The sequence below is a fragment of the Flammeovirga sp. AWQ4_249 genome (genome assembly GCF_056161045.1).
Genome location: NZ_JBSWYJ010000033.1, coordinates 1 through 56,197, shown reverse-complemented (window position 1 = coordinate 56,197; position 56,197 = coordinate 1). Strand labels below are relative to the sequence as shown.

54 protein-coding genes are annotated in these 56,197 nt (G+C 32.6%); 25 read left to right on the top strand and 29 right to left on the bottom strand.

From position 1 onward, the window contains the following. The first annotated feature begins 474 nt into the window (after nucleotides 1-474). The 3 genes from ACXAHM_RS19740 (at nucleotide 475) to ACXAHM_RS19730 (ending at nucleotide 1,694) form a co-directional block, all read left to right on the top strand. Nucleotides 475-840: a hypothetical protein gene (locus ACXAHM_RS19740; RefSeq protein WP_474963623.1), complete on the top strand. Its 366-nt coding sequence runs from the start codon at nucleotides 475-477 to the stop codon at nucleotides 838-840. A 168-nt stretch (nucleotides 841-1,008) separates the two neighbouring features. Further along, a complete protein-coding gene (locus ACXAHM_RS19735; RefSeq protein ID WP_474963620.1) occupies nucleotides 1,009-1,509 on the top strand; it encodes a DinB family protein in 501 nt (166 codons plus the stop codon). Continuing rightward, nucleotides 1,479-1,694: a Rho-binding antiterminator gene (locus ACXAHM_RS19730; RefSeq protein ID WP_474963618.1), complete on the top strand. Its 216-nt coding sequence runs from the start codon at nucleotides 1,479-1,481 to the stop codon at nucleotides 1,692-1,694. The genes ACXAHM_RS19735 and ACXAHM_RS19730 overlap by 31 nt, the downstream gene beginning before the upstream one ends. A gap of 52 nt (nucleotides 1,695-1,746) precedes the next feature. Here the strand turns inward: ACXAHM_RS19730 and ACXAHM_RS19725 are convergent, their stop codons facing one another. The 3 genes from ACXAHM_RS19725 to ACXAHM_RS19715 form a co-directional block, all read right to left on the bottom strand. After that, nucleotides 1,747-3,120, bottom strand: coding sequence for a PP2C family protein-serine/threonine phosphatase (locus tag ACXAHM_RS19725; RefSeq protein WP_474963616.1), 1,374 nt, complete (start codon nucleotides 3,118-3,120; stop codon nucleotides 1,747-1,749). A gap of 140 nt (nucleotides 3,121-3,260) precedes the next feature. Continuing rightward, nucleotides 3,261-3,563 carry a DUF6787 family protein gene (locus ACXAHM_RS19720; RefSeq protein ID WP_474963614.1) on the bottom strand — a complete coding sequence of 101 codons (303 nt, stop codon included), beginning with the start codon at nucleotides 3,561-3,563 and terminating at the stop codon, nucleotides 3,261-3,263. A gap of 83 nt (nucleotides 3,564-3,646) precedes the next feature. Then, nucleotides 3,647-4,606, bottom strand: coding sequence for a helix-turn-helix transcriptional regulator (locus tag ACXAHM_RS19715; protein ID WP_474963612.1), 960 nt, complete (start codon nucleotides 4,604-4,606; stop codon nucleotides 3,647-3,649). Between the two features lie 331 nt (nucleotides 4,607-4,937). Here ACXAHM_RS19715 and ACXAHM_RS19710 point away from each other — a divergent pair, with 331 nt between their 5' ends. The 6 genes from ACXAHM_RS19710 (at nucleotide 4,938) to ACXAHM_RS19685 (ending at nucleotide 11,935) form a co-directional block, all read left to right on the top strand. After that, the gene (locus ACXAHM_RS19710; RefSeq protein ID WP_474963610.1) at nucleotides 4,938-5,891 is read left to right on the top strand and encodes a sirohydrochlorin chelatase; all 954 of its coding nucleotides are present in this window, start codon (nucleotides 4,938-4,940) and stop codon (nucleotides 5,889-5,891) included. A gap of 283 nt (nucleotides 5,892-6,174) precedes the next feature. Next, nucleotides 6,175-7,584 carry an FMN-binding protein gene (locus ACXAHM_RS19705; protein ID WP_474963608.1) on the top strand — a complete coding sequence of 470 codons (1,410 nt, stop codon included), beginning with the start codon at nucleotides 6,175-6,177 and terminating at the stop codon, nucleotides 7,582-7,584. 97 nt (nucleotides 7,585-7,681) lie between these two features. Beyond that, the gene (locus tag ACXAHM_RS19700; protein ID WP_474963605.1) at nucleotides 7,682-9,859 is read left to right on the top strand and encodes a TonB-dependent receptor; all 2,178 of its coding nucleotides are present in this window, start codon (nucleotides 7,682-7,684) and stop codon (nucleotides 9,857-9,859) included. Between the two features lie 24 nt (nucleotides 9,860-9,883). After that, nucleotides 9,884-10,621 (top strand): HmuY family protein, encoded by a 738-nt coding sequence (locus ACXAHM_RS19695; RefSeq protein WP_474963602.1) that lies wholly within the window; start codon nucleotides 9,884-9,886, stop codon nucleotides 10,619-10,621. 148 nt (nucleotides 10,622-10,769) lie between these two features. Then, complete coding sequence (locus ACXAHM_RS19690) at nucleotides 10,770-11,654, top strand: ChaN family lipoprotein (RefSeq protein WP_474963600.1); 885 nt, start codon at nucleotides 10,770-10,772, stop codon at nucleotides 11,652-11,654. Nucleotides 11,655-11,797: 143 nt separating this feature from the next. Further along, on the top strand, nucleotides 11,798-11,935 hold the full coding sequence (locus tag ACXAHM_RS19685) for a hypothetical protein (protein WP_474963596.1): 138 nt from the start codon (nucleotides 11,798-11,800) through the stop codon (nucleotides 11,933-11,935). 59 nt (nucleotides 11,936-11,994) lie between these two features. On the opposite strand, the gene ACXAHM_RS19680 is transcribed toward ACXAHM_RS19685, so the two are convergent. Next, nucleotides 11,995-13,014: an alpha/beta hydrolase gene (locus ACXAHM_RS19680; protein ID WP_474963594.1), complete on the bottom strand. Its 1,020-nt coding sequence runs from the start codon at nucleotides 13,012-13,014 to the stop codon at nucleotides 11,995-11,997. Between the two features lie 420 nt (nucleotides 13,015-13,434). On the opposite strand from ACXAHM_RS19680, the gene ACXAHM_RS19675 reads away from it, so the two are divergent. Further along, on the top strand, nucleotides 13,435-15,276 hold the full coding sequence (locus tag ACXAHM_RS19675; RefSeq protein WP_474963592.1) for a M61 family metallopeptidase: 1,842 nt from the start codon (nucleotides 13,435-13,437) through the stop codon (nucleotides 15,274-15,276). Nucleotides 15,277-15,349: 73 nt separating this feature from the next. On the opposite strand, the gene ACXAHM_RS19670 is transcribed toward ACXAHM_RS19675, so the two are convergent. From ACXAHM_RS19670 to ACXAHM_RS19655, 4 genes are read right to left on the bottom strand one after another with little or no spacing between them, the layout of a single operon-like run. Beyond that, nucleotides 15,350-17,455: a xanthine dehydrogenase family protein molybdopterin-binding subunit gene (locus ACXAHM_RS19670; protein WP_474963590.1), complete on the bottom strand. Its 2,106-nt coding sequence runs from the start codon at nucleotides 17,453-17,455 to the stop codon at nucleotides 15,350-15,352. A gap of 1 nt (nucleotide 17,456) precedes the next feature. Next, nucleotides 17,457-17,921 (bottom strand): (2Fe-2S)-binding protein, encoded by a 465-nt coding sequence (locus tag ACXAHM_RS19665; RefSeq protein WP_474963625.1) that lies wholly within the window; start codon nucleotides 17,919-17,921, stop codon nucleotides 17,457-17,459. Continuing rightward, complete coding sequence (locus ACXAHM_RS19660; RefSeq protein WP_474963588.1) at nucleotides 17,922-18,518, bottom strand: nucleotidyltransferase family protein; 597 nt, start codon at nucleotides 18,516-18,518, stop codon at nucleotides 17,922-17,924. It lies immediately after the preceding gene. Beyond that, the gene (locus ACXAHM_RS19655; RefSeq protein WP_474963586.1) at nucleotides 18,511-19,518 is read right to left on the bottom strand and encodes an XdhC family protein; all 1,008 of its coding nucleotides are present in this window, start codon (nucleotides 19,516-19,518) and stop codon (nucleotides 18,511-18,513) included. The genes ACXAHM_RS19660 and ACXAHM_RS19655 overlap by 8 nt, the downstream gene beginning before the upstream one ends. 197 nt (nucleotides 19,519-19,715) lie before the next feature. Between ACXAHM_RS19655 and ACXAHM_RS19650 the strand changes: the two genes are divergently transcribed. Then, nucleotides 19,716-21,254 carry an MFS transporter gene (locus ACXAHM_RS19650; protein ID WP_474963582.1) on the top strand — a complete coding sequence of 513 codons (1,539 nt, stop codon included), beginning with the start codon at nucleotides 19,716-19,718 and terminating at the stop codon, nucleotides 21,252-21,254. Nucleotides 21,255-21,289: 35 nt separating this feature from the next. Here the strand turns inward: ACXAHM_RS19650 and ACXAHM_RS19645 are convergent, their stop codons facing one another. Beyond that, the gene (locus ACXAHM_RS19645; RefSeq protein ID WP_474963579.1) at nucleotides 21,290-21,676 is read right to left on the bottom strand and encodes a DoxX family protein; all 387 of its coding nucleotides are present in this window, start codon (nucleotides 21,674-21,676) and stop codon (nucleotides 21,290-21,292) included. A gap of 179 nt (nucleotides 21,677-21,855) precedes the next feature. Here ACXAHM_RS19645 and ACXAHM_RS19640 point away from each other — a divergent pair, with 179 nt between their 5' ends. From ACXAHM_RS19640 to ACXAHM_RS19620, 5 genes are all read left to right on the top strand, one after another. Further along, nucleotides 21,856-22,320 carry a MarR family winged helix-turn-helix transcriptional regulator gene (locus ACXAHM_RS19640; protein ID WP_474963575.1) on the top strand — a complete coding sequence of 155 codons (465 nt, stop codon included), beginning with the start codon at nucleotides 21,856-21,858 and terminating at the stop codon, nucleotides 22,318-22,320. 116 nt (nucleotides 22,321-22,436) lie between these two features. Then, nucleotides 22,437-22,787: a DUF2147 domain-containing protein gene (locus ACXAHM_RS19635; protein ID WP_474963571.1), complete on the top strand. Its 351-nt coding sequence runs from the start codon at nucleotides 22,437-22,439 to the stop codon at nucleotides 22,785-22,787. A gap of 269 nt (nucleotides 22,788-23,056) precedes the next feature. Beyond that, nucleotides 23,057-23,446: a hypothetical protein gene (locus ACXAHM_RS19630; protein WP_474963567.1), complete on the top strand. Its 390-nt coding sequence runs from the start codon at nucleotides 23,057-23,059 to the stop codon at nucleotides 23,444-23,446. Between the two features lie 175 nt (nucleotides 23,447-23,621). Beyond that, nucleotides 23,622-23,906 carry a helix-turn-helix domain-containing protein gene (locus ACXAHM_RS19625; RefSeq protein WP_474963564.1) on the top strand — a complete coding sequence of 95 codons (285 nt, stop codon included), beginning with the start codon at nucleotides 23,622-23,624 and terminating at the stop codon, nucleotides 23,904-23,906. Between the two features lie 50 nt (nucleotides 23,907-23,956). Continuing rightward, nucleotides 23,957-24,871 (top strand): oxidoreductase, encoded by a 915-nt coding sequence (locus ACXAHM_RS19620; RefSeq protein WP_474963560.1) that lies wholly within the window; start codon nucleotides 23,957-23,959, stop codon nucleotides 24,869-24,871. 257 nt (nucleotides 24,872-25,128) lie between these two features. Here the strand turns inward: ACXAHM_RS19620 and ACXAHM_RS19615 are convergent, their stop codons facing one another. After that, a complete protein-coding gene (locus ACXAHM_RS19615) occupies nucleotides 25,129-25,770 on the bottom strand; it encodes a peroxiredoxin (protein WP_474963556.1) in 642 nt (213 codons plus the stop codon). Nucleotides 25,771-25,939: 169 nt separating this feature from the next. Continuing rightward, a complete protein-coding gene (locus tag ACXAHM_RS19610; protein ID WP_474963553.1) occupies nucleotides 25,940-26,083 on the bottom strand; it encodes a hypothetical protein in 144 nt (47 codons plus the stop codon). Nucleotides 26,084-27,364: 1,281 nt separating this feature from the next. Here ACXAHM_RS19610 and lepA point away from each other — a divergent pair. Continuing rightward, a complete protein-coding gene (gene lepA, locus ACXAHM_RS19605) occupies nucleotides 27,365-29,158 on the top strand; it encodes a translation elongation factor 4 (protein ID WP_474963551.1) in 1,794 nt (597 codons plus the stop codon). A 75-nt stretch (nucleotides 29,159-29,233) separates the two neighbouring features. Here the strand turns inward: lepA and ACXAHM_RS19600 are convergent, their stop codons facing one another. Together ACXAHM_RS19600 and ACXAHM_RS19595 are read right to left on the bottom strand one after the other, a co-directional pair. Continuing rightward, on the bottom strand, nucleotides 29,234-29,545 hold the full coding sequence (locus ACXAHM_RS19600; RefSeq protein WP_474963549.1) for a hypothetical protein: 312 nt from the start codon (nucleotides 29,543-29,545) through the stop codon (nucleotides 29,234-29,236). A 158-nt stretch (nucleotides 29,546-29,703) separates the two neighbouring features. Continuing rightward, nucleotides 29,704-30,057, bottom strand: coding sequence for a hypothetical protein (locus ACXAHM_RS19595; RefSeq protein ID WP_474963547.1), 354 nt, complete (start codon nucleotides 30,055-30,057; stop codon nucleotides 29,704-29,706). Between the two features lie 139 nt (nucleotides 30,058-30,196). Between ACXAHM_RS19595 and ACXAHM_RS19590 the strand changes: the two genes are divergently transcribed. Both ACXAHM_RS19590 and ACXAHM_RS19585 read left to right on the top strand, forming a co-directional pair. Further along, complete coding sequence (locus ACXAHM_RS19590; RefSeq protein WP_474963545.1) at nucleotides 30,197-31,819, top strand: ArnT family glycosyltransferase; 1,623 nt, start codon at nucleotides 30,197-30,199, stop codon at nucleotides 31,817-31,819. Nucleotides 31,820-31,821: 2 nt separating this feature from the next. Then, entirely contained in the window at nucleotides 31,822-32,397 is a 576-nt protein-coding gene (locus ACXAHM_RS19585) for a phosphatase PAP2 family protein (RefSeq protein ID WP_474963543.1), read from the top strand. Nucleotides 32,398-32,773: 376 nt separating this feature from the next. Here ACXAHM_RS19585 and ACXAHM_RS19580 read toward each other — a convergent pair whose 3' ends face one another. Genes ACXAHM_RS19580 through ACXAHM_RS19565 form a run of 4 tightly spaced genes read right to left on the bottom strand, consistent with a single transcriptional unit; the run spans nucleotide 32,774 to nucleotide 35,832 of the window. After that, entirely contained in the window at nucleotides 32,774-33,613 is an 840-nt protein-coding gene (locus tag ACXAHM_RS19580) for a hypothetical protein (RefSeq protein ID WP_474963541.1), read from the bottom strand. Beyond that, nucleotides 33,585-34,391 (bottom strand): EI24 domain-containing protein, encoded by an 807-nt coding sequence (locus tag ACXAHM_RS19575; protein WP_474963537.1) that lies wholly within the window; start codon nucleotides 34,389-34,391, stop codon nucleotides 33,585-33,587. Before ACXAHM_RS19575 ends, ACXAHM_RS19580 begins: the two co-directional genes overlap by 29 nt. 4 nt (nucleotides 34,392-34,395) lie before the next feature. After that, entirely contained in the window at nucleotides 34,396-34,995 is a 600-nt protein-coding gene (locus ACXAHM_RS19570; RefSeq protein ID WP_474963535.1) for an IMPACT family protein, read from the bottom strand. Continuing rightward, a complete protein-coding gene (locus ACXAHM_RS19565; protein ID WP_474963531.1) occupies nucleotides 34,996-35,832 on the bottom strand; it encodes an alpha/beta hydrolase family protein in 837 nt (278 codons plus the stop codon). It lies immediately after the preceding gene. 148 nt (nucleotides 35,833-35,980) lie between these two features. On the opposite strand from ACXAHM_RS19565, the gene ACXAHM_RS19560 reads away from it, so the two are divergent. Continuing rightward, nucleotides 35,981-36,778, top strand: a complete 798-nt coding sequence (locus ACXAHM_RS19560; protein ID WP_474963527.1) for a hypothetical protein — start codon at nucleotides 35,981-35,983, stop codon at nucleotides 36,776-36,778. A 1,326-nt stretch (nucleotides 36,779-38,104) separates the two neighbouring features. Here ACXAHM_RS19560 and ACXAHM_RS19555 read toward each other — a convergent pair. The 8 genes from ACXAHM_RS19555 to ACXAHM_RS19520 all read right to left on the bottom strand — a co-directional run bounded on the left by ACXAHM_RS19555 (nucleotide 38,105) and on the right by ACXAHM_RS19520 (nucleotide 45,196). Next, a complete protein-coding gene (locus ACXAHM_RS19555) occupies nucleotides 38,105-39,970 on the bottom strand; it encodes a DNA topoisomerase IV subunit B (protein WP_474963523.1) in 1,866 nt (621 codons plus the stop codon). A 191-nt stretch (nucleotides 39,971-40,161) separates the two neighbouring features. Next, nucleotides 40,162-40,764: a C40 family peptidase gene (locus ACXAHM_RS19550; RefSeq protein ID WP_474963519.1), complete on the bottom strand. Its 603-nt coding sequence runs from the start codon at nucleotides 40,762-40,764 to the stop codon at nucleotides 40,162-40,164. Nucleotides 40,765-40,802: 38 nt separating this feature from the next. Continuing rightward, a complete protein-coding gene (locus tag ACXAHM_RS19545; protein ID WP_474963517.1) occupies nucleotides 40,803-41,411 on the bottom strand; it encodes a C40 family peptidase in 609 nt (202 codons plus the stop codon). A gap of 234 nt (nucleotides 41,412-41,645) precedes the next feature. Further along, nucleotides 41,646-42,389, bottom strand: a complete 744-nt coding sequence (gene rnc, locus ACXAHM_RS19540) for a ribonuclease III (RefSeq protein ID WP_474963514.1) — start codon at nucleotides 42,387-42,389, stop codon at nucleotides 41,646-41,648. Between the two features lie 200 nt (nucleotides 42,390-42,589). Further along, the gene (gene fabF / locus ACXAHM_RS19535) at nucleotides 42,590-43,843 is read right to left on the bottom strand and encodes a beta-ketoacyl-ACP synthase II (protein ID WP_474963511.1); all 1,254 of its coding nucleotides are present in this window, start codon (nucleotides 43,841-43,843) and stop codon (nucleotides 42,590-42,592) included. A 125-nt stretch (nucleotides 43,844-43,968) separates the two neighbouring features. Next, nucleotides 43,969-44,205: an acyl carrier protein gene (locus tag ACXAHM_RS19530; protein WP_044209543.1), complete on the bottom strand. Its 237-nt coding sequence runs from the start codon at nucleotides 44,203-44,205 to the stop codon at nucleotides 43,969-43,971. Nucleotides 44,206-44,344: 139 nt separating this feature from the next. After that, the gene (locus tag ACXAHM_RS19525; protein ID WP_474963508.1) at nucleotides 44,345-44,770 is read right to left on the bottom strand and encodes a hypothetical protein; all 426 of its coding nucleotides are present in this window, start codon (nucleotides 44,768-44,770) and stop codon (nucleotides 44,345-44,347) included. An 18-nt stretch (nucleotides 44,771-44,788) separates the two neighbouring features. After that, complete coding sequence (locus tag ACXAHM_RS19520) at nucleotides 44,789-45,196, bottom strand: phage holin family protein (protein WP_474963506.1); 408 nt, start codon at nucleotides 45,194-45,196, stop codon at nucleotides 44,789-44,791. Between the two features lie 305 nt (nucleotides 45,197-45,501). Between ACXAHM_RS19520 and ACXAHM_RS19515 the strand changes: the two genes are divergently transcribed. Both ACXAHM_RS19515 and ACXAHM_RS19510 read left to right on the top strand, forming a co-directional pair. Further along, nucleotides 45,502-47,472, top strand: a complete 1,971-nt coding sequence (locus ACXAHM_RS19515; protein WP_474963504.1) for a cyclic nucleotide-binding domain-containing protein — start codon at nucleotides 45,502-45,504, stop codon at nucleotides 47,470-47,472. A 3-nt stretch (nucleotides 47,473-47,475) separates the two neighbouring features. Next, the gene (locus ACXAHM_RS19510) at nucleotides 47,476-48,084 is read left to right on the top strand and encodes a GDSL-type esterase/lipase family protein (protein ID WP_474963502.1); all 609 of its coding nucleotides are present in this window, start codon (nucleotides 47,476-47,478) and stop codon (nucleotides 48,082-48,084) included. A gap of 52 nt (nucleotides 48,085-48,136) precedes the next feature. Here ACXAHM_RS19510 and ACXAHM_RS19505 read toward each other — a convergent pair whose 3' ends face one another. The 4 genes from ACXAHM_RS19505 to ACXAHM_RS19490 all read right to left on the bottom strand — a co-directional run bounded on the left by ACXAHM_RS19505 (nucleotide 48,137) and on the right by ACXAHM_RS19490 (nucleotide 50,453). Further along, the gene (locus tag ACXAHM_RS19505; RefSeq protein WP_474963498.1) at nucleotides 48,137-48,439 is read right to left on the bottom strand and encodes a hypothetical protein; all 303 of its coding nucleotides are present in this window, start codon (nucleotides 48,437-48,439) and stop codon (nucleotides 48,137-48,139) included. Nucleotides 48,440-48,566: 127 nt separating this feature from the next. Next, entirely contained in the window at nucleotides 48,567-48,707 is a 141-nt protein-coding gene (locus tag ACXAHM_RS19500) for a DUF2256 domain-containing protein (RefSeq protein ID WP_474963495.1), read from the bottom strand. Continuing rightward, the gene (locus tag ACXAHM_RS19495) at nucleotides 48,704-49,348 is read right to left on the bottom strand and encodes a flavin reductase family protein (protein ID WP_474963490.1); all 645 of its coding nucleotides are present in this window, start codon (nucleotides 49,346-49,348) and stop codon (nucleotides 48,704-48,706) included. Before ACXAHM_RS19495 ends, ACXAHM_RS19500 begins: the two co-directional genes overlap by 4 nt. Next, on the bottom strand, nucleotides 49,338-50,453 hold the full coding sequence (locus ACXAHM_RS19490; RefSeq protein ID WP_474963486.1) for an FAD-binding domain-containing protein: 1,116 nt from the start codon (nucleotides 50,451-50,453) through the stop codon (nucleotides 49,338-49,340). Before ACXAHM_RS19490 ends, ACXAHM_RS19495 begins: the two co-directional genes overlap by 11 nt. 196 nt (nucleotides 50,454-50,649) lie before the next feature. On the opposite strand from ACXAHM_RS19490, the gene ACXAHM_RS19485 reads away from it, so the two are divergent. The 3 genes from ACXAHM_RS19485 to ACXAHM_RS19475 form a co-directional block, all read left to right on the top strand. Next, a complete protein-coding gene (locus tag ACXAHM_RS19485; RefSeq protein ID WP_474963482.1) occupies nucleotides 50,650-51,270 on the top strand; it encodes a TerD family protein in 621 nt (206 codons plus the stop codon). 18 nt (nucleotides 51,271-51,288) lie between these two features. After that, complete coding sequence (locus tag ACXAHM_RS19480) at nucleotides 51,289-51,852, top strand: TerD family protein (RefSeq protein ID WP_474963478.1); 564 nt, start codon at nucleotides 51,289-51,291, stop codon at nucleotides 51,850-51,852. Between the two features lie 636 nt (nucleotides 51,853-52,488). Further along, nucleotides 52,489-56,197 (top strand): beta-ketoacyl synthase N-terminal-like domain-containing protein (locus ACXAHM_RS19475; protein ID WP_474963475.1); only part of this gene is annotated, 3,709 nt, incomplete at its 3' end.

The following is a 56,197-nucleotide window of genomic DNA, read 5'->3' as shown; positions in this document are numbered from 1 at the left end:
GGGATTTATTTTAATATTGAATGATTTTATACAATAATAATAGCTTAAACGTGCATTTTTTCAGAAAATGAAAACGTTTAGGACACTATTGCAAAAAAATATAATTTTTTTTCAATAAAAGGTAGGGTAAAAGTGGGGGTAGGTGTATAAGATATAGAAAACGAATTGAAATTAATCTTCAAGGAAGATATTTTACTTCCCGGAGTCAAGATATTATAATGATTTATCTATCGAAAAGATCAATCATTAAAGATTATAGCAATGAGAAATAGTTAGTTTTTGGGTTGGAAAAGAGCTTTGTTATGCGAAGCTCTTTTTTTTGTATACAAAAATTGATTTGTTAATGCAATTCAATAAAAGGAACGTAAAGAGGAATTATTGAGTTTAATCTATTACTAACGGTAACACTATTTCTTATTAAGAATGTTACTGTGTGCGAAATAAAACCATTATCAATGCTTTAGAAACAATACTATGAAAATCTCATCCTCATTTCTATCAGAAATATTAAAAGAAAAATTTCATGAATTTAGGAACTCTGCTGATTTAGTAGAAGGATTAAAATTGGCAAAAATTGCAAATGAGGGGTTGGCGTATGATGATCAAGATGAGCTAAAATCTTTTATCTTGTCCAATAATATTCCACATGCAATTGAAATTGTAGAGGAAATGAATAAGAAGGTAAAATTAAAAACAAAAATTTTGAACCTTCAAACAGAATTGGATCGTCTTGTGAATATACAATTCAATAAGGAGCTTAAGTTCAATGTTGAAGAAGAAATAAATTCCTACATGGATAGAATTATACTATTAGAAACATGTCGTTTACCACAAAATTAAAAGTGTTTTATATACATATAATACTATATAAATAGTACAATTTCAAGGTCTTGTAATACAAAAAATGTATCACAAGACCTTATTTTTTTCTAAAATTTATCGATGAAGTACTAATGTTTTTTTGTAAATTCCGTCAGCATAATACCAACGACTATTAAGATCAATCTCATGTTGAACACTACTAGAAAATTACGTAAAAAGTTTATCGAATTTGTCAACCAGTTTTCTAACGAGGAATTAAACAGAATTCCAGTTGGATACAAGAACAACATCATTTGGAACTTCGGCCATGTGATCGTTACACATCAACTTCTCACTTATAAGTTGTCGGGACTCAAGCCAGCTATAGATGAAAAATGGATCAAGATGTTCCAAAAAGGGACAAAGCCTGAGCGTGATTTAACGGATGAAGAAGTTTGTGAATTAAAACATCAGGCGCTTTTCTTATTGGAAAAGTTAGATGAAGATCAAGTGGCTGGTATTTTTAAGAAATACAATTCATATGTAACAGGTATCGGTGTACGAGTTCATACAGTAGCCGAAGCGATTGAATTCAATAATGTACATGAAGGAATACATTTAGGATATGCTTTGAGTATGCAGAAAGCATTGAGAAATCAAGAAAAAGAAATAGAGGAATGCAAAAAGGAGATGGCTATAAGCCAATAGCATGTGCGACTTACGATCAATACGAAATATGGGCAATGCATGGTACAATGCTACATTTTAAGTTAAGAGATCGAGAAGTAAGTGCAAAAATAAAAACACTGCAAGTAAAAGATAAAGTAGAATATGCAATTTTAGATAACGGAGATGAAGTTCGTCTAGATGATATTCTCCAAGTCAATGAATAACGAAAAACGACATTTAATGAACTATTAAATGTCGTTTTTTTATCTAAAAAATTTAAAATCTGAAACCAGCAACCAAAACATCATCGACTTGTATATTGTCTGCTTTATGTGCATCCTTCCATTCAAAGAATTCTTTAGTCAATAATTCTTTTTGTTCAACGGTAGAATAAGAAGAAATATCAGATAGTAAATTCTTGAAATTAGAAGATTTGTATTTTTTATTATTTAATCCTCCAAATTGATCTTCAAATCCATCTGAATATAAATACAACATCATATTCTTCTCAATTGTAATCGAAATGTTACTGTATTTATTTATGGGAGAAATATCACCTCCGAGATAATATCGACTGCCTTTATGAAATTCAACAGTGTCGTTTTTAATTACTAAAACAGGACATTTGGCACCACAATAAGTGATTACTTTTTGCTCATGAAATAATGGAATACGAATGATTGACAGCGCCATTCCATCATTATTTTGAGTAGAATCTTGTTGGAGTAAAGTATTTAACTGTTTATGCATTTTTTCAAGAATAGAAACAGGGTTATCATCTTGTTCTTGTGAAACCAAACGATCCAAGATAGATACTCCCAGCATACTCATCAATGCTCCTGGTACTCCATGACCTGTACAGTCTCCTATAGCTATAATTTGTGCATCTTCTGTTTTACCAAACCAATAGAAATCTCCGCTAACAATATGTTTTGGAGATGTAAATGTAAAATAATCTTGTACTTTTTCTATTTGATAATTAGGCAAAGGAAAAATAGCATTTTGAATTTTTTGAGCATATTCTAAACCTTCTTGACTGTCATTATACTGTGTTATCAGCTTTTGGTTTTGTTTGTTGATATACTCTTTTTGCTGTTGAAGCTCTTCATTTTGCTCTAAAGTTAATTCCGTTAAAGCTTTCGACTTATTTCTTTCTTCTTTTAAAAGAATAAGGTTTTTGAAATTATGATAAGCATAATTGTAATTCAAAATGATGAGTAAAATACCCGCAATAGTAATGGATAGGAAATTGGGAATATCAAAACCATCTAGAGTAGCATTATTTAAAAATAACACAGTAATAAAAGTAGTACAGCCCAAACCAATTATACTTAAAGCTACCCTTGTTGTAACTATATTATAGATTAATAAAGTGATTTGAGTAACGGAAATAAAATACAAGCCAGCTCTGAAATATTCTGGTTGATTAGCAGTTAAATAGGTGACTGCATAGAGGCTATATATTATAAAAGCAGTATTAATTGAAAATAATGGAATCCAATACTTTTTTAATTTTCCGTCTCTTGGATAAGTATATCTAAGAGCTATAAGAAGTATGGAAAAGACAATGGAAGGCAGTCTACTTAACGTAAATAAAGTAGAAGGATCGAATATTTTAAAATCTTGAACAAAGTAATAGGATATAATCACCAAATAACTTATAAAATAATAAGGGATGGCCACATAACATTTTTTTACTCTTTCATGATAGTATAATTTAAGAAGTTGATTATTGTCCAAAGTAGTAACCTACAAAAACGAGGTGTCGTGTAAAGTAAAGAAGGTGTAAATTATTTTTTACCGATCATTCTACGGAGCATTTTCTTTTCAAAAGCCCAGAAGAATTTAAACTGTCCTAATAATGTCCCCCATAATAATAGAAGCACTTGATAACATGGTAAACCGATAAAGAAGAAGGCTAGAATCCTAACCCAAATTGTTGTGTCTGGAGTAATACCAAATAAAGGATAAACGTAAGGCTTCACGGTAAACATAAAAGTTGTACCTGTTAGTGCAAAGACTAATAAAATAATGGCAACTTGCCAGTTACTTTTTAAATTCCACCTTTTTTTAAACCCATTAATATACCCCATATAACTACATTAAATTGTTGATCAAAGTTAGGGAAAAAATAATAAAGATATGTTTATTCTAATAAATAATGTAATTAAGTCATTTAAAAAGATTTAGCTGCTTTTATCCTGTATTTGTTAGGGGTAAATCCTGTTTTCTGTTTAAAAGCATATGAAAAATGAGAAGATTGCTGATATCCTGTTTTATCAGCGATTGTAGCTATTGGCAATTCTGTTGTTTCTAAAAGTTCTTTGGCAAGTTGAATCCTTTTATTAGTTGAATACTCAAATATTGTTTCATTGTAATATTCTTTGAAATATTTTTTTAGATAAGAAGTATTAAGTCCTACTTGTTTAGCCAGGTCATTAATAGAAATTTGAATATGAAGTTTTGCATCGACTATCTCCTTTACTTTTTCAAGTTGAGATTGATAGGGATGAGAAATAGTCTTAGTGATAGTTTTCGTTTCAATTTTATCCATTAGTTCGGATAAAATCTCAAAAATCTTTGCATTAAGAAACATCAACTGACAAACTCCTCTTTTTGTGGACTGTTGTACTTCTTCTATAAATTTTAATAATGAAGAATCAATTGAGAAAGTTAAACGATTGTTTAATTCAAATATGGATTGTAAAAGTTGTTTTAATGTAGAGTCAAATACACCAAGTTGTAAATAGTCTTTTCTTAATTCTAAAATAAATAAATCAATGGGAATTGATAGATCTAATTCAAATTCTCTTTCAATAGTATTATAAAAAGTACCTGTTTGATGAGCTAATTGATATTGCTTATTATCCTTAAAATGACAATGTAATGATTGATTGAGAGATAAATTTAATAAAATACAATTGCTTTCTGTATTTAATTTAAAGGATTCTTTTTTGAGAAATGATTCTTGAATTTGGACTTTATAAATAGCCCAAGAACTATAGGAAATAATTTGAATAGTACCTTTTCCAATCGAAGAAGGTAATTCTCTTATTTCATTCAATAACCCAAATTCTTCTTTTTTGTAAAGAATTTTCGTCTCGTGTTGATGTATTTTATTAAAAAAGTGAAGCATTTATTGTCTTGTTCAGAAAACTATTTTCTTCAAGTTTGAATATTTAATGATTATAAAAGGAGATGTTAAGTCTTCAATTCTGATGGTAAAATTATATTAATTTAGATTAATTAAAAATAAATGAGGTAAACTATTAACACTGATATTTAATGATAATCGAAGTTAGTATTTTGATATTGAGTGTTTTGTGTTTTATTCCTCAATTAAAAAGAATAAAAATTAAACTCATTTTTTTCCGATTTCGATACAATCATTTCCGAATTCGATAAACCAACTTTAAAGTTTCATCTACATTTGTGTTATTATTATTTAGACTAATTATAAATAAAATATGAAATTATTCAACATATTCTTTTTCGTAATAACATCATTCTTCATCTTCTCATGTTCAAATGGAGAAAAAAAATCTCAGAAGAGTGAAACAGCTTCAGCTTCTACATCAGGAGAAAAAATTGGTGTTTTATTAGTAAACCATGGTTCTCATTCAGAAGGATGGAGAAAAATGTTGAAAGATATTGAGCTAGATGTAAGAGATGATATCATGAAAAGTGGTGAGATTACTGACGTACGTACCGCATTCATGGAATACACTGAGCCATCTATTGCCACTCAAATGAAAAAATTTGATGAAGAAAAATATGATAGAGTAATTGTGGTACCTATCTTCTTGACAATTTCATCACATACGTCAAATGACATTCCTAATATTGTGGGTCTAGCCAATGATCCAAAAGTAAAGGAAAGTTTGAAAGCTGAGAAAATTGAGACGTACACTTCAAAAGCAAGAGTGATTGTAACGCCATTATTAGACTTCCCAACGGTATTAAAGAAAAATATTACGCGTAGAGCAAAAGCATTATCAAATGGTTCAGGTGATGAAGGTGTTGCTTTAATTGCCTATGGCGATGAGGAGTTTAACCAACAATGGGAAGAGATGGTAGAAGATATCGGACGTTACCTTAAAGCACAGACTGGTATTGGTTCTATTTCTTACGGATGGTGTGGTCATTTAGTAAGATACTCTTCTGAACCTACTAAGAAAGCAATTGATCAAATCTTAGAGTTAGAAGAAAGAGCAATTGTAATCCCAGTATTGGTAGCCAATGATGAGCATTTCCAAGGTGAAATTATTCAGAATGGTGTTGATATGATTGAAGATCAAAAACGTGTTGTTTATAAGCAAGATGCAATCTTGCCAGATGCGAATATCAATAAATGGGTAGTAAAAATTGTAGCAGAGACAGTAGCTGAAATTAATGGTGCTTCAGTAGCCGCAACTAAGTAATATAGTCCTTTTCTGTTTCAAGTGTTAAACGTTAACGTCTTTTTTTATATCGCAAGTGTTAAGCCGGTAGACGTCACTTGTGATGAAATATTGGCGAAGTCTCCTGACTTCGAAAAAGTAAAAAAATAATGGTTATTCGAATTCGTGAGACTTCGCCAATCAATAATTCTAAGTGGTGCTTTCACTTAACACTTGAAACAGAAAAGGTAATTTGATAAATACTGATGTTTAATTAATCTCGTTATTTGAAAATTGAATAACATGAGATTGGTGTGGATATTTTATGAAACAGCAATTAAAAATAGATTATAGAAAATCTATTCTTACTGTACTCGTATTCGGAGTGTTTGGATATTTTGCGTACTATGGTCCTTTAGATAGAGAGGATTTACACGAGAATATATCCACTATAGAAAATGAATTTTTTGCTCCGAAATTGGTGTCAGATTATGTGAGGAAACATACTGTAGAGGCAGGGTTGATATCTGAAGGGAAGAGCTATGTATTGGGTGAGTACGGGATGGTTCGACCATTTACTAAAAAAAGAACAAAAGAAGCAGGCATGCTTTCGTTCCATTCAGAAATGGGAGAATCTCTACACAACAAAGAATGGGCACAAAATATAGCAGAAAGACTAAAACAAAAATACGAAGATGATGCAGAAGTAGTAGTGAAAATGAAAGGCGATTTATGTTATGCAGAGATATACCAAGGAGGAAAATTAAAGTCTCTTTACTTTGAAAATATGCTTCATAACACCGTTCAAGGCTTTTCAGGTCCAATTTATATGGGAATGGAAATGACATTGGGCGGAATGTTGGAAGAGGTATCTTATATCACATCTAAAGAAACAGAAAGTTACCTGAGAAAGGTATTAAGAAGTTCCTATTTAGCACAATATAAAAACTTAAATACCAGAGATAGTGATCATCAAATTGATGCTATTTCAGGAGCAACGATCACAACAAAGGCAATGGCTGAAGGGGTGACAGAAGCATTTGCTGTAACAGCACCTCAAGTACTATCTACCTACTATGATTATGATTTAGAAAGTTTCCATGTAGACGCTGAATTAACGTATTGGTGGATTGTGCACATCATAGTAATTGGAGCAATATTCTTATTTGCAATGTTGCCTCAGATTAAGAAAACGAAAAAGACAAGACTGGCTGTTTCTTTATTTACAATGGCTTATATAGGATTCGGAATGAATGCCTCATTTACCTATATCACTTATTTAATGCCGTTTATGGGAACTGAAGTCTCTCTCTTCTTAAGTATATATGCATTAATGACATTACTATCAGCAATTTGGGGTAAAAACGCTTATTGTTCGTATGTATGTCCATTTGGTGCAGCACAAATGATTTCATTGAAGTACTCTCCATTTAAATCAAAGAAATTATTTATCACGAATAAGCAAGCGGAATACATTCGTTATGCACTCACTATAGTATTGTTTGTAGGTTTTGTATATGGATACAAACAGTTTGGTAATTATGAGTTATTTCCAGATTTATTCAGTATTGAACTTTCATCTTATTGGTTTTATGTATCAATAGCATTTATCAGTATTTCTATAAAATATCCAATGCTATGGTGTAGAGTAGCTTGTCCAACAGGATGTGTTTTAGATGGATTAAAAGAGCTTTCTACAGTAAAAAAGCAAAGAAATCAGGGAAGAAGATTGTAATCAATAGACTTCAAAGAGCGGCAATAATAAGTAACTAGCTATCATCAAAAGAAGATGTAAATATCATTTAGATATGAGAAAAATAATTTTATTAAATATGTGCTTAATACTTGCTTCATTTCAAGTTTTTGGGCAAGAGAAAAAGGTAACAATAGAAGTTGTAGATACGACGGAAGAATTACCTATGATTGGAGCACATGTTTGCCTAATATCAACATCAGGAAATAAAAAATACTATTCTACAAATCATGAAGGGAAAGTAACAATTCCTTTTACAGAAAGTAGTAAAGGTTCAATTTCTTATACTGGTTTTAAAACTAAAGATTTTGAATTGAATACTGTTCAAGTGCTTAAAATTAAATTGAAACCTGATTTACTAATGTTGGATCAGGTTGTAAAAACTGCAAGTGTTGAACCTGAAAAAGTAGATCAATCCATCTATAAAATAGGTATTGTTTCTTCTAAGGAAATGGAAAAACAAGGCGTACAAAATGTAAGAGATGCTCTGCGTTTTCAACCCAATATTAACTTAAGAGAAGATGGTGTATTAGGTAGTCAAATTATCATGCAGGGGTTGGAAGGACAACATGTGAAATTCCTGATTGATGGAATGCCAATCGTTGGTAGACAGGATGGAAATATTGATTTATCACAAATAGATATGACTCAAGTAGATCATATAGAAGTGATAGAAGGTCCAATGTCCGTTGTATATGGCTCAAACGCTTTAGCCGGAACAATTAATATTATCACCAAAGAAAATAAGTACTATCAGTGGTCTGGTAATGTAGGTGCCTATGCTGAGTCTGTTGGTCAATTAAATGGAAATGTAAGTCTTCAAGGGAATAAGGGAAAATCAAAATTTGGTATCTCAGGAGGATATAGATATTTCAATGGTTATGATCTAGATGAATCCAATCGTCGTATGGATTGGAATCCAAAAAATCAGATCAATACAGATGCATATTATGGTGTAAAGTTATCGGGATGGAATACTAAATTTGGGATACGATTAAGTCATGAAGATCTAACAATAAAGGGAAATTATTTACAACCTTATCGTGCTTTAGATAATAATTATATCACAGAAAGAATTACTTATTATGGACAATTTGATAAAAAATTTAAAGACCAATCTACTTTCACAGGTTTAGTTTCTTTTAATACATACACAAGAACAGGACAAGAATATGTAGTAAAAGAAGATTTAGGATCAGAAGAAAAAAAAGGTGATCCTACTGTTGATCGTTTTAATACACTCAATGCTCGATTATCGTATGGTCGTTCATTAAACTCTTGGTTAAACTGGCAGGTGGGATATGAATTGAATCATGAAACAGGAGAAGGAGATAAAATTACCAAAGAAGATGCAGCTTTAATCGAAAATGCATTATGGTCAGATTTAAAAATTAATATCACTAAACATCTAATTCTTCAACCTGGTGTTCGATTTATTGAACATAATACTTATGATGCACCTATTATCTATTCTACTCATCTAAAGTGGAACTCGGAAAATAATTGGTCTAGTAGAGTCTCAGTAGCAAAAGGCTTTCGTGCTCCAAGTATGAAAGAGTTGTATATGGATTTTGTGGATACTAACCATAAAATTTATGGTAATGAAAATCTAAGTCTAGAGACGTCTTTCAATGCAACAGCTACTATTTCAAAAACAATCCAAATTAATGATAATTCAGTGTTGAAGGCAGATGCTTCAGGGTTTCATAATCAATTGGATGATGTCATTGAACTCATTATGGGTACAAATGGGGTTTCTTATTACTATCAGAATGTATCTCAGAAACAAACACAGGGAGGTACATTTTCATTGAATTATAATAATAATAATCGATTGAAAATGAATGCAGGAGTAACATTGACAGGAATAGGATATGATTTTCAAAATAATGGAGATTTCACCTTCAATTATGCTACAGATTTTGTAGCAATGGCTTCTTACTTCTGGCCTAAATATGACCTTTCTATGCAGTTGGATTATAAGTACACAGGAGAGAGAGTACAATTAATGGTAGATGGAGAAGGAAATGAAGTTGGACAAGGTGCAGTGGAAGCATATCATATGTTGAATTATTCAGCGACAAAAAATTTCAAAAACAAAAGATTTGCAGTTACTGCAGGTATTAAAAATATACTAGATGTGAATGACGTCACTAATACTACTCAAGGTGGTACTCATTCTGGAGGATCAAGTATGTTGATTGCATGGGGACGAACTTACTTTGTCTCATTGAAATTTAACCTCAATAAAATTTAAACAAATAGATAAATTTATATTAAAATGAAAAAGACAATTTTCGCTAGCGTTTTATGTGGTATTACATTATTCTCATGTTCAGAAGATGAAGTAACAATTCCTGTTTTGGATGATTCATCATATGCTATGCAAACACCTCTATATAGTCAGCCAGATGTATATGAAGAAGGTTTTAATCATCACACGCAACAAGTAGAACAAATTAAACTAAGTTATAACCGTGAGGTATTTGTCAATCTTGATGCTGCTTCGGCCAGTTCAGATGCGGATTCTTTAGGCTATCATTATAATGATCCTGAGTATGTGAAATTTGATATTTGGGACACTGAGAAAGATCATGCGGAAGGTAATGCAGGTTGGGATATTGTTTTAGCACATTATAATGGTGCTACATACGATCCAGAACAAGGTAAAGATGTACCTTATATGATGACGGGTGCATTAATCAATAAAGGCCAAGTGAAAGCGGTTCGTTTAAATAAAGAGGAGATTGAAGCAGAAGGACAAACTTTTATTTCTTATGATGCATTGACTTATGAGGATGCAATGAATATATCATTAAGTTCAGATGTTGATGCTATTGGATCAGATTGGAAAGTATTAAACTTTGCTACGTTTACATATGATATTGTGGTAGATCAATATTATATCATTGAAACTGATAAGGGGGTATTGTTCAAGTTAGCTTTTACAGGTTTCTACAATGATGAATTAGAGAAAGGATTCCCTGCTTTTAAATTCCAAAGAATAATAGCTGAATAAGAAATATATTACTTTTTAAAGTGTATACCCAATAGGCTAAAATAAAGAATATTTAATTAGTGGTTTAAAAACCGTAGCTATTTTTTTTGTTACGGTTTTTAACCTTTAATTTACCTAATTGATTATTAAACTTTCATCAACTCAGATAATGAAAAGAATACTATTTAGCATGACGTTCATGCTACTTTCTAATTTACTACTAGCACAAACTCCTTTAAAAGCATATCAAATTTTTGATAAAGAAGGAAAAGAGGTCACTTTCGAAGAAATGGCAAAATCACTATCAACGTATGATGTGGTTTTCTTTGGGGAATTACACAATAACCCAATTGCACACTGGCTACAATTCGAATTGACGAAGTCATTAGCTGCACAAAGAAATAATGAAATTGTTTTAGGAGCAGAAATGTTTGAGCGAGATAATCAATTAGTCCTGAATGAGTACCTTCAAGGTTTAATCAATGAGAAAACGTTGATCAAAGATGGAAAAGCTTGGGATAACTATAAGACTGATTATGCTCCTTTAGTTGATTTTGCAAAAGAGAATAAACTAGATTTTATCGCAACGAATGTACCTAGAAGATATGCTAGCTTGGTATCGAAAAAAGGTTTAGCAGAGCTTGAGGTATTGAATAAAAAAGCAAAAAAATACATTGCTCCATTACCAATTGAGGTACCTTATGAAAATCCTTCTTATAAAGAAATGGAAGAAATGATGGCAGGGCATGGAATGAAAGGAAAAGCAAAACAATTTGTAGAGGCTCAAGCCATCAAAGATGCAACGATGGGGAATTCTATAGTTAAGGCTTTAAAAAAGAAAAATAAAGGGAAATTATTTATTCACTATAATGGCAACTTTCATTCAAAGGATCATGAAGGAACCGTTTGGTATGTGAGTCATTATAATAATAAATTAAAATCAGGTGTGATCTCATTTGGTCTTCAAGATGATTTGTCAAAATTATCAGAGGAGAATAAAGGAAATAATGAGTTTACAATCATCTGTAATAGTACTATGACGAATACTTTTTAGTAAGTAAAAAGCGTATTGAATATTAATTCTAAAAATTAATTAGAAAAACTGAGTACAAATGTTAGCGGGGGTTCTTTATTGAATTGATTGCTGCAAGCACTCAGTTTTTTTATTATTAAATGTTCTAACAAATACGCTGTACTATGAGAAAAATTATTTCAATACTTGCTGTTTTTTTATTTTACATCATCTCTATGACTGTCGTGATTTACGTAATGTCAGAGCCTAATGAAACAAAGAAAGAAGAATTGACAACTTCTACTACATTAGTTGTCGAATAAAAGTATACGATTCGATAGTATAAAAAAAAGGATGTTTGTTAAATCAAACATCCTTTTTTTTATTTATTCATTGATATAATATTTATCCCTGAATAGTTATCTACATAACTATCTATCGGCAACGAATTACCTGTAAGGACATTACCATAAAATATTTTTATATCTTCAAGAGTCAGCATCTCTGGTGCAATAAAATAGTTGTGCCCATTCTTTGCAATTGCCTCAAAGGAGAAATACTGAGCATTTGATGCAATTTCTTTTTTCTTTAATTGTGAACTTCCTAGCTGTCTAGAAAATGTCAAGAACTCTGCACCTTTCAAAACAAAATCACTTTTATTCATCGTGATGAATACATTGATATTTGTATCAATTTTTTCAACCCATTTTGAATGATGTTTTTTCTTAACAGCAGGAGCATTTAATAATATGTTATCAAATACCTCAAGTTTCTCGTTGTAACAAAACTCACCGCTTTCGATGTATTCTTCAAGCAAATAATTACCTAAACTATGTAAAAACAGTGTTGGTTTTTCTTGTAAATTAAGCTCATTAGCTACAGTGGCATAGTCAACTAGCATGTCATCAAACGCATGAGTTGATTGTTCAAAGTACTTTTGAGTTCTTCTGTATTCAGAAAATATGTTGAAACCTACTTGTTCTGTGGGTACATCAAAAAGAACCAAACTTACATCATAATTTTTTTGCAATGTAATACCGCTTCTTAAAGTAGCATTAAAATCTTGACCGAAACCATGTACGTGAAATACTAAATCTTGATGCTCGATTACTCGAAAAGCACTCTCGAAATTTGGGTGAAACTGTAACTTAGGTTCACCATTATCATTGGTAACTATCAGGTAATTGATTTTAGAAGTATCTATTTCATGACTTAATGTCACTGCCTTTGTTTCTTCATTTACCTCAATTGACCTATTAGTAACCACTAAAATTGGATGTATATTATCAGTATTAACCGCAACATTTTCTATTGAATAAAAATTTTCTTTTTCTGCCGCTAAAGATACAGAAGTAGAGAAAGAAGATAAGACCAATAAGAGTATAAGAATGTGACTTTTCATGATAATAAAATTAGAGGTTAATTTTTAAGATCAAACTGTCTTTTATATAAGACACATCAGATAATAATGTAGTCAGTAATTGACTGGTATGAGAAGTAAACAAGAAAAGGGGGCTAATGGTTTTGAATATTTACAATTGTAAACTAATTTTTATTTTTCTAACATTTTTGCCGGTTTCTATAATTTAATCTTTATTCATCAGACATTCAATCATTTACATTAATTATCTTAACACAATAGGTGATTGGGTATGAATATTAAAATTTATTCTATGTATTTTTCAACACAAAAGTTATTATTCTTCCTTATAACTGTTTATTTGTAAGATTTGTTCACCCTTTTAATAAAAAGATTCAACATTAACTTTTTGATGATTTTTATTAATTAAGTATCAAACCAAACTTTATCTCACTTTTTAATATGACTAAAATACTCTCTTTATTTTTAAGTTTTTTTATGATTTCAGCTTTGTTACAGGCTCAAAATTCATTAGAAACGATCGTTGAAATTAATTTGAAAAAACTGGAATATAAGCAGTTAGGTGTGAAAGTTTCTCTTCCTGAAAAGAAGAAAGAAATTGCTTTTATAATTCCGAATTCTCTTCCTGGAACATATATAGAAGTGGACTATAGTAGATACTTCAAAAACCTTAAAGCATACGATATTCATGGGAATGAAGCCAAAGTGAAGAAAAAAAAGAATGTCTTCTATCTCAAAGGTAAAGCTGATATTGACTATTTAGAATACGTTGTGAAAGATGTAGAATCAAAGAGAGGTTTGATTGATAGACCAACGAATCCTACAGCTACTATTTTTACGCCTGAAAGTGCTTTGATTAATTTTAATATGTTGAATGGTTATTTTGAGGGGTATTCAGAAAATTCTTTTAAGGTAATTGTACATAAAAGTGAAACGTTCTATGGTGCAACAATGCTTAAAAAGGTTACATCTTCAAGTAATATGGATGTACTTTTTGCAGAAAATTACCACAATTTAATTGATAGACCTGTACTCTATGCCAAAGCTGATACTTCATCTTTTATGGTGGGTAACCAGAAAATTATGATTGCAGGACATAGTGAAACATCGAATACTATTGCAGAAAATTTTAAAAATAATCTAGCAGAAGAAGTATTAAATGGGGTGAATAAATATTTACCGAATCATTCTACAGAAGATTACTTAATTATCGTTTATACTTCAGATAAAGAAAGGTTGAAGGGAATTTGGTCAAAAGTGAATTTAAATGCTTTAAATACGATTGATCATGAAAATTCGAGTATCTATTATGGTGTGGATTTTATAGATACCTTATCTACGAGTAAATTCAATTTTGCTAAAAACTATTACAAAACACTTACTACACATTCCATTCATGATGAAAAATTTGAGAATCATAATTTCAAGGAAGTAGACTACTCAAAACATTATTGGATGTATGAAGGTTTTGCAAGATATTTTGCATTGCAAACCAATACATATTATGATGAAAGTGATGAATTTAGAAATCGCTTAGAGAAAAGTATTAATAAATCGTACGCTAATACTGAAGTTCCTCTTACAGAGCTATCTTATAAAGACGCTAAGATGGAAAGTTTCATTCAGTTTTTTTATGTATTAAGAAATGAAGGTGTTTTTGATGAATCTATATACATTGCATTTTGCTTAGACCTTGACATTTTATCTAAAACAAAGGGAAAGAAAAGATTGATTGATGTATTAATGGAAATTCAAAAAGAATACAAAGGAAAAGCTTTCGGAGAAGGAGAGTTAGTAAGTGTATTCCAGAAATACGGATATGATGAATTTGATACTTTTTACAAAAAATATATTGAGGGAACAGATACACCTGAAGTAGAAAAGTATTTGGATTTGCTAGGTTGGGAATACTACTCACCTGATTACAAAGAACCTTCTTTTGGTGAGGTAAAAGCAAAAATACAAGAAGGACAAATGGTAGTTTTTGAACATTATAGAAATACATTGGCTTTAAGAAAAGGGGATATTATTTTGAGTATAAATGATCAAAATCCTGCGATTTTTTTTAATGACAATCAAATTTTTGAATTCAAAAAACCTTATCCTGAAATCACAGATGAAGTAAAAGTAGTTTTCAAAAGAGATAATGAAGAAAGAACAGTGATCGCTCATCCGGAGTGGAAAGAGAAGAGAGGGATAAAGGTTAAAGATAAAATTACGAGTGATCAGGAAAAGATGAGAAGTTATTTATTTCCTAATTTGAAAAAAGGGATAGAGATTTAAGAAAGGTTTCTTATTAGACATACAAAAGCCCAAGTGTTATGCTTGGGCTTTCTTTATTTTATAGTTTTTCTTTTTAACCAAAGAAAGGTTGTTTCAATAATCTTTTGCCCGTCGCTCTTTTATAAGCATTGGCAAAAGCAGCACCTGATGGAGGCATACTTGGTTCTCCTAATCCTGAAGGAGCTTCGTTACTGTCTACAAAATGAGTTTCGACTACAGGTGTATCCATCATTCTGATCAACTTGTATTTATCAAAATTCTGAGATTGAGCGATACCATCTTTTAACTCTAAATTGCCATACATCGCGTGACCAATACCATCAAGGATTCCGCCTTCAATTTGATTTTTGGCTCCTGATTGATTGATGACAATACCACAATCTACCGCTGCATAGACCTTTTTGGCGGCGGGTTTACCTTCTTTCATTTCTAAATCCAAAACTTCAGCAACATAACTATTATGGCTGTAATAGCATGAAAAGCCTTGATAAGTACCTTCTGGAGTATTTCCCCAATTGGACTTTTCTTTGACTAACTGAATAGTATTTTGCATACGTTCAGGATCATAAGCAATTTCTTTACCTTTTGCCGCTTCCAGTAATTCCATACGAAGATCAATAGGATCTTTTTTCATTGTAAGTGCCAAATCATCCATGAAACTTTCTGTAGCAAAGCCAAGGAAGTTTGTAATTGGAGCTCTCCACCAAAGGGTAGTGACATCAGCATCAACAACGCCAGTTTCTGCCTTATAATTATCAACAGCACCATATGGGAAATACTTTTGGATACCGTAAACCATACCATTGTTATTTACAATCGCTTCTTTTACATGGTAACCTATCACTTTTCCATCTTTGATAGATGCCTTGATTTTATATTTAGTTTTTGGACGATATTGACCGATACTCATATCATCCTCTCTTGTGTAAACAAGTTTGATTGGTGATTTTGCTAAATGAGAAACCATTGCTGCATCTTCTACAAAATCTGTACTTAATCGACGACCAAAACCACCACCCATTCTTGTCATTTCGACACTCACATTGGCAACATCTCTATCAAGCATTTTAGCGATTTTTTTTGCTGAGCTTTGCGGAACTTGAGTAGGACCAACCAAACGGATTTTATCTTCTTTTACATCAGCGAAGAAATTCATTGGTTCCATGGTATTGTGAGGTAAAAATGGAGCTTCGTATGTTTTCTCTAATGTCTGTGTTGCTGATGCCATTGCTTTTTGAATATCACCCTCACTTGCTTTATTTTCAAGAGATTTTGCATTCAGTAATTGATCCATTTCTTTATCAAAAAGTGTGGTATTTTCATCTTTTTGAAGATCTTCCCAAACTACATTGAGTTTTGACTTACCCTTAAAAGCAGCCCAAGTATTTTTGGCAATGACCGCAACTTTTTGGTCAAACTGAATGACATCATAAACGCCATTTACTTTTTTAGCAGCTACTGCATCAAAAGATTTTAATTTAGCACCAAAAGGAGGACGAGCTACAGCTGCGAACTTCATTCCTTCTTCTCTGTAATCTACTCCATAAAGTGACTCCCCTTTTACGATAGGTTTAATGTCAACATTATTGATAGCCTTACCAATCAAAGTAAAGTCTTTTGCTTCTTTTAATGGAGCTTCATTTGGTAGAGGTAATTTTGCAGCAGCATCAATTAAATCAGCATATTTTATTTTATCACCTTTTGCATTGGTAATAATTCCTTGTTGTGCTTTGCATTCTGCGATATCTACTTTCCATTGATTCGCTGCCGCTGTCATTAATAATAGTTTTACAGTAGCTCCTGCCATACGAAGAGTAGGAAAACTTTGACGGATCGACTGACTACCACCTGCAACTTGACGGTTAAAATCTTTACTCAAAGGTGCTTGAGCAACAAACACTTTTTCCCATGGAATATCCAATTCCTCAGCAACAATCATGGGCATTGCTGTTTTTACTCCTTGACCAATTTCAGGGTTTGGAGAATATATTTTTACATATCCATCTTTTGACATTTCAATGAATGCATTAAAATGATGGAAGTCTAAATCATCAATTGAAGTGGGCATTTTAGCCACTTTTTCCTCACTAGTAGAACAGCCAACACCAATCAGCATTCCTCCACTTGCCAGTAAAGAGAGTTTTAAGAAGTTTCTACGGTTGATTGTGGAATTGCTCATTTTATACTTCAGTTTTATCAGCTGCTAAAGCAACGGCTTTTTCAATTCTATTATAAGAGGCACAACGGCAAATATTACCATTCATCGCCATACGGATTTCTTCTTGAGAAGGATTAGGATTCTTTTCTAAAAAGGCAGAAGCTGTCATCATTTGACCACTTTGGCAATAGCCACATTGAGGAACATCGATTGTTTCCCACGCTTTCTGAACTGGATGATCACCATTTTCAGATAATCCTTCAATTGTCGTAATTTCTTTTCCTTCTACTAATTCAACCATTTGTTGGCAGCTACGTTGTGCCACTCCATCAATGTGAACAGTACAAGCACCACATTGTCCAACTCCACAGCCAAATTTTGTCCCTACTAATCCGATTTCGTCTCTTAACACCCAAAGTAATGGGGTACCGTCATCCACTTCAACGGTATAGTTTTTTTTGTTGATGTTCAGTGTAAATTCCATGATTTATACAGATTGTGTTTGTTCTATTTCGAGTAATTTTTTATAATCTTCTTCAGTATCTATGTCAAAAAAAGGAGTTGAAGAAGGTATAATTTTTATTTCAGACTTATAATTTTTGAGGAATTGCTTTGCACCTTGATCTCCTTTTAATTTCATAATTTCAGAAAACAAAGATTGATCAAAAATAGCAGGCACTCCTTTTATATTTTCATGTTGACTTAATACAATTGAATGTTGTTCTGCTGCATCCCAAAGTTGAGTAAGGTGTTGTTTTGTAATCAACGGCATATCACTCAAAAGCACCATTATTTTCTTTAGAGAAGGAATACGCTTTTTGACTTCCTTTAAACCAAAACTCAAACTACTTCCCATTCCTTCCTTCCATAAAGGAAAATAAATTTCAGTCGCCGTATTAGGAGAAATATATGGAGAGATCTTAATCTTATTTCCTCCAGTAATTACGAAGATAGGTTTGTGTTCACCGAATCCTTTTTCAATTGCATCTTCTATTAATGTTTTCCCTTTCCAAATTAAAGTTTGCTTTGGTTTTCCAAGTCTTGATGAACTACCTGCAGCGAGTATTAAAATAGCCTTAGACATTAAATAGGGAAGTTTGATTTAATGAAAAAGGTTGTTTATCTCTGGTTACTGCAAGAATTTCTGCAAGAATAGAAATGCTGATTTCTTGAGGTGTAATTGATCCAATATTCAATCCACAAGGACTATGTATTTTATCAATAAAAGTATGTTCTAATTCAGGGGCATATTCAAATAAAGCATCAATCAATTTTTCCTTTCTTTTACGAGCTCCCAACACGCCCAAATATGCGAATTCTTTTTTCGATAGCCGAAGCAGGTATTTTAAGTCCTTGACAAAACTATGTGTCATAATCACAATAGCAGTTTGTTGATCCATAGTCAATGAATGTATTTCATCTTCATTAAGTCGGATCAAGTTTTTTGCACCAGGAAAATCCGTTACATCGCTAGTTCCTTTTAAGGTATCAATGATACAGACATTCCACCCCGTCAAAGAGGCAAATTGACATAAAGCTTTAGCATCATGTTCAACTCCAAAAATATACAATTGGAATTCGGGTTTTAAAGTCTGATGATAGGCTTCAAATCCATGTAAATCCAATTTTGGTTTAGGATGATAAATTGATTGATCATCCACTTTAAGAATAGAATGACTATCACTTACTAAGTCGAGATGCTCTGAAAAATAACTTATGATATCTACTTCTTGACGTTTTTTTAATGTATTTTGAAAATGAATAAGTGTTTCTTCATTAACAGAAAAAGGCTCAATTAATATCTTCAATACACCTTCACAACCTAATCGAAAACGCCCATCATATTCGATGATTTTAGAAGTGTTGTTTTGGAAAACAGGAGCTGCTTGTCTTTTCACCTCATTCTCAACACATCCACCACTGATAGCACCAATCATTTGTCCATTTTCGAGCAATAACATTCTTACTCCAGGCTTACGATAAGAGGAGCCATTGAGACCAACGACAGAGATCAATACAGATTTAATCTTTTGTTGTTGAGCACGATAAGAGGCATAAATGATTTCTTTAAGTTCGTGTATCATTATTTAATTTAAAGTTGGATGATTGACATGGTGTAGATAGAGTTGTTGGAACAATATAACGATTAACGATAATAGATTAAATTTTTTATAAAAAATTAATAAGATTGGAGAGAGAGTGGGTAATTTTGATGTATTTAAAAGACGATTTCATCTCACTTTTAAAAAATGTCGCCTTCTCCTTAAAAGCTTTATATTGTATGATGAACTCAAAAAACATCACTTATTCTGCTACTCAAAAATGGACTTTAGTTACTACCATCTTAGCATCAAGTCTAGTCTTCATAGATGGAGCTGCGTTAAATGTGGCTTTGCCTGTTTTGCAAAAAGATTTAGGACTCAATGGTACCCAATTATTATGGGTAATAAATGGGTATTCTTTATTTCTTTCGGCATTATTGATGGTAGGCGGATCTTTGGGAGATTTGTATGGAAGAAATAAGATATTTTTAATGGGACTTGTCTTATTTTCCCTTTCTTCATTAGTCTGTGGAATTTCTACATCTGCGATGCAATTACTTGTTGCTAGAGGATTTCAAGGTATTGGCGGAGCACTATTGACGCCAGGGAGTTTAGCCATTTTATCAGCACATTTTGACAATGAAAGTAGAGGAAAAGCTATAGGATTATGGTCGACATTTAGTGCTTTGATGGGACTAGTAGGACCAATATTAGGAGGTTGGTTGGCAGGAATGGGATGGTGGAGAGTGATCTTCTTTTTAAATGTTCCTTTATCTATTTTTGTATTTTTTGCTATGCTATTAAAAGTACCGGAGACTAAAAATGAGGAGGCAAAACAATTGGATATTCCAGGGGCAATATTAGTGACGATTGGTTTAGCTGGAATCACTTTTGGATTTACTGAATCTTCTCAATTTGGCTATAAGGACCCAATTATATTAGGAAGTATTCTAATTGGTATTATTGGATTAATAGGTTTTGTCATCGTACAGCAAAAAAGTAAATATCCTATGATGCCTCTTTCATTGTTTTCATCCAAGACTTTCTCAGGAGGAAATTTGCTGACTTTGTTTGTGTATGCAGCTATGGGTGGAGCAATGTTTTTTATTCCATTAAACCTAATACAAATACAAGGATATAGTGAAATAGGAGCAGGAGCCGCCATGCTACCACTTATTATTTGCATTGCGACGATTTCTCCAATGATGGGGAAATATGTAGATCAAAAAGGTTTTCGAATGCCACTTATGATAGGTCCTTTTTTGACAGCTATTGGCTATATAATCTTTTCTAGAATGGGAATTACAGAAGGACCCTCTGATTATTTTACTACCTTTTTTATTCCATTTTTAGTGATAGGGATAGGAATGGGAATTACGGTTGCACCATTGACTACTGCAATAATGGGTGCTGTACCAGAACAAAATATAGGTGTGGGATCAGGTATTAATAATACTGTTGCAAGAGCGGCAAGTGTATTGGCTATTGCATTAATCGGTTCCTATGCATTGTTATCTTTTAATGCATCAGTAAAGGAGCAAATAATTGAAAAAACTGAATTTTCAGAAATTCAAAAAGAGGAAATTATCGAGGAGGCTATAAACTTTTCAGCAGCAAAACCACCGAAATCTTTAACAGAAGAACAGAAAGTTCAAATACAAGGTATTTATCGAAACGCATTTATCAGATCTTTTAATGAAGTAGTACTATTGGCAGCAATAATGACAGTTCTAACGTGTTTTGTTACCTATTTTATGATAGGAAAAGAGACGTCTTGATAACGCCTCTTTTATATAACTTGACACTTTTTATATTATGCTTGGGAAGGAGATAAAGTTTCTTCTTCCACTTCTTGAACTTTCATTCTGAAGAAATATGACGCAGCAACAAGGCATAAACCAATTAAGGCACCAAATTGTTCGCCATCACTGATATTTACGTGAGCTCCAAACGCAAGAATTAAATCAAAAGTAAATCCAGCATAAGCCCATTCTGTTACTCTTTTGAATTTATCACTCCAAATAGCAATTAAACCTAAATATTTAGCAGCTGCTAAAGGATATATAATGAATGTAGGGAAACCTAGTTTTAAGAAAATCTCCGATACCATTTCATGCTGAACTAAATACATTGTAGCACTGAAAAGCATTAATAATGTAAATAAACCAGTAGCGATGCGGAAAAAAAGTTTTGCTTTCATAATGATTAAAAGAGTTTAAGTAATTGTAGTGTATATATTTTACATGGAAAATAAAATTTCTTTAAAAAAAGTCCTCTTTAGAAGACTTGGTAATTCAAATGTATTAAAAATATTTTACATGGAAACTATTTACATGATTTTTTTATTAACTTTGAAAAGAAAATTTAAAGAGAGACCTTATGCTTAAGATTGACGATATAGTAAAAACTAGATTTACCGATGAGAGACATCGCTTTATCACCAATATGATATATACTGCAAATTGGATTCAAAATAATTTTATAGAGTTCTTAAAACCTTTTGATCTTTCTCCTCAACAGTTTAATGTATTAAGAATCCTGAGAGGAGGAAAAGAGAAGTGGAGAACAATGAATGAAATCAAAAGTTTGATGATTGATAAAGCACCAAATGCAACAAGATTGTCAGATAAGCTTTTGGATAAAGGATTGGTGGACCGTAAAAGAAGTGAAGAGGATCGCCGTATTGTTTATCTTTCTATTACTAAAAAGGGCTTAACTTTATTAAAAGAAATTGATGAACATTCAGAAAAAGAAGAGCTAAATAAATACAATCTTATCTCAGAGGAAGAAGCAAAAATCTGTAGCCAGGTGATTGATAAACTGAGAGGTGTAGAAGAAAAATAATCGGATTACAAAATTATTTTCATTTACATTTAATAAGAATTAATTGAGAACCTACTTTTAAATATAGGCGTTATAGAAGTAACAATTTTAACTCTATAACTCAAATTTATATTTCAATGAAAAAGTTGCTATCTATCTTCATCGTTTCAATTTTGACAATTGTATCTGTATTTGCAGGTGGTATTGAAGGAAACTGGGATACTAAAAATTACGGTACTGTGGTTTCTATCAAAAAGATTGATGGCAAATTACAAGGTGTTGTAAAATCATCAGGTAATGAAAAGGCAAAAGAAGGAATGCAGATCATTAGAAATCTAAAGGCTACTGATGAGGGATATGAAGGAGAGATTTATTCTATTAAAAGAGGAAAATGGATGGATGCAGAATTCACAAGAAAAGATAATATCTTGGAGGTGGAAGTAACTGTAGGCTTCATCAGTAAAACAGTAGAATGGGAAAAGAAATAGTTGACCCTATATATTTAATAAACCGGAATGTACATTGAGTATGTTCCGGTTTTTTTATGTTTAAATTATTACTCTACCAAGATAACATTAGCAGAATTTTTATAGAACTTTTACTATAGTCATCTATTTTTTATTTTGTAATAACACAACAGTTTTTAGCAATGGATATTACTTTTGAAAAAGATAGAGGAAATTCAAAGTATATAAATTTTTTACAATAAAAAAGTTTGGTGGTGAAATAACTCAAAACCATACATTAGAAGTAGATAATGAGTTTTTTAATGGTAGATCTCTTGCCTAAAAAAGATGATGATAATTTTCGTGTAGTTGCACACAATCATGATATTAAAAAAGATCATGTTCTTAATATACATACTGACGATAAATTTGAGTTTATCATAAGTTGCTTTATTAAAAATGTGACATATTGTTCAAAAGATAAAGAATTACCTTTAAATCTTCCCAATGGATTTATGATTATCAAAGATCCAAGTAATGTTATCATTACAAACAAAAAAGGAAATAAAAGACAAGTTGTCCATTTCTATTTAAATAGAAGTATCTTAAAAGAAAGCTTTCAAAAATTAATAGATGATATTGATTCAGTAGCTTTTTTTTACAGGAAATCTTCATATAATCCAATGGAGAAATTCGTTTGAAGACGAATCTAGGTTTAGTATAGATGAAGATTATCAAGAGGAATGGTATAGAATTAAATTACGTGAGCTGACCATAATAATTAAGAACACATTAAGGCAATTTATTGATAATCAGTCGCAAACTTTATTTCCTGAATATGAAGTTGAAATAGCCATAAAAGTCAGAGAAAATATTTTGGCAAATATTCGAGAAAAACCTTCCTTAAACAAATTAGCTACAGAAAGTGGAATAAATTCAAATAAATTGACACTTATTTTTAAAGAACTTTTCGGAACAACTATTTATAAATTTTATAAAGAAAATAGACTGATAAAAGTGAAAAAGGAAATATTAGAAACAAATAAATCCTTAGCAGAAATAGCCTATGATTTCGGATTTACTGATATTAATCACATGTCAAAAAGTATTATTGAAAAATTTGGAATGTCCCCTACAGATATTCGTAAGGAAACAGATTAAAATTCTATTAAAAAATTACTAAATTACTAGAAACAAACTATTCCATTGAAATGAATATTCAAGATATAAAGAACTTACCTTCTCAAAAAGGGCGTATTGCTATTGTGACCGGCGCAAATGTTGGATTAGGTTTAGAAACCGCTCGATTTTTTGCATTAAAAGATATGAAAGTAATATTGGCTTGCCGTAATCTACAGAAAGCAAAAATTGCAGCCGAAAATATTCGAACTATCGTTCCTAATGCTGATTTAGAAATCATGGAATTAGATCTAAATTCACTAGATTCCGTTCGATTATTCGCATATAATTATACTGAAAATCATGATCGATTAGATATTCTAGTTAATAATGCCGGTATCATGGTTCCTCCTTTACAAAAGACAAAAGAAGGTTTTGAAAGTCAAATGGGTGTCAATTATTTTGCTCATTTTTTATTGACAGGTTTATTATTACCGATGTTGGAAAAAACAAAAGGGTCAAGAATTGTTGCTTTAGGAAGTATGGCACACAAAGGAGGGAAATTGACTTTTGATAATCTCAATGCAGAAAAAGGGTATTCTAAAATGAAAGCCTATAGTATGAGTAAGTTGGCTTGTATTATGTTCGCTTATGAATTACAACGAAGACTTACTGCTAATAATTATCAAACAATAGCTGTTGCAGCACATCCAGGTGGATCTATGACAAATCTAGGTCAACACCTACCCAAAATTGCCATGACTATTGTGGAAAATCTATTTTTTGGATTATTCAATACAGCACAGCAAGGAGCTTTGCCAACAGTTTATGCTGCTTTAGGTGAGGATATTAAAGGTGGGGACTATACTGGACCAAGTGGTTTTAGGGAAGTAAAAGGAAATAATGCAATCAAGGTAAAATCGACAAAATATTCACATAGAGAAGATTTAGCTAAACTTTTATGGGATGCTTCAGAAAGATTGACAAGCTTTAACTACTCTTTTTAAGTTAATTTTATACTTTTGCAATCCTTTTCTTTGAAATCGACTTTGACTGTTGATAACTTTTTGAAAATTCACATCCGTAATCTCCGAATTGATAAAAGTTGTTCACATCATGGTTGATTTCGAGTTAAGGAAATAGTTTTAAGGATAAAATTAAAGGAGGTTTTCAACAAATTATTCACTATCCACAATGAGTGTGAATAAATAATGTGTGAAAACCTCCTTTTTCCAATTTATAAATTAAATGCTGTGAATAAGATTTAGTTTAAGTTGGGTTGTGGTGTCATTCTTAAATAAGGCTTCACTTCAGTGTAACCTTTCGGGAAGATAGCAGGAATATCCTCTGTTTTTACAACAGGTACAACCACACAATCATCTCCATTTTCCCAATTAGCAGGTGTAGCTACTTTATGATAAGCTGTCAATTGTAATGAATCAATAACACGTAGTAATTCATCGAAATTTCTTCCTGTTGAAGCAGGATACGTAATGATCAATTTTACTTTTTTATCATTACCAATTACAAAAACAGAACGAACTGTCAATTTGCTATCAGCATTTGGATGGATCATATCATATAATTCTGAAACTTTACGGTCTTCATCTGCAATGATGGGGAAGTTTACCGTAGTATTTTGTGTTTCATTGATATCATTAATCCAACCTTTGTGAGATGCAAGACCATCAACACTAAGCGCTGCTACCTTTACATTTCTCTTGTCGAATTCATCTTTGTATTTGGCTACAGTACCTAATTCTGTAGTACAAACTGGTGTATAATCGGCAGGGTGAGAAAATAAAATTCCCCATCCGTCACCTAACCATTCATGAAAATTAATTTCTCCTTCTGTTGTTTGAGCCGTGAAGTTTGGTGCAACATCACCTAAACGAATAGTTGACATAGTTAAAATAGTTTTAAGGTTGATAAAAGACCCAATTGGGTATGTTAGAAATAGTTGGACTTATATTTCAAAAGCAAGTTATTACATTTTTTTGGTTTTGCAAATACTAATGTTGTTTAAACAAATAAAAAGGAAAGGCATATTATAATACCTTTCCTCTTTTTTAGAATTATTTATTTGAATTTCCATATCCTGGATCAACTACAGGATTAGTGTAACCTGGATCTATGGGTTCGAATTCAGACTCTTCAGAAGTACCGTTACAAGAAAATAAAATAACTCCTAAACCAATTGTAATCAATAACCTTTTCATCTTTTTATCATTTAATGTGACATCGTTTATTTTTTGAATTTTCATATTACAAATGTCATGGATTAGCATGTAAAAAGGTTGAATATTTTAGGGAAATAGTTGAATCAATCTAGTAATATATAAGCTTTAAATGTTAATGAAATAAGGTAAAATGCACTTTAAAATATAATTTATATAATAATGTATATAACTAATTTAATGAAGTGTTTTAAAAATAACGATTTGATTTGATAATGTTATTTTTAAAACTTTACATTTGCAACACAATGAAAATTTATTCACTTATAAACACAACTACTAACCGCATTAAAAACATATGAACAACAAGCTCTCGCTTCAAAATCAATCTCAATAGGATGGTATAATCTGTCGTCCTTTCTCAAAGAAATTATTAATTACTGTACTTTAAAATTCAACATTTACATTTCATTTCACATACGATTTTCCGTTACTATTATTTCTACTATGGAATACAACCGTCACCATAGCTAGTTAATGGGAGTATTTTGCCTTATTTCGTTCATTAAAAGGATAAACTTTGGCGATAGAGTTTATCGAATAGTTTTACAAATATTGTATTACAATTTTATTAAGAGGAAGTTACTTGATAATTAAGTCTTGCCCAAAACTAGCATTTCTCAATGTTATAGAAATCAATACAAACAACATCTTTTAGGTGTTGTTTTTGTGTTTTATAGAAAAAGGCATCTTTATGAAAAAGATACCTTTTCATGTGTTCATAATTTGCTTTAATGGAGACCAGCTGTGAAAAAATATTTTATAGTCACGTGTACATAAAATAGTCCATTAAAGCACTCTTCATGGTAAAGAAAAAAATTAGTCAATAATACTCTTAATTGATGATACAAATATAATTTAATTGTGACAGATAAAATACAGTAGTGTACTATTGACGTTTAAATTGAACTATTTTAAGATGTAACAATGTTGTAACATTTTTTACATCAGTTACTTATAATATTCATGATGACAACGATTAGTTTATACTATTTAAGAGTAAGTAAGATTTTTAGGGTTCTTTAGGAAATACCTTTTTATGCCAATTAATACTGAATACAGTACCGATATAGGAGGAAGTATGATAATTTGATTTAAAAAAGACATAATACCTTTGAAGAAATCGTGTGGAATAAATCTTTTCCCATATTTTTGTGATTATTTTTGGGCCTCCTGTCTATTTTTAATAAAAAGATTGTTAGATATATACAGAGGTATTAAAGAGTTATTAAGAATAAGAAGTAACTTTGTCATATGGACAAGATGGAAAATATTCGCAACTTTTCAATCATCGCTCACATTGACCATGGTAAGAGTACTTTAGCAGACCGTCTGTTAGAATCTACTCAAACTGTTGCTCAACGTGACATGCAGAGTCAGTTGCTAGACAATATGGATTTAGAGCGTGAACGTGGTATTACAATCAAGTCGCACGCTATTCAAATGAACTACCTTCAAGATGGAGAGGAGTATGTATTGAACCTAATTGATACTCCTGGTCACGTGGATTTCTCTTACGAAGTATCAAGATCAATTGCAGCCTGTGAAGGTGCATTATTGATTGTAGATGCATCACAAGGTATTGAAGCACAAACAATCTCTAATCTATACTTAGCAATGGAGCACGATTTAGAAATCATTCCTGTAATGAACAAAATCGATCTTCCTCATGCTAACCCTGAAGTAGTTGCGGATCAAATCATGGATCTATTAGGTTGTGAAAGAGAAGACATCGTTGAGGCTTCTGGTAAAACAGGTCTTGGTGTGGATAAAATCTTAGAAGCAATTGTAGATAGAATTCCTGCTCCTGAAGGAGATCCAAAAGAGCCTTTACAAGCCTTGATCTTTGACTCAGTATATAATTCATTCCGTGGTGTAGAAGTATACTACAGAATTTTAAATGGTACTATAAAGAAAGGTGACCTTGTAAAATTCGTCAACACAGGAAAAGAATATAAAGCAGATGAAATTGGTGTACTTAAATTAGATCAAGAGTCTAGAAAGTCAATTTCAGCTGGTAACGTAGGTTACATTATTTCTGGTATCAAGGAAGCAAAAGAGGTAAAAGTAGGTGATACAATTACTTTAACAGAACGTCCTTGTGAAGAAGCGATCCAAGGTTTCGAAGATGTAAAACCAATGGTATTCGCAGGTATTTATCCTGTTGATACAACGGAATATGAAGATCTTCGTGCTTCTTTAGAGAAATTACAGTTGAACGATGCCTCTTTAGTATGGGAGCCTGAAACGTCAATCGCTTTAGGTTTTGGTTTCCGTTGTGGTTTCTTAGGTATGCTTCACTTGGAAATTGTACAGGAACGTTTGGAAAGAGAATTCAACATGACAGTAATTACTACTGCTCCTTCCGTACAATACCACGCTTACTTGAACAATGCAGATAAAGATGAAGTAATTGTAAATGCTCCTTCGGATATGCCTGACCCAAGTAAGTTAGACAGAATTGAAGAGCCTTACATCAAAGCAAATATCATCTCTAAAGCAGAATACGTAGGACCAATCATGTCATTATGTATGGAAAAAAGAGGTGAGTTGAAAAATCAAGTTTATTTAACTACAGATAGAGTAGAGTTGATCTTTGAAATTCCTTTATCAGAAATTGTATTTGACTTCTTCGATAAGTTGAAAACAATCTCTAGAGGCTATGCTTCATTAGATTATGAATTAATCGGATTCAGACCTTCTAAATTAGTGAAGTTGGATATCCTATTAAACAATGATCCTGTGGATGCATTCTCAGCAATTGTACACAGAGATGGTGCGTATGATAGAGGTAAGAAGATTTGTGAAAAACTACGTGAGGTTATTAACCGTCAGCAATTCGAAATTCCAATTCAAGCAGCAATTGGTACTAAGATTATTGCAAGAGAGACAATCAAAGCACTTCGTAAGAACGTAATTGCAAAGTGTTATGGTGGTGATATTTCTCGTAAGCGTAAGCTATTAGAAAAGCAGAAAAAAGGTAAGAAACGTATGCGTCAGTTGGGTAACGTAGAAGTTACACAAGAGGCATTCATGTCTGTATTAAAAGTAGACTAGTCTTACAGAATAGTTATAATAAAAAGGTTGTCTTTCTATGGAGAGACAACCTTTTTTGTGGATTGTAAGTACTTTTTAGCGTAATTTTTTTAAGAAAGATACTCCATATTGAGTACGCACTCTTTCAAGTAGCCACTTGCGAGCTTCAATGTCTTCATTCCCACCAATAATTAAAAAGTAAAGCCAATCTTCAGTATGTAAATGACAAAAGCGATAAGTTCTACACATAGGTTTTTCTTCGTAATTATTTATGAAATAATAAACAGACATGTATAAAACTCCTTTTACCTCGTCTACACCATCATGAATAAGACTAAATTCAATTCTATCGACTTTAACTTCTCTATTTCCACTATCTTCTCGGGAAATAAAGTCAATAATTTTCATAAAATAGGTTTATGGATTAAAATAGGTAACTATAAGATAATGAATGTTTTACACTTTACCATATAAATAGAGAAATGAAATTTTAAAGTATAAAAGGTAGAAGATTGGATAGCACAAAGAGAAGTTATGAGGTATAAAATAATATTATTGATAACTTATTACTCTGGAGCAACAAGGTGAATTTCTTCTTGATTACTTTCTGTTGGAATAACATAGGTCTGATCAACAACAGCTATTTTCTCTTCTGTTAATTCAGGTGTTTCATGTACAATGAGGTTACCAATGACATTTTGGATGACACTTTCTTTTTGGTGTGGTTCTACTTTGAAGTCCATAGCTCCCGCTTGGTGAGAAATTCTTACAAATGCCGTATCTCTACCAGCTATATCAGCAGCCTCCCAATTATACTTTAGTGTAACTGTTCTTGGAGGAATAGAATTAACATCATTGATACAAGAGGCAAAACTTACTATGATGATGCTTACCCAAAAATATGACAATAGTGAATTCATGAAATTCATCTGTTAGGTTAAAAAGAATTTTCTTGCTCAAGAGACAACTCAAAAGTTTAGAAAGACGATAAAATGTTAGAAGAAGTTTAGATATCAACATTATTTAAGACTTTTAGCCGAAATAAATTACATTTGCAGGATGGAATCTAAAAGTATTACAGAGAGTAGGGCAACACAGATTGTTTTACGCTTAATCGTCATCAGTTCTGTGGTCAGAGGGATCATTGGTGGTACCATGGAATTTAGCAATGATGAGGTATATTATTGGACGTATGCTTTATATCCTGAATGGAGTCACTTTGATCATCCTCCGATGGTAGGGTGGGTCATTCAGTTATTTACGTTAAACCTAAACTTACCTTACGAATTTTTTATGAGGCTTGGTGGTGTTGTATTCGCAGGAATCAATACTTTTCTAGCTTTCAAAATTACTTCTAAACTAAAAGATCATGTGGCAGGGATCTATGCAGCATTTTTGTATACCTCTTCCATTTATGCATCAATTTTAGCAGGAATTTTTATTATACCGGATACTCCTCAAACACTATTTTGGATGCTGAGTATCTACTTTTTGATAGATTCACTTCCAGTGGCTAAAATTGATAACAAAGCAAGAATTAATTTAGTGTTAGCAGGGGTGATGATTGGCTTAGCAGGCTTGTCAAAATACCACGCGGCTTTTATTGGGCTTGGTGTAGCATTATATGTTCTGATTTGTGACCGTAGGTGGTTTAAAGATTGGAGTTTATGGGCAGCTGGTGTAGTAGCCGTGTTATGTTTATTCCCGGTTTTATATTGGAATTATGCGAATGACTTTATTAGTTTTACTTTCCATTCTGATCGTGTAACTCCTCAATTAGAAGTACGATTGGATTATTTCTTTACAGAAGTAGGGGGTCAAATTGCATATAATAATCCTTGGAACTGGTATTTGATTATAGCAGCTATGATTGGAATTGCTAAGGGTAGAAAAGTAATGGATAAAAAAGCATTACAAGTACTATTATTCAATGGTCTACCTTTAATAGCTGTATTCACTTCTTTTGCTATTTTTAGAAGAACTTTACCACATTGGACAGGACCTGGATACTTGCCTTTGATTATCATCACTGCAGCTTATTGGAGAGATAAATTAATTGATTCAAAAGCAAAAAATGCTTGGAGATTATGGAAGCCTAGACGTATTGTAGGATCAACTACATTTTTAACGATTGTATTAGCTTTGGCTTATTGGTTGATTAATTTCAGTCCTATTAATTTGGGGAAAACAAATGAAAAAGACCCCACTAATTTTGGGGAATATGATTTTACTCAAGATATGTATGGTTGGAGACAAATCAATGAAAAGCTAAAGCCTATTTTAGCCAAAGATGTAGAAGATGGTTTGATGAAACCTAATGCTAAATTTGTTGGTTTTGAATGGTTTCCAGGTACGCATATTGACTTTTATATAGCTTATCCAAATGAACATCCAATGATAATGATGGGTAATTGGGATGCCATTCATAAGTATGCTTGGATTAATGAAATAAGAGGAGGTCTTGCTGAAGGTGAAGATGTATACTTTGTCAATGTCTCCAATTGGAGTAGAGATGTCAATAAGCAATTTGATAAATATTTCAATACAATCGAAGAAGCAGGGAGAGTAGAAGTAACACGTGCAGGAAAATTAATGCGTTACGCTTATTTATATAGATTAAGAGGATATAAAGGCAATTTTGATTTCCCTGATCCGAATGAGAAAAAACATAAACTAAAATAATTATGGAACCTTTTGGTTGGGAAAGAGAACTCTTTTTATATCTCAATAGTCATCATAATGAAACTTCCGACGCATTCTTCTGGTGGCTTACAACAGCTGTCAATTCATGGCCACTCTATGTTTTCTTAGTTGGTTTTATGTTTTGGAAATGTGGATGGAAGCAATCTTTATTTTGGTTAGTAGGTTTAGGGATTGCGATTGGTTTAGCTGATGTTATCGCATCACAGATATTTAAGCCTTTAGTCAATAGACCAAGACCTTCGCATGATCCAGCTCTAGCAGGAATGGTGCATAACCTTCATGGTTATAAAGGTGGACCTCTAGGATTTGTATCATCACATGCTTCAACTTCTATGGCTATTGCATTGTTCTTCTTTCTAGAATGGCATAAGAGATGGAAATGGACTTGGGTCTTGTTTATTTGGACAGCCTTGTATTCTTATAGCAGAATTGCTGTTGGAGTTCATTTTGTTGGAGATATATTAGGAGGTTGGTTAGTCGGAATAATAGCCGTTTACCTTGCTAGAAAGATTATTTATTGGGTCGATAATAAATATAATCTTCTCGAAAAGAAATAATGATAATAGAAAAACAGACTTCATGACGTAATAATTGGAGTCTGTTTTTTATTGTTTTTATATTTATAATCAGTTACTTACAAATATGGAGTGTATTAATGTAGTATTAGGAATGTAATAATGTGGCGGCATTTTTTTGAGAAATAATTCTGAATCTTGCACCTTTAAATCATTGAAAATAAGAATGTGCTTTAAACTAAAATATAATTGAAGACTGAGTTAGAACAATTCTCAAAAAAGTGAACAGTAAACTTTAGAACTAGAAACAAAACCAATTACTACAACTTACAACAATCTTTGAACTAACTGGATCAAAACAAAAAAAGGTCAGAAATAAGACGTTATTTCTGACCTTTTTTATATGTTAAACCTTAATTTAATAAGGAGTGATATCTAGATAGGTAATATTATGGATGACTTGCTTTTGAGGTTCATCATTTTCTCTTTCAATCATTGAGATTGAAGTTGGATAAGTATTTTCATTGAAGATAATTCTATAATCAATACTGATATCATTCATTGTTTCTGTGCTGACCAAATTAGCTTTATTATTAGAGGTAGTGATATACTTTGTCAGTTTAAATTCATCCATTTCATAAAGAATAAATAAGGTTTGGGCTGTTACTGCAGAGGTAAATAGTGAGTTCCCATAAGGGCTATATATAAAATTAGAAATAGAAAGAGGTGTACCTGTAGTTGTATCACCAGTACCCTCAAATACACGATTTACAGAAACATCTCCATCTTCATATGTAAAATATTCAATTGTATTTCGTTCGTAATTTATGATACTGTAAATCTGCCCTGTATTATGTAATGTCACTTTTACAAAAGGCACTTCGTCATGTGTGATATTAATAATCGAACCATCGTATGAAAATTCATATACACCTGTTCTGGTTTGATCCGAATTTAATATATCAATAGAAGTAATATTGAATTCTTCGTCATAGTTAAAAACCATGTGTGTACTAATCTGTTCATTGAGTTTAGTGATGATATGATTTAAATGTTGATTACTGTATGAAAAAAACATTGATTCAGGATCAGAAATAGTAGGCTCATACAAGTTGTATTGAAAATCTATTTGTATTGGAATTAATTCGACTTGAATATCAATATCAGGTGTTTCTTCTTCGTTGATAAATCGACAAGAGGTTCCTAATAATAATATCAAGTAAATTAATTTATACTTTTGGTTGATGTATGCTATCATATATTTCTAATTCTTTGAGGATAAGCCCTCCTGCCGTAAGACTAAGAATAGGTGAAAAAATTCCTCCTATAATAGGGACAAGTGACAAAAGGCTACCGCCAAAACCAATACTAATTGCAATTGATTTATTTTGACGTATAAACTTTTTACTGTTATCTACAGAAACACTCCAATTCTCAAAAAAGTTGTCCATTATATCAAATCCACTATAATAACTACTGATAATTAAATTAATAAATAAAAAAATTGGCCCTAAGAATGGAATAAAAGTAAAAGGAAGAAGTACCAATGTAAAAAAGATACTTTTTAATGCATTTGGTAATGTAATGTGCCAAGCCATCTTAAATAGTCGACCCAAATTTAGGTTACTTTCGGCATCATGTTCAAACAAAATGACGTTGATTCTTTCCGTTAAACGATCAAGAATTGGAAAACTAAGTAAATTCATTAATGGTCCAAATAATAATAAACTGGCAATTAATACAGGCAATTCAATCATCAAAAATAAAACCCAATACAAAGTACCTGAGGACTCGCCTTTTTCTGAAAAGGGAACATATTCTAATAAAGATTCGAATATTGAGGTGGTTTGTACATAGTCCATAATAGAATGACTTACATAAAAGCCACTACCTAGAAGAACGACCGATAAAAAGAACCCAAATATGCCAATGTATATGAAATAAGACATTAATTGATTCTCCTTAATAAAGCGGAAAGCCTTAAGGTATTGTTGAAAACCTGTTTTGTAAATTCTGACAGTAGTTAGTTGATTCATTCCTTTATAGTTCGTTAAAAATTAGTCCTTCTACATCCTCAAGTTTTTCTTTGACCTGAGGAAAAAGACTATCTCTGACTAAAAATTCGATGTGACACAATTCATCAAAACTTTGGTTTCCAAAATCCAATTCATAGTTTTTGGCCACTTTCATCACATCATTCATTTCTGGATAAGCAAAAGTGATTTTGATTTTCCTTTGTACAAAAAGCTCTTCAATTTCACCATTTTCTAATGCATCTGCTGCAGAAGTTTTATAAGCGTGAATTAGTCCAGGTACACCCAATTTTGTACCTCCAAAGTAACGAATCACAACAATCAAGGTATCCGTAACATTAATTGAACGTAATTGTCCTAAAATAGGTAATCCTGCTGAGCCACTTGGTTCGCCATCATCATTGGCTCTAGTTTTACTTTTATCAGCACCGATAATATAGGCGTAGCACCAATGTCGAGCATCATAATACTCTTTTCTATATCCTTTTACAATGGCTTTTGCTTCTTCTTCTGAAGTCACATGATGAGCCAATGCAATAAATTTACTTCCTTTTTCTTTGTAGATACCTTCGCTGGTACCTTTGAGGGTTAAATAGGCGTCTTCCATTTATTCTGAAAAATGTTCTAAAACGTAATCAATAGCAGTCTGCATATCTTTAGATAAACGAGATTCCGTCCAAGGGTGTTTAGTTCCAAAGGTATGAGATGCACCTTCAATGGTTTTACAGATAGAATTTGGGTTGAGTTGATGCAAGAAATCCATAGCTTGTACAGGTACTGTTTCATCTGCATCGCCATGAATATGTAAGATAGGTTGTGTGACCGAAGGAAGTACTTTCATCATTGACAAACGAGCTTCATTGGCATAATAATCTTCTACTGCTTGATAGTAGAGCGGGAGTTCTTCACCATTTCTACCATTGACAACGTGTATCATGCCTTCTTTTTTCCAATGTTCAACAGTTTCTGCTGGGAAAGTATTCACTTGTGGGATTGAAGCTAAAGTAGCTACCTTTTTTATTCTAGCATCTTCAGCAGTTTTTAATAATACCACACCACCACCACGGCTATGTCCTAAAAGATATAATTTAGATAAATCGATTGTATTGATTGGACATTCTTCATTGTGCAACCAATCAATCAATACACCCAGGTCATCCAATTCTTTACTGAAGTTATTGTTACCAAAAGCTTCATGATCTGTCACTTCAAAAGGATGATCTACGGTAGTACCATCTGAACTAAAGTTTAATTTGACACAGCAATAGCCTTTTTCTGCAAATTGGTCTGCAATCATATTGAAAGCCCCCCAATCTTTGAACCCTTTGAAACCGTGAACTAAAATAACTGTTGGCTTTTTTGTATGATTGGCAATCCAACGTGCATCTGCGACAAATCGTTTGTTGTTGTGCTTGGAAGTAAGTACAAATTCTATCTTTTTCATATTCAAAAATAGGAAAATCTTAATGGGTAAAAAAGTTGTAAAGAAGATCTATTTATGTTTCGCTGAGGTTTAATGCGATACGAAATTGTTTTGCATTAAAATGTAGCTTAATTTGGAAGGAACAAACAACAAAAATGAATTGGTGATAATGAACAAAATACTAAAAGTACTACTACATTTTTTTACAGTAATATTCTTGACATTGACTACTCAAATTGGTGGAGTTATTTATTTGGTAAGTCTTATAATTATATCAGCTACAAAGCTAAAGGCATTTTACTATCGATTAGGAATCTTTATAGTTCTTTATTTGTTAAGTGTATTTGTTATAGTACCTCCTATCGCAAAGTGGCAGGGAAGAATACCTATTCAAAATACTGAAAACCTTTGTCCAACAAATTATATGACGATTCTTTTGAATAGAAATTATGTAGTTCCAGAGATGAATCAATTGTTACAAAATGCATCAAAAGAATTAGCTAAATCAGGAATCAAATTGAAATATCTTGATGCTAACTTTCCTTTTATCAATGGATTTCCTTTGCCTCCACATTTAAGTCATAATGATGGTCGAAAAGTTGATTTATCATTAATTTATGAAGATTCAAACCATAAAATAACGAACAAGAAAAAATCAATTAGCGGTTATGGAGTTTTTGCAAAAGTAAAAAATGGAGAAGTTAATCAACCTCAAAAGTGTCTTGACGAAGGATATTTTCAATATGACTATCCTCAATATTTTACTTTTGGAAGTATAAATAATGCATTAGAATTTTCTGAAAAAGGTACAAAAACATTGATGAATGTGATCTTGCAACAACCTCAATTAGGAAAAGTGTTTATTGAACCGCATCTTAAAAATAGATTGGGCTTAGCTAATCCAAAAATTAGATATCATGGATGTCGAGCCGTTCGTCATGATGATCATATTCATATTCAACTTTAAAAAATACAATTATGTTGTCACTTGGAACTGTACTCAAGAATCTAAATTGGGGAATAATCACAGTATTAATTAGTATTCCTTTGTTTACAATTGATAGAGTTCTTCTAATTTTTCTGCCAATTATTCATAATTTTATTATGTATTTAGCAGATAAAAATAGAATTGGATGGATTTATACCATATCAGCATTTGTTACTTTTTGCATTCTTTTTATAATTTTGTATATATCTGAACATACAAGGACTTGTATTTTTATAAATAATAAAGATTATTATAATTTATTATTCTCTACGCTATTTTATTCGATAATAATCAAAGACTTGCTAACTAAATCCTATACTAATAAAAATGAACAAAGAACTCAGAAAAGTCTGGAGTAAAAGATTTACTTTGGATTGGAAACTAATAATTCACAATGATATTTTTTAAATAAATATTACTTTCAATGTTTAAATCTATTTCTCCAAAGCCATCCAAAATAAACAAAATACTCTGGTTTTTTTCCATTGTAATTTCTTGTTATGCATTAGTTATTTTCTTCCCATGAGAAATTAATAAAATAACGTCTACGAAAGGAGAATTCTTTGATACAAAGCCTTTTTCTAGTCACGAATCTATCATTAACTATTTTAATAAACTTGAGCCTAATGAATTAAAAATTCATGAAAAAATTAGTGGAGTTTATGATATGATGTATCCTTTTATTTATACATATTCTATACTTTTTTTTATTTATTTTTTTGGAAATAGAAATAATAAATGGTTTTCCTATTTTCTATTTCTTCCCATATTAACATTGATGTTTGACCTTTGTGAGAATATAGGATTTCTTAAAATTATATATCAAGCAGAATCGGATATGGAAATAGAGAATTCATTTGTTATGATGATTTCAGTATTTACCCTATTAAAATGGATAAGTTTATTTTCTTCTTTACTCTATATAGGATATGTTGTAATCTATTTTAGCTATAAAAGAAACTTCAAATTAATGACCGATAATGAACAAAGTGGTTTGAATTGATACACTGCTTTAATTAAAAACCTATTTAATAATAAATGTAAATGATTGATTAATAATAACTTATGTTTTTTAGGGCTATTTTTGAATTACTATTGGCACAGTGTCAAATATAGTAGTATTAGTAGTTTAGCACTTGAAACTTAGAAAGTTAGAGTGCCTAAATTAATGGTTTTAAATAGTTACACGTTATTAGAAGAAGGAAAGGGTGTTTCACTCCAGCTTTCTTGAAAATTAGTCCTAAAAAAGGGTAGACATCTCTAAAAAGATGTCTACCCTTTTTGTTCATAAGTATGTTGAGGTCACTAGCTTACAGCTTCCACTTCATCTCTTTCTACGCGAAGGTTGTCAATAATAAAGCGTTGACGGTCCATCGTATTTTTACCCATGTAGTATTGAAGTAATTGTTTAGTATTACTGTCTTCACTTAGGATAACAGGTTCTAAACGGATATTTTCTCCAATAAAACCACTGAATTCGTCAGGAGAGATCTCACCCAATCCCTTAAATCGGGTAATCTCAGGCTTAGTACCTAACTCTGCAATTGCTTTTACACGTTCTTCGTCAGTGTAGCAATAGATGGTCTTCTTTTTATTTCTAACTCTGAATAAAGGTGTTTCTAAAATATAGATATGACCTTTTTCAACTAATTCTGGGAAGAATTGAAGGAAGAAAGTTAAGATCAACAATCGAATGTGCATACCATCTACATCGGCATCGGTCGCAATTACTACTCTATTGTATCTTAAACCATCAATCCCGTCTTCAATATTTAAGGCGTGTTGGAGCAAATTAAATTCCTCATTTTCGTACACGACTTTCTTTGTCAAACCAAAAGAGTTTAGAGGCTTACCTCTCAAACTAAATACGGCTTGTGATTGAACATCACGAGACTTTGTTATACTACCTGATGCTGAGTCACCCTCGGTAATGAACAAAGTTGTATTTCTTTTATCTTCTTCTTCGCCTTTTTTATCATTGAAGTGCTTACGGCAATCTCTTAATTTCTTGTTATGTAGATTTGCCTTTTTCGCTCTTTCATTTGCGATTTTCTTTACACCTGCAATTTCCTTACGTTCACGTTCAGATTGCTGAATACGTTTTAATAATGCTTGAGCAGTCTCAGGATTTTTGTGAAGGAAATTATCCAATACTTTATGAACATATTCATTGACGAACGTTCTTAAAGTAGGACCGTCAGGAGCAATATGCGTAGATCCTAATTTTGTTTTCGTTTGTGATTCGAATACAGGTTCTTGTACTCTTACTGAAACAGCAGCAACGATAGAAGCTCTGATATCTGCCGCATCAAAGTTTTTACCGAAGAAATCGCGTACAGTTTTTACAATTGACTCACGGAATGCAGAAAGGTGAGTACCACCTTGAGTAGTATTCTGACCGTTTACGAAAGAATGATAGTTTTCACCGTACTGATTTGAGTGGGTGAAAGCAAATTCAATATCATCACCTTTAAAGTGGACAATAGGGTAGCGAATTTGTTCTGCATTCGTTTTTCTTTCTAAAAGATCACGAAGACCATTTTTCGAAAGATATGTTTTCTGATTAAGTTTTAATGTCAAACCAGAATTCAAATAAGCATAATTCCAGAATAAATCATCTAAATAATCAGGAAGGAAACGGTAGTTTTTGAAAATCGTATCGTCAGGCTTGAAATAGATTGTAGTACCGTTTTTCTCGTTTGATGAAGCGATTGGATAATCGTGTGTCAATTTTCCAGCTTCAAACTCTGCTACTTTCTTTTCACCGTTTCTTACAGATTGAGCTCTAAAAAAGTTAGAGAGTGCATTGACAGCTTTCGTACCTACACCATTCAAACCTACAGATTTTTGAAAGGCCGAAGAGTCATACTTTGCACCTGTATTAATTTTGGATACACAGTCGATCACTTTACCCAAAGGAATACCTCTACCGTAATCTTTTACAAGTACAGCTCCTTCATCAACGGTCACATCGATTTGCTTACCAAAGCCCATCATGTGTTCGTCAATACTGTTATCCACTACTTCTTTAACAAGGACATATATACCATCATCAGGTGCCGAACCGTCACCTAATTTACCGATATACATACCTGGTCTCAAGCGTATATGTTCACGAGGGTCCAGTGATTTAATACTGTTCTCGTCGTAATTATGATTATTTTCTGCCATAGTATATTATGCTTTCCTCACAATAATAGTTCTAAAATTAAACAAAAAGAATCTTTAAAGATGAATTTGTCTTATTTTTAATCATTTATGAGGTTAAATCATCATTTTTTGATCAAAAAAGTAATGCTCAAAAAAATGATATTCAAAAACGATGATTGAAATATAAAAAAATGTTGAAAACAGTCAAGAGACTATTCAACAATTCTTCTAATCACTACTAAACGGTCTTTCCAGTAAGGAGACATAGGTACTTCTTTTACACCGTCTTTAGAGGAAGTATATACAAAATGAAGTCCTTGCTCATCTACCTTACTGATAATACCACAATTTGATATTTTTTTGCTCCCTTTTTGTTGGCTGAAAAAGATTAAATCTCCAGGTTGAGATTCAGCTGTAGAAACTTTTAGACCTTGTTTTGCTTGTTCAGTACTAATTCTAGGAATTGTAATTCCAGCTGCACTCCAAGATAACATTGTTAATCCACTCGCATCAATACCTTTACTGCTTACTCCAGCAGATTGATAAGGAGTACCGATTAAACCAACAGCTGTTTGAACAGCAAGTTGAGCTTTTTGTGAATGAGTCATTGCTACAGTATTATTTTCTTCCACTAAAGAAACATTTGTAGTAGTACTAGGTGATGTTGTTGTAAGTACATTTTCGCTAGAATTTGAAGTCGTTTCTACTGAAGTTGTTTCAGTATTTGTTGTTGATTCATTTGTAGCCTTATCATTACATGAAAATAAAAGTATTGCTAAAGTAAATTGTAGATAATATTGAACTGTTTTATTCATTTTTTGAAAATTATTTATGAAGTTTTATTATTAATAGTTTAATGAACTCGTCTTGCTCTGCTAAATATCCCTTTCCAGTAGGCACTTGTCAACTCACTTTCCATCACACCTTTAGAAGTTGAAGCATGAATAAAGTATGTTTTATCTCCATCTACTTCTGTTACCATTCCTACATGATTAATACGAGTCCCCCCATGAGGGTGGAAAAATACTAAGTCGCCTGGTTGTAAATTATTAAAAGATACAGGCTTTCCTTTCTTTGCCTGTTCTGATGAAACCCGAGGTAATTGTACATTAGCTGCTTGCCATGAAATTAACATTAATCCTGAACAATCCATACCTTTTTTGGTAGTTCCTCCCATTGAATATTTAACACCTTCATATTTCCAAGCCGTATTAATGGCAATTTTAGCCTTTCCTTTCACATTAACAGGATTTGGAGTTGGAGTAGGTGCCGAGGACGAACTAGGAGAAGGAGAAGAGTTTGGAGTAGTATTTACTACGCCTAAGTCAGCTAATTTCTGTTGATTAACATCATCAAGTCTTCCTTGTCTTGTAGTATAGGTATATTGTTTACCAAACTCACAAGACTGAAGTGAAATCGATAATAATGCGATGGCAAAAAGTATATATTTCGTATTCTTCATAATTAATCAAGAGCGGTGAAAGAAACTGTAAAGACGTAATTACTTGGTAATTGTTACAAAATTATATTGAAATTTTGCGCCAACTTAACTTCAAGGTTAATTAGTAAGTCAATAACTATAAGAAGAATTATTTGACTAAATCACTCATTAAATTTAACTAAAGATACAAAAAAGATAAAAGCCCTCTTAGAATTTTAGTTCTAAAAGGGCCTTTTTTGATAGGGTTGACATATTTTAAGCGAGTGTCAGCGCTTCACAAGTTTTACGGGCAGCATCTTGTTCGGCTTTCTTTTTACTGTAGCCAGAACCAATTGCTTGTACTTCTCCATCAATAATTAAATTGACTTTGAATTGTTTCCCGTCTTTTCCTCCTTGCTTTGAAACAGTAAACTCTACGACTTTACTATTTTTTTGAGCCCACTCAATAATGAGACTTTTGAAATTGGTTGTAGTGGCAATAATTTCTTCAATATCATAGTGCATCATCAATAATTTATAGATGATAAATCTACGCGTAAATCTGAAACCACGATCTAAGTAAACAGCTCCGATGAATGCTTCCATCGCATCACCATAAATGGATTTATGACTCAAAGCAGAATTTTTTCTACCTTCAAAAGCCACCATTTGACTTAGTCCAATTTTCACAGCTAATCGATTTAATGACTCTCTGTTTACAATACGAGAACGAATCTCTGTAAGAAAACCTTCGTCTTTATAAGGATAACGCTTAAATAAATATTCAGCAACTACAGAACCTAATACAGCATCACCTAAATATTCGAGGCGCTCATTTGATTCTTTAAATCCTTTCATCGCTCCACTTTCAAATGCAACTGAGGTATGTTGCATTGCCAAGTGGTATAGTTTGATATTATAAGGCTTTCGGCCAATAATTCTAGAAACTACTTTAGCTAATTTTTTCTCCTGCTCATTATAAGGCGTGACCCATCGTTTTAAGAATTTTCCTAAAATCATTGATCAAATTATTGTCTCGATAAATTCGAGGAGTAAAAAACAATCCCCCAAAAATGTAAAAAATATCTATAAGTTAGGTGTTTTATTTCAACTCTTTTTTTTGTAGGGACATATAAAAATAATAAAGTTTTTTTTACAGAAAATAAAAAACCCGTTAGAATTATAGAAAACTAACGGGTTTTTATTGTGAAAAGTAGCGATTACTCAGCGTACTTTTTGAATACCATCGAGAAGTTATGACCTCCAAAACCGAACGTATTTGACAGAGCGATATTTACATCACGCTTTTGTGCTTCATTGAACGTGCAGTTTAATTTTGGATCTAATTTCTCATCAGGAGTAGTATTATTGATAGTTGGAGGAATAACACCTTTGTTGATCGCCAATAAACATGCTAAAGCTTCTACTGCACCAGCAGCACCAAGAAGGTGACCTGTCATAGATTTAGTAGAAGAGATGTTTAAGTCATAAGCATCATCTCCAAACACTTTTTTAATAGCATTTACTTCTCCGATATCACCAAGTGGAGTAGAAGTACCGTGAACATTGATATAATCAATATCTTTAGTAGTGATTCCAGCGTCTTTCATGGCCTCAACCATTACTCTGCTTGAACCTTCTCCGTCAGGGTGTGGAGCAGTCATATGATAAGCATCAGCAGTCATACCACCACCAATCACTTCACCATAAATTTTTGCACCTCTAGCTTTTGCATGCTCAAGTTCTTCGAAGATAAATGCACCGGCACCTTCACCAAGTACAAAACCATCTCTAGTAGCATCAAATGGTCTAGAAGCACCAGCAGGATCATCATTACGAGTAGATAAAGCACGTAATGCATTGAAACCACCAATACCAGCTTCGCAAACTGCAGCCTCAGAACCTCCTGTTACGAAAAGGTCTGCCATTCCAAAACGGATATAGTTAAAAGCATCTACCATTGCATTTGTTGCAGAAGCACATGCAGATACAGTTGTGAAGTTTGGTCCTTTTAATCCCCAAGTCATTGAAATATGACCAGGAATCAAGTCAGGAATCATCTTTGGAATAAAGAAAGGGTTAAAACGAGGAGTACCATCACCAGTAGCGAAAGTAGAAACTTCGTCTTGGAATGACTTTAAACCACCAATTCCTGAACCCCAGATTACACCAAAACGCTCTTTGTTGACAGCGTCTAAGTCTATTCCTGAATCATCAAGGGCTTGTTGTGTTGCCGCAACGCCATATTGGCTCACAAGGTCCATTTTACGAACCTCTTTACGGTCTATATAATCTGTTGCTACGAAGTCTTTTACCTCGCAAGCAAATTGAGTTTTGAATTTAGAGGCATCAAATTTAGTGATTGGAGCAGCTCCGCTAACTCCTTTTTCTAAGTTTGTCCAGTATTCTTCTACAGTGTTGCCTAGTGGTGTTAACGCACCAATTCCAGTTATTACAACTCTTCTAGCGTTCATAAGATTTTGATTTTGGAGGACCCCAAAAAGACAAACCTGACAGATTTAGTACCTAGTGTTTACTGAGGTACCGGCACTATCAGGTTCGCTAGCGACGTGGTCGCTTATTTTAAAGGGAGTGTAAATTACTTTACGTTCTCTTCAAGGTATTCGATTGCGTTACCTACAGTTGTGATGCTTTCTGCTTGATCATCAGGAATAGAAGTGTTAAACTCCTTTTCGAATTCCATGATTAACTCAACAGTGTCAAGTGAGTCTGCACCTAAATCGTTTGTGAATGAAGCCTCTGGTGTTACATCTGATTCTTCTACACCAAGCTTATCAACGATAATTTGTTTTACTTTTTCTGCAATTTCGGACATCTTAATAACTTTTAGTTGACCAATTTAGATGCAAAGAAATGAATTAAGATTTATAAGTGCAAATATCTTAACTACTAACAACACCAATATGTTATGCTTGCATACGGGAAACTCTGTAACTCATTGATTTTTAGGGTGTTTATTTCTTCTTGTTTTCTTTGCGAGTTTCTAAATAATTCAAAATTTCTTTCTTAGCAACTCCCATTAAGAAAATTGTAGCTTCGTTTCGTAACATTTTTCCAAAAGAAGGTACCTTACTATCATGCGGATTTGAAATGACTTTCTTTTTCCCTTTCGTATTGGTATTCTCCAATTTTGAAATTTTCTTAATATATTTTTTTTGGCTTCTATTTTTTTGAATTCGAAGCGCCCATTGCGACACTCCATACGTTACAACTAATGCTGCACCATATGTCAAAACCTTTTTGATATCTTGTTTGGTTTCGGATACTGTTCCTTGTGCCAAATCTACAAGATCCTTTTGTGCAATTTTTGTTTGTTCTCTTAAAGAGGCTTTCTCAGCATTAAGCTTCTCTCTAATTTTATTTTTCTTTGTATTGTTCATATTTCTAGGGCAAAAAAATTAGTCTTCCTCATTTTGTAATTGATCAATTGCCTGATCAATCCAAATTAAGAATTGTGTTCTTAATGCTTTTGTATAATATACTGCGACTCCAAAAATGAGTACACAGAAAAAACCTACGATCGAAAAACCAGCAAATGCAGGCCATGAGAATATATAGTTTATAAACATGGCGAATCCTAATGCAAAAAAAGCAAAAGCAAGTGTGAGGAATGTAAGCATGATTACGAAAATCACAATCAATGATAAACCACTTGCAAGTCCTGTTTTCAGTTGAATACTAAAGAGCTTTGCATAAGTCTCAATTAGCTTAACTATTGCATTGATGATTTTGTCAAATCTCTCTTTCTGATAGGCCTGTTCCTCTTCTGAAAAGATTTTATTTCTTAGATGTTTTGTTCTAGACATATAAAAAGATTATTCCCTAATTTAAATATAGTGAAAGGGTAAAAAATGTAATCTTAAAACTCAATTATAAACAAATATATAAGAATAGCTGAAAATCATTCCTACCATACGATTAAAATTCTTACTCTTTTCTAGTTATTTTACATTCCCTTGATGCTACTATAAGTTAGGAATTATAGCCTTAAGTCTTACTTTTAATAAATAGAATAAGTTGTAATAAGTGTAATTTATCCTTTTGTTTCATTTCTAATTAAACAGTAATTTACAAATTGAAAAACCATTGAATTACTAATCTGACACTTTCTATGTCCCTTATTTCTAGACTACAACAACTGCCTTTTGCCGAACGACTGAGTTTAACCGAACTAGAGCTACTTGCTAATGAAGCATCATTTAATACTTTTGAAAATGATGAGATTATTACCCTACAGTTTTCTACTGCAGAGACTTTTTATATCCTTTTTTCTGGAAAAGTTGAATATCAATTAAATGTCGGTGATCAACGTGGAGCATTGAGAGTTGGAGAAAATGATCAAAAAGGTACACCGATAGGTTGGTCTGGCTTTAGAGAACCTTATCGTTTTGCGACCACTGCTAAAGCAATCGGTACAACAGAAGTAGTGGCATGGGATAATGTAAAGTTGAGAGCGTTATTTGATAATCATCCACAGATAGGAATGCATTTTCTATCCTCAACCTTATTATTTAGTACACATCTATTAAGAGATGCAAGAAGTGTATGGATTAAAGAGTCAATTCCGTTGTCAACAACTAGTTTTGAAAACAGTAAGACATATACGTCTTTTCAAGATAAGGGCCCCAAAGAATCTGATCTTGAATTTTTTCGTCAAAGTTCCTTCTTTAACCCTTTTTCAGATTGGCATTTGATGAAATTGGCGAATATTTCAGACAATAAAATGTATAGGCAAGGTGAGAAGCTTTTGTCAAAAGGAGAGAAGTCTAACCGCTTTATGGTATTGAAAAGTGGAAAGGTAGCCTTGAATTATGTAAAACCAAATGGAGAAGTTTATACTTCAGATATTTTACAAGAAAAAGGACAGGTCATCTTATGGAGTGCTGCTAGTTTTGATGCAATTCCAAATACAATGGAATTGGTCGTATTAGAACCTATTGAAGTCTTAGAAATTCAAAGAATTGATTTATTAGTATTGTATAGTGAATTTCCAAGCTTAGGAATGGTTTTTATGTACCGTTTATTATGGTTGCTTGGTAGCGCTTTGAAAGCAATTCGAGCTCAGGTGATTACACAAACGTATGATCGAGAATTGTTAACTATTCAAACGATGATCGATCAAGCGGGAGCACAATTAAGTGTATGTTCAGATATTCACAAAATACCTCTTCTATTGTCGGAAAAATTGACGCAAGGAATGGCATTCGATGTATTGGATCAATTAAGTAAATCAGGAATAGGCCAAGAAAAAAGTTTAGCCAATCTGTTTGTTAAAGTAACAAATCCACTTCGAAAGGAATATCTATTTTTGGAGGGGTTAAAGAAAATGACAGATCATGTGATTAAGGCACCAACAAACTCAGCCCCTTCTTTATTAAGAAATGAATGCTCTGAACTTTTTGAACAAGCCATCGCTTATTTGGATATAAAAATTAATGGTTTAGAAAATATTCCATCGGAAACAGGAAATATATTTATTTATAATCATCTATTAAATCATCCTTATTATACGTTACCTAATAATTTTCAGATCACTTTAGACTCACACTTTATTTCAATGCTTTTGTATAAGTATTATAAAGATTCTGGATTAAGGGTGGTAAGAATAGGGAAAGGTCCTGAATATGGACATCAGGATTATTACAATAAACTAGGTCATTTGGGAGTAAGAACAGCTGATTCAGACCCTACGTCGATGACAGTTGAAGAAAAAAGAGCAATTCGAAATGCTTTCTTTGATGAAGCAAGTCAAAAACTAAAAGAAGGAACGAACTTAATCTTGAGTCCTGAAGGAACAAGTAGAGAAACACATCAATCTCCAGTAGAGTTTAAACCGGGAGCTTTTATGATTGCCAACCATTCGGAAATAGATCCATTAATAGTGCCTATTGCATTAGCTTTTTTTGATAAAAGAATGAGTAAAACAAAATTAGGAGTAGTGATAAAACCTGCATTTAGACTTTCAGAAGTTTTACCTGGAAATAAACCTTTTAAAGAGGAACTAAGAACATTCCTAAGTGGTTATTCAAAAAAATATAGAACATATGTGGAAGAAGCTATTGATTTAGTGGAAAACAATTAAAATATGACACCAGAAGAAATACAATTTTACAAAGAGGAGGGATTACCAGAATTAAAAAGAAATATTCAAAATCAGCCGAAAATTAAGAATCCCATTGTTTTTTATGGAAGTTCTTCTTTCAGACTGTGGTCAACTGTGAGAGAGGATTTGAAAAATAATGAAATTCTAAATCTTGGTTTTGGAGGTTCTACACTTGAAGCATGTTCATTATATTTTAATCCATTATTCAAGGAAATAGAAGCACCCAAAAGCATTTTCATTTATGCTGGAGATAATGATTTGGGTGGTGGTCAGAAAGCAGAAGATATATTGTTTTCATTTGAGAGTTTATACGGACAAATAAGATATAAATATGGAGAAGATCTACCGATCAAGTATTTATCTATCAAACCAAGTCCAAGTAAAGACACTATTCAATCTGAAATAGAAAAAGCTAATTTCTTAGTAAAGGAAGCGATACATACTTTGAAAAATATTAGTTATGTGGATATCTACTCACCAATGATTAATGAAGATGGCAAAAGCAGGCCAGACCTATTTGAAGAAGATATGTTACATATGAGGCCTGAAGGGTATGAGATTTGGAGGGAAGTGATTCAAGAAGAATTATAAGCATAAAAAAATAGCCTACTTTGACGAGTAGGCTATTCTTTTATAAATGTATTTATTCTCCTTTATTGAAGTAATTTGGATTTTGTTGTAAGAACATTTCCGCATCTTCTGCAGTCATCTTAAACTTATTCATTAGCATTTGAATTTCTGGTCCAATTACTCTTTTCGGAGCTGCTTTCTTTCTAGCAGTAGTTGCTCTTTTTTTAGTCTCTTTATTCTTCTTTTCTCTAGCAACAGATTCTTCTACTTCTGCAGTCACTACTGAACCACTTCCATCACATCTTACTAAGTGACTTGAGAAGTCTGCATCTGGAATTCTGCTCTTACATCTAGGACAAGTTCTTGTTGAGGCCATACTATAAATTATATGATTAAATAAGTGTCTGCAAATATAATGTAAATTTACTCGAAAAGGTTCGCTGAAAATTCAGATTTTAGAAACATTCAAGAAATTGAGACTTATTACGAAATCAATTCTTTTTTTAATCTACAAGATTCTTATTTCTACGACATTTTTCGCTACAATATTTTACCTCCTCCCAAACTTTTTTCCATTTTTTTCTCCAAGTAAAAGGTCGCTGACAAACACAACATATTTTAGTAGGTAAATCTTGCTTTTTCATTCTACTTTGGTTTTTAGAAAAGGTGATTCCAATGTAGCTTTTGGGAAACTTCCAATTTGATTTAATGAGTAATAAGAATGAAGACCAGAAACAGCAGCGGTTTTCGCATTAGTTAAATCTAAATTTCCTTCAAAATCTACAAAATCATCATTTTTTATATTAATAAAGCATATTTTACCAACAACAATTGTAGTATTATTCGCTTTTACAGGTATCAATTCTTCTAATTGTAAACCAATTTGTATACTACTTTCTTTAACAAATGGGCAGGGTAATGTAGTATAATATTCAGTAGTAAAACCACAAGTGGAAAATTCAGAAATTCCTTTTTCAAATTTAGCAGAAGTATAGTGTGCATTTTCTACTTTTGAAGTAGGAATGTGATTGATTGAATAATATTTTTGTTGAAGTATATTTTCTAACGTGTGTCTTGGACCTTTTTGTGAAGGTCTTGTAATAAATCCAATCAACGGTGGATTACTTCCCAAGTGAAAAACTGAACTGAAAATGGCTAAATTCTCTTGTTTATTTTCATCACAAGTACCTATTAAATTAGCTGGTTTTATACCAGTGATAGAATTGATTAAATTGATCTTATAACCAAACTCTAATTTTTCAATTTCTTCTTTGTTATACAGCATGAGAATAGGATTTAAAAATTTCTTTTTTGACTAACTTCCAAAACTTGAAAAAAGAAGGATAATACCCTTTGACATTGGAGATCCAATCTCTACTTTCTTCTGTTCCCTTGTAATGATGAACAGTAGGATGCTCTTTGTAATAAATAGGGGAAGATTGAAGTTCTTTTTCTAATACTGTAAATTCTCCAACATAGAGTTGTATACCGTCAATATTTTTTGATAAGGCTAAGATAAAATCTAATACTTTAGAACTAATGGGATATTTATCAAAATGTGATGGTTCTAATAAAAGTATTCTATTTCCTTCGATATCATTATTCCATAATGGATCTAAGTTATATGAGTTGTAAATAAAGGTTGGTATTTCTTTATCTATTGAAATTAATGCAGCTGAAGGGAGTTGAGTTTTAAATTCAATATCACTACACTCTTTTAAACTTTCTGGAATACTTAATTTTTCAATTTCTTCATAAGATGTATCTAAAAATGTATACTTCTGATCAGTGTGAGTGTATTTATTGATGTTAGCTTGGTTTGCAATGTATTTTTTATGACTATTTGCTCCAGAAACCCATTGCCAACTCAATGCATTACTAGCCCAGTCATGATCCAATAAATGGTAATACATCCATTGAGCAGGTTTCTTCCAATGCGATTGACCAATATTACATATCAACATGGATAAATACATCCTAGAATGATTATGAACGTAGCCAACATCTTCTAATTGTTTTATTTCATGATCAAGAAAAGAAATACCAGTTGTTGCATTGATGACAGCTGAGGGTATTTTATGATGTGCGACATTAGGTTGTACATGTCTCAAGTCATGATCAACTTCTTTGTGAATCCATATCTGTTGCCAATAATCCCGCCATGCTAATTCTTGTACAAACTTTTCTATTTTCCTTAAATTATATCCTTTTTGCACTAAATGAGAAACAACAAACTTCGTAGAAATTACTCCTCGTGAAATATAAGGAGATAAATAAGAGACATCTCCATCAATATAATTTCGTGAAGCTCCATAACGATCAGGAGAATATTGGTTAAGGATATCGATGATAGAAGAATAATGAGTGGGGAAACTTAATTTCTTATTCATACAATACACATTGTTAAAAGTAATTACCTTAATAATAGAATAGTATTGTAAATTGTTTTCAGAAAAGTGGAGATAAAAAAACAAAAAAATTACAACTTATATTATTAAAATTACGTTAAATAATATTTTATATTACAGTTGAGTTAAGAACTAAACTACTTTGTAACTAAATTTTTTCACCACTATTTATATAAATATGAATAACATTGAACTGCAGAAAAAAACAAAAATAACACTAAAAAAAGGAAGTAAAATATCTTTAATAAAAGACAATGGTAACTCATTAGATTTTGTTAGAGTAGGTGTAAACTGGGGAGCAATCAAAAAGAAATTTTTAAATTTTATCCCAGTTACAACTTCAGTAGATTTAGATGCCAGTTTATCTGCATTCGATGATAATATGAAACACCTTTACACTGTTTTTTATAATAAATTATCCTCTCCAGATGGTGCAATTAAGCATTTTGGAGATGATTTAGAAGGTGATATTAATGGAAATGATGGTTTAGATAATGAGATTATTTGGATAGATCTAAAAAATATACAAAGCAATGTAACTCAACTTTATTTGTACCTGAATTCCTACAGTCAACAGAACTTTTCAAAAATACCTTTTACGGAAATTAATATCTATTCTCAGAACGAATGTTTGGCTAACTTTAATTTATCAGCCTCTGAGGAATATGCAAAATATGTTTCAATGTTGATGGGACGTTTAGTATTAAAAAATAACTGTTGGGAATTTGAAGTAATTGGAACACCAATTGCTGCAAAAGATATTTCAGAAACAATTTTACATATTAAGGAAAACTACTAAAAATCACATTAGATTAATATGGGCATTAACTTAAAGAAAGGAAGTAAGCTTAACTTGATGAAAGATAATGTTAAGCTAGATAAAGTCATGTTGGGTATTGGTTGGGATATTGTTCCTGGTAACTCATTAGATTTAGATATTTCTGTTTTTATGGTTGGTGAAAATGGTAAACTACCCGCAGATGAATATTTCATTTTTTACAATAACCTCACATCTCCAGATAAAAGTGTAGAACACACTGGCGACAATAGAGATGGGGAAGGTGATGGAGATGACGAAATGATTTTAGCCTACTTATCTCAAATTAATCCTTCAATTCAAGAATTAATTTTTGTAGCATCAATACATAACGCAGATGTTTTAAACCATCACTTTGGAATGTTATCGAATGCTTACATAAGAATTGTAGACGTAGATCAGCAAAAAGAGATTTTGAAATTCAATTTGAATAAAGAAAGTTTTGGAACAGCAACAGATATGGAATTTGGTAGGTTGGTGAAGACTGGAAGAGAATGGACTTTTAAAGCAGTAGGTGAAGGTAGTAGAATTGGTTTACAAGGATACGTAGATCAATATGTTTAGTAAACTGTGATAAACCCTAAGAAGAGACTTAATAAAAATTAGGTCTCTTTTTTTTACCCTTTCAATATGAACATTTTTAGTTTTTGATTTTTATAAAAATTCAATGAGAATCATCACTAATAAGCATTTAAAAAACAATTTTAAGAGACTTCTTATTAACGTATCATCTAGACTGATTCGTCAGTAAATCATTTTAAACTCTGAGAACTAACTCTAAAAAGGTTTTCAATCTTTCGAGTTTTATATTAATTCAACTTATACTGCTATTTAGCCCCTTTTTTTGTTAATGTGACAGGTGGAATTTTTTTTCACATTTTTTAATTATCTATTCAATAATGTTAAATACATGCTATGAATGAATAATCACTTCTACAATGCAAACATCATCTTTTATTTATTGCATTTTTCTAATCTATGAATGAGAAGTTATTCATTTTTTAATAATGTCTAATTTTTATTTTTTTCGAAAATACTGTCACAAATTTGAATGTACACTTGTTATACAAGCGAATTTCAAAAGAATTGAGTGTTTCAACTGGACTAAAAACAGTACTAAAACAGACAACTTTTGAAGCTAACATTGAACAATAATGAGTAGTGTGATTTTAAAATTGTACTATTCCAAGAATAAAAGATATGACAGACACAAACCAACTGCTTAAAGAAACGCCGATTGCCATTGTTGGTATGGCATCTGTTTTTGCAGACTCTGAGAACCTAGAGAAGTACTGGGAGAACATCATCCAAGGTGTGGATTGTATCAAGGAAGTTCCTGATGATCGTTGGAAAATTGACGATTACTATGATCCGAACCCATTAGCAGAAGACAAAACTTACTGTAAAGTAGGTGGCTTCGTTCCAAAAATCGATTTTAATCCAATGGAGTTTGGTTTACCGCCAAACATCTTAGAGGTAACTGATGCTTCTCAATTATTGGGCCTTGCTGTAGCAAAAGACGCTTTAATCGATTCAGGTTATGCTCCAGGTTCAGATGCGTTAAAAGCAGAGTTAAGAGAAAGAACTGGTGTAATTCTTGGCGTTGGCGGTGGTCAAAAGCTAATCATTCCTTTGACAGCTCGTTTACAGTACCCTGTATGGAGAAGAGCATTAGAGTCAATGGGTATGCCAGAAGAGCAAATCGCAGTGGCAATTGAGAAAATGAAAGCTGCATTCGTGCCGTGGACAGAAAACTCATTCCCAGGTTTATTAGGTAACGTAATTTCTGGTCGTATCGCCAACCGTTTCGACTTTGGTGGTATCAATTCAGTAGTAGATGCGGCTTGTGCGGCTTCTTTATCTGCTATCAAAATGGCAGTGGCTGAATTAGTAGAAAAAAGAGCAGACATGATGATTACTGGTGGTGTGGATACTGATAACTCACCATTCATGTACATGTCATTCTCAAAAACGCCTGCATTCTCTCGTAAAGGTAGCATTCGTCCATTCGACCAAGATGGTGACGGTATGTTGATCGGTGAAGGTGTGGGTATGATGGTCATGAAGCGTTTAGAAGATGCTGAGCGTGATGGAGACAAAATATATGCTGTAGTAAACGGTATCGGTGGTTCTTCTGATGGTCGTTATAAGTCAGTATATGCACCTCGTCCTTCAGGTCAAGCTTTAGCGATGAGAAGAGCATATGAGGAAGCAGGTTATGATCCATCAACTGTAGGTTTAATTGAAGCACACGGTACGGGTACTAACGCAGGTGATGCATCTGAAGGTGTATCAATGGGTATGGTATTCGGTGATGATGGTGTGAAAACAAATCATATCGCCTTAGGTTCTGTGAAGTCACAAATTGGTCATACTAAAGCAGCAGCAGGTGCAGCAGGTATGATTAAAGCGGCTTTAGCATTACACCATAAAATCCTTCCAGGTACAATCAATATTACGAAGCCGAACCCGAAATTAGAAGTTGAGAAGAAAGCATTCTATATCAACTCTGAAACTCGTCCTTGGTTCCAAAAGGATTCAGTTACTCCGCTTAGAGCAGGTGTATCAGCATTCGGTTTTGGTGGTGTAAACCTTCACTTCTCTTTAGAGGAGTACAAAGGGCAATCAATCGAGAAAAATAGAGTTCACAACATCCACAGACAATGGTTACTTTCTGAAGTATCATCATCTGCATTGGTTGCTTTGGCTCAAAAACATATTGCAGGTCTTACAGGTGCAGACGCTAAAGCATACTACAAAGAAGTATCAGCTACAGCATTTGCAGAAAACGTTCCTGCTAACCAGCCAAGAGTTGGTTTCGTTGCTTCATCAATTGAAGAGGCTACGAAAAAATTAGAAGCTTTTGTTGCTGCATTATCGAAAGATACTAACGCAGCAGAGTGGAAAAACCCAATCTTAAATGTTTGGTATAGAAATGCCGCTTACAACGGTAAGGACAATGTTGCTGCTTTATTTGCAGGACAAGGTTCTCAATATACAAATATGGGTAACGAGATCGCTTGGTCATTCCCTCAAGTTCGTGAAGTATTTGCGAAAGTGAACGGAGAGTTCGAAGCGAGCAACAAAAAACCTTTAACTGAGACTGTATATCCGATTCCTGTATTCAGCGATGAGGAGCGTAAACAACAACAAGCGGTACTTACTCAAACTGAAAATGCGCAGCCAGCAATTGGTGCATTAAGTGCAGGTATGTATCACATTTTACAAAACGCAGGCTTTAAAGCAAACTATTTTGCAGGTCACTCTTATGGTGAACTTTCAGCATTGTATGCTTCAGGTGCAATTGACTTAGCAACGTTCATCAAACTTTCGAAAGAAAGAGGACAAGCAATGTCAGCACAAGCTGGTGTAGATGCAGGTACTATGATGGCTGTAAAAGCAGATGTAGTTGCAGTTCAACCGTACATTGGTAAATACCAAAATGTACAAGTTGCCAACATCAACTCTGGTACACAAACAATATTAGGTGGTGCGAAGAACGAATTGGAAGCACTTAAAACGGAATTAAAAGCAGCAGGCTTATTAGCGACTATCCTACCAGTTTCTGCCGCATTCCATACACCTTATGTTGGTCATGCTTCTAAACCATTTGCTGAAGTATTAGATAACACAACAATCGCTGTCCCTCAAGGAAAGCTTTATTCTAATACATTAGGTTCTGCTTACCCAGCACAACCTCAGTTCATTAAAGAAACATTAAAAAGGCATATTTTAAGTCCAGTTAAATTCAAAGAGCAAATCGAGAAAATGTACCAAGAAGGTGCAAGAGTGTTCGTTGAATTTGGACCTAAAAACATTCTTTCAAACTTAACTTCTGAAATCTTAGCAGGTCAAGATCACCAAGTAGTGGCATTGAACCCTAATCCTAAGAAAAACTCAGACGTTCAGTTGAGAGAGGCAGCTATCCAATTGGCTGTAATGGGTATTCAACTTCAAAACTTTGATCCTTATGCTAGACCAGTTCAAGTAGGTGGAGCGAAGTCAAAAATGAACGTTCAGATTTCAGGTACAAACTACTTGACTGAAGGTTTCAAGAAGAAATACCAAGATATATTAGCGAAGGGAGGAAAAGTGCTTTCGCAAAAAGCACCGTTAGTTGAGGAAATCGAGACGGTGATTGCTGAGACAACAGACATGTCTCAAATTATTGAAGAAAAATTACGTCAGAAACAAAATTCAGCTTCTATGGCAGAGAAGGCAGTATTGGATCAAATCCAAGCAGATATTCAGCGTTTAACTGAACAACAATCACGAATCGAACAAATGTTGTCGTCGTTGTTCAACATGCAAACAAATAATCAATTAGCTTCAGCAGCAGCACCTGCTCCACAGCAGTTACAAGCTCCAGTTGAAGTGCCGACTCCAGCGCCAGTAGCTGAAACAGTTGCTCCAACTCCTGCACCAGCAGCGACTCCAGTAGCAGCAGCACCTGCTCAAGGTGGTGTATCAAATGCAGAAATCGAAGCATCTTTATTAGAAGTAATCGCTGAGAAGACTGGTTACCCTTCAGAGATGTTAGAAATGGGTATGGATATGGAAGCTGATTTAGGAATTGACTCTATCAAGCGTGTTGAGATCTTCGGTGCGATGACAGAGGCTAATCCATCAGTTCAAGGAGTAGATCCACAAGAATTAGCAGAGTTAAGAACATTAGCTCAAATTGCTGAATACATTTCAGGAAAAGCTGGTGCAACATCAGCACCAGCAGCAGCAGCAGCTCCTGCACCGGCGGCGGCTCCCGTAGCAGCACCAGTTCAAGAAACTGCAGCTCCAGCAGCTCAAGGTGGCGTAACAAACGCAGAAATCGAAGCATCTTTATTAGAAGTAATCGCTGAGAAGACTGGTTACCCTTCAGAGATGTTAGAAATGGGTATGGATATGGAAGCTG

What these genes read in the sequence shown, in the direction of transcription:
- ACXAHM_RS19740 (WP_474963623.1), top strand. Translation starts at nt 475, where the DNA reads ATGAAAATCTCATCCTCATTTCTATCAGAAATATTAAAAGAAAAATTT.
- ACXAHM_RS19735 (WP_474963620.1), top strand. Translation starts at nt 1,009, where the DNA reads ATGTTGAACACTACTAGAAAATTACGTAAAAAGTTTATCGAATTTGTC.
- ACXAHM_RS19730 (WP_474963618.1), top strand. Translation starts at nt 1,479, where the DNA reads ATGCAAAAAGGAGATGGCTATAAGCCAATAGCATGTGCGACTTACGAT.
- ACXAHM_RS19720 (WP_474963614.1), bottom strand. Translation starts at nt 3,563, where the DNA reads ATGGGGTATATTAATGGGTTTAAAAAAAGGTGGAATTTAAAAAGTAAC.
- ACXAHM_RS19715 (WP_474963612.1), bottom strand. Translation starts at nt 4,606, where the DNA reads ATGCTTCACTTTTTTAATAAAATACATCAACACGAGACGAAAATTCTT.
- ACXAHM_RS19710 (WP_474963610.1), top strand. Translation starts at nt 4,938, where the DNA reads ATGAAATTATTCAACATATTCTTTTTCGTAATAACATCATTCTTCATC.
- ACXAHM_RS19705 (WP_474963608.1), top strand. Translation starts at nt 6,175, where the DNA reads ATGAAACAGCAATTAAAAATAGATTATAGAAAATCTATTCTTACTGTA.
- ACXAHM_RS19700 (WP_474963605.1), top strand. Translation starts at nt 7,682, where the DNA reads ATGTGCTTAATACTTGCTTCATTTCAAGTTTTTGGGCAAGAGAAAAAG.
- ACXAHM_RS19695 (WP_474963602.1), top strand. Translation starts at nt 9,884, where the DNA reads ATGAAAAAGACAATTTTCGCTAGCGTTTTATGTGGTATTACATTATTC.
- ACXAHM_RS19690 (WP_474963600.1), top strand. Translation starts at nt 10,770, where the DNA reads ATGAAAAGAATACTATTTAGCATGACGTTCATGCTACTTTCTAATTTA.
- ACXAHM_RS19685 (WP_474963596.1), top strand. Translation starts at nt 11,798, where the DNA reads ATGAGAAAAATTATTTCAATACTTGCTGTTTTTTTATTTTACATCATC.
- ACXAHM_RS19680 (WP_474963594.1), bottom strand. Translation starts at nt 13,014, where the DNA reads ATGAAAAGTCACATTCTTATACTCTTATTGGTCTTATCTTCTTTCTCT.
- ACXAHM_RS19675 (WP_474963592.1), top strand. Translation starts at nt 13,435, where the DNA reads ATGACTAAAATACTCTCTTTATTTTTAAGTTTTTTTATGATTTCAGCT.
- ACXAHM_RS19670 (WP_474963590.1), bottom strand. Translation starts at nt 17,455, where the DNA reads ATGAGCAATTCCACAATCAACCGTAGAAACTTCTTAAAACTCTCTTTA.
- ACXAHM_RS19660 (WP_474963588.1), bottom strand. Translation starts at nt 18,518, where the DNA reads ATGTCTAAGGCTATTTTAATACTCGCTGCAGGTAGTTCATCAAGACTT.
- ACXAHM_RS19655 (WP_474963586.1), bottom strand. Translation starts at nt 19,518, where the DNA reads ATGATACACGAACTTAAAGAAATCATTTATGCCTCTTATCGTGCTCAA.
- ACXAHM_RS19650 (WP_474963582.1), top strand. Translation starts at nt 19,716, where the DNA reads ATGATGAACTCAAAAAACATCACTTATTCTGCTACTCAAAAATGGACT.
- ACXAHM_RS19645 (WP_474963579.1), bottom strand. Translation starts at nt 21,676, where the DNA reads ATGAAAGCAAAACTTTTTTTCCGCATCGCTACTGGTTTATTTACATTA.
- ACXAHM_RS19640 (WP_474963575.1), top strand. Translation starts at nt 21,856, where the DNA reads ATGCTTAAGATTGACGATATAGTAAAAACTAGATTTACCGATGAGAGA.
- ACXAHM_RS19635 (WP_474963571.1), top strand. Translation starts at nt 22,437, where the DNA reads ATGAAAAAGTTGCTATCTATCTTCATCGTTTCAATTTTGACAATTGTA.
- ACXAHM_RS19630 (WP_474963567.1), top strand. Translation starts at nt 23,057, where the DNA reads ATGAGTTTTTTAATGGTAGATCTCTTGCCTAAAAAAGATGATGATAAT.
- ACXAHM_RS19620 (WP_474963560.1), top strand. Translation starts at nt 23,957, where the DNA reads ATGAATATTCAAGATATAAAGAACTTACCTTCTCAAAAAGGGCGTATT.
- ACXAHM_RS19615 (WP_474963556.1), bottom strand. Translation starts at nt 25,770, where the DNA reads ATGTCAACTATTCGTTTAGGTGATGTTGCACCAAACTTCACGGCTCAA.
- ACXAHM_RS19610 (WP_474963553.1), bottom strand. Translation starts at nt 26,083, where the DNA reads ATGAAAAGGTTATTGATTACAATTGGTTTAGGAGTTATTTTATTTTCT.
- lepA (WP_474963551.1), top strand. Translation starts at nt 27,365, where the DNA reads ATGGAAAATATTCGCAACTTTTCAATCATCGCTCACATTGACCATGGT.
- ACXAHM_RS19600 (WP_474963549.1), bottom strand. Translation starts at nt 29,545, where the DNA reads ATGAAAATTATTGACTTTATTTCCCGAGAAGATAGTGGAAATAGAGAA.
- ACXAHM_RS19595 (WP_474963547.1), bottom strand. Translation starts at nt 30,057, where the DNA reads ATGAATTCACTATTGTCATATTTTTGGGTAAGCATCATCATAGTAAGT.
- ACXAHM_RS19590 (WP_474963545.1), top strand. Translation starts at nt 30,197, where the DNA reads ATGGAATCTAAAAGTATTACAGAGAGTAGGGCAACACAGATTGTTTTA.
- ACXAHM_RS19585 (WP_474963543.1), top strand. Translation starts at nt 31,822, where the DNA reads ATGGAACCTTTTGGTTGGGAAAGAGAACTCTTTTTATATCTCAATAGT.
- ACXAHM_RS19580 (WP_474963541.1), bottom strand. Translation starts at nt 33,613, where the DNA reads ATGATAGCATACATCAACCAAAAGTATAAATTAATTTACTTGATATTA.
- ACXAHM_RS19575 (WP_474963537.1), bottom strand. Translation starts at nt 34,391, where the DNA reads ATGAATCAACTAACTACTGTCAGAATTTACAAAACAGGTTTTCAACAA.
- ACXAHM_RS19570 (WP_474963535.1), bottom strand. Translation starts at nt 34,995, where the DNA reads ATGGAAGACGCCTATTTAACCCTCAAAGGTACCAGCGAAGGTATCTAC.
- ACXAHM_RS19565 (WP_474963531.1), bottom strand. Translation starts at nt 35,832, where the DNA reads ATGAAAAAGATAGAATTTGTACTTACTTCCAAGCACAACAACAAACGA.
- ACXAHM_RS19560 (WP_474963527.1), top strand. Translation starts at nt 35,981, where the DNA reads ATGAACAAAATACTAAAAGTACTACTACATTTTTTTACAGTAATATTC.
- ACXAHM_RS19555 (WP_474963523.1), bottom strand. Translation starts at nt 39,970, where the DNA reads ATGGCAGAAAATAATCATAATTACGACGAGAACAGTATTAAATCACTG.
- ACXAHM_RS19550 (WP_474963519.1), bottom strand. Translation starts at nt 40,764, where the DNA reads ATGAATAAAACAGTTCAATATTATCTACAATTTACTTTAGCAATACTT.
- ACXAHM_RS19545 (WP_474963517.1), bottom strand. Translation starts at nt 41,411, where the DNA reads ATGAAGAATACGAAATATATACTTTTTGCCATCGCATTATTATCGATT.
- rnc (WP_474963514.1), bottom strand. Translation starts at nt 42,389, where the DNA reads ATGATTTTAGGAAAATTCTTAAAACGATGGGTCACGCCTTATAATGAG.
- fabF (WP_474963511.1), bottom strand. Translation starts at nt 43,843, where the DNA reads ATGAACGCTAGAAGAGTTGTAATAACTGGAATTGGTGCGTTAACACCA.
- ACXAHM_RS19530 (WP_044209543.1), bottom strand. Translation starts at nt 44,205, where the DNA reads ATGTCCGAAATTGCAGAAAAAGTAAAACAAATTATCGTTGATAAGCTT.
- ACXAHM_RS19525 (WP_474963508.1), bottom strand. Translation starts at nt 44,770, where the DNA reads ATGAACAATACAAAGAAAAATAAAATTAGAGAGAAGCTTAATGCTGAG.
- ACXAHM_RS19520 (WP_474963506.1), bottom strand. Translation starts at nt 45,196, where the DNA reads ATGTCTAGAACAAAACATCTAAGAAATAAAATCTTTTCAGAAGAGGAA.
- ACXAHM_RS19515 (WP_474963504.1), top strand. Translation starts at nt 45,502, where the DNA reads ATGTCCCTTATTTCTAGACTACAACAACTGCCTTTTGCCGAACGACTG.
- ACXAHM_RS19510 (WP_474963502.1), top strand. Translation starts at nt 47,476, where the DNA reads ATGACACCAGAAGAAATACAATTTTACAAAGAGGAGGGATTACCAGAA.
- ACXAHM_RS19505 (WP_474963498.1), bottom strand. Translation starts at nt 48,439, where the DNA reads ATGGCCTCAACAAGAACTTGTCCTAGATGTAAGAGCAGAATTCCAGAT.
- ACXAHM_RS19500 (WP_474963495.1), bottom strand. Translation starts at nt 48,707, where the DNA reads ATGAAAAAGCAAGATTTACCTACTAAAATATGTTGTGTTTGTCAGCGA.
- ACXAHM_RS19495 (WP_474963490.1), bottom strand. Translation starts at nt 49,348, where the DNA reads ATGCTGTATAACAAAGAAGAAATTGAAAAATTAGAGTTTGGTTATAAG.
- ACXAHM_RS19490 (WP_474963486.1), bottom strand. Translation starts at nt 50,453, where the DNA reads ATGAATAAGAAATTAAGTTTCCCCACTCATTATTCTTCTATCATCGAT.
- ACXAHM_RS19485 (WP_474963482.1), top strand. Translation starts at nt 50,650, where the DNA reads ATGAATAACATTGAACTGCAGAAAAAAACAAAAATAACACTAAAAAAA.
- ACXAHM_RS19480 (WP_474963478.1), top strand. Translation starts at nt 51,289, where the DNA reads ATGGGCATTAACTTAAAGAAAGGAAGTAAGCTTAACTTGATGAAAGAT.